Source organism: Gimesia sp., from assembly GCF_048262075.1.
GTDB lineage: Bacteria > Planctomycetota > Planctomycetia > Planctomycetales > Planctomycetaceae > Gimesia.
Genome location: NZ_JBLXFK010000013.1, coordinates 1 through 57671, shown reverse-complemented (window position 1 = coordinate 57671; position 57671 = coordinate 1). Strand labels below are relative to the sequence as shown.

Annotated in this window: 41 protein-coding genes (1 of these 41 running past the window's edge); 27 read left to right on the top strand and 14 right to left on the bottom strand. The window is 49.8% G+C overall.

Annotated features, from left to right (window positions below; translation table 11 throughout):
- The 4 genes from ACN0YH_RS21720 to ACN0YH_RS21705 all read right to left on the bottom strand — a co-directional run.
- Window positions 1-583, bottom strand: partial view of a polysaccharide biosynthesis/export family protein gene (locus ACN0YH_RS21720; RefSeq protein ID WP_417381694.1) — the start only. Its footprint begins 926 nt before the window's first position; 583 of the gene's 1509 nt are visible here — the first part of the coding sequence; the start codon lies at window positions 581-583; its stop codon lies beyond the left edge, outside the window.
- Window positions 584-649: 66 nt separating this feature from the next.
- Window positions 650-1774, bottom strand: a complete 1125-nt coding sequence (locus tag ACN0YH_RS21715; RefSeq protein WP_417381693.1) for a hypothetical protein — start codon at window positions 1772-1774, stop codon at window positions 650-652.
- Between the two features lie 260 nt (window positions 1775-2034).
- The gene (locus tag ACN0YH_RS21710) at window positions 2035-4110 is read right to left on the bottom strand and encodes a diguanylate cyclase (RefSeq protein ID WP_417381692.1); all 2076 of its coding nucleotides are present in this window, start codon (window positions 4108-4110) and stop codon (window positions 2035-2037) included.
- Between the two features lie 494 nt (window positions 4111-4604).
- Window positions 4605-5495 carry an IclR family transcriptional regulator gene (locus ACN0YH_RS21705; protein ID WP_417381691.1) on the bottom strand — a complete coding sequence of 297 codons (891 nt, stop codon included), beginning with the start codon at window positions 5493-5495 and terminating at the stop codon, window positions 4605-4607.
- A 61-nt stretch (window positions 5496-5556) separates the two neighbouring features.
- On the opposite strand from ACN0YH_RS21705, the gene ACN0YH_RS21700 reads away from it, so the two are divergent.
- The 3 genes from ACN0YH_RS21700 to ACN0YH_RS21690 all read left to right on the top strand — a co-directional run bounded on the left by ACN0YH_RS21700 (window position 5557) and on the right by ACN0YH_RS21690 (window position 11603).
- Complete coding sequence (locus tag ACN0YH_RS21700) at window positions 5557-8604, top strand: DUF1553 domain-containing protein (protein ID WP_417381690.1); 3048 nt, start codon at window positions 5557-5559, stop codon at window positions 8602-8604.
- A 7-nt stretch (window positions 8605-8611) separates the two neighbouring features.
- Complete coding sequence (locus ACN0YH_RS21695; protein WP_417381689.1) at window positions 8612-10084, top strand: DUF1501 domain-containing protein; 1473 nt, start codon at window positions 8612-8614, stop codon at window positions 10082-10084.
- Between the two features lie 172 nt (window positions 10085-10256).
- Window positions 10257-11603 carry an NAD(P)/FAD-dependent oxidoreductase gene (locus ACN0YH_RS21690; RefSeq protein WP_417381688.1) on the top strand — a complete coding sequence of 449 codons (1347 nt, stop codon included), beginning with the start codon at window positions 10257-10259 and terminating at the stop codon, window positions 11601-11603.
- 25 nt (window positions 11604-11628) lie between these two features.
- On the opposite strand, the gene ACN0YH_RS21685 is transcribed toward ACN0YH_RS21690, so the two are convergent.
- The 6 genes from ACN0YH_RS21685 to proC form a co-directional block, all read right to left on the bottom strand.
- Window positions 11629-12969, bottom strand: a complete 1341-nt coding sequence (locus tag ACN0YH_RS21685) for a metal ABC transporter permease (RefSeq protein ID WP_417381687.1) — start codon at window positions 12967-12969, stop codon at window positions 11629-11631.
- Entirely contained in the window at window positions 12966-14471 is a 1506-nt protein-coding gene (locus tag ACN0YH_RS21680; protein WP_417381686.1) for an iron chelate uptake ABC transporter family permease subunit, read from the bottom strand. The genes ACN0YH_RS21685 and ACN0YH_RS21680 overlap by 4 nt, the downstream gene beginning before the upstream one ends.
- Entirely contained in the window at window positions 14468-15283 is an 816-nt protein-coding gene (locus ACN0YH_RS21675; protein ID WP_417381685.1) for a metal ABC transporter ATP-binding protein, read from the bottom strand. Before ACN0YH_RS21675 ends, ACN0YH_RS21680 begins: the two co-directional genes overlap by 4 nt.
- Window positions 15284-15362: 79 nt before the next feature.
- Window positions 15363-16346 carry a metal ABC transporter solute-binding protein, Zn/Mn family gene (locus tag ACN0YH_RS21670; RefSeq protein WP_417381684.1) on the bottom strand — a complete coding sequence of 328 codons (984 nt, stop codon included), beginning with the start codon at window positions 16344-16346 and terminating at the stop codon, window positions 15363-15365.
- A gap of 117 nt (window positions 16347-16463) precedes the next feature.
- Window positions 16464-19235 (bottom strand): prolyl oligopeptidase family serine peptidase, encoded by a 2772-nt coding sequence (locus ACN0YH_RS21665; RefSeq protein WP_417381683.1) that lies wholly within the window; start codon window positions 19233-19235, stop codon window positions 16464-16466.
- 238 nt (window positions 19236-19473) lie between these two features.
- Complete coding sequence (proC, locus tag ACN0YH_RS21660) at window positions 19474-20298, bottom strand: pyrroline-5-carboxylate reductase (protein WP_417381682.1); 825 nt, start codon at window positions 20296-20298, stop codon at window positions 19474-19476.
- 288 nt (window positions 20299-20586) lie between these two features.
- On the opposite strand from proC, the gene ACN0YH_RS21655 reads away from it, so the two are divergent.
- The 8 genes from ACN0YH_RS21655 to ACN0YH_RS21620 all read left to right on the top strand — a co-directional run bounded on the left by ACN0YH_RS21655 (window position 20587) and on the right by ACN0YH_RS21620 (window position 31586).
- Entirely contained in the window at window positions 20587-21408 is an 822-nt protein-coding gene (locus ACN0YH_RS21655) for a menaquinone biosynthetic enzyme MqnA/MqnD family protein (protein WP_417381681.1), read from the top strand.
- On the top strand, window positions 21377-22507 hold the full coding sequence (gene mqnC / locus ACN0YH_RS21650; protein WP_417381680.1) for a cyclic dehypoxanthinyl futalosine synthase: 1131 nt from the start codon (window positions 21377-21379) through the stop codon (window positions 22505-22507). Before ACN0YH_RS21655 ends, mqnC begins: the two co-directional genes overlap by 32 nt.
- Window positions 22508-22663: 156 nt before the next feature.
- Window positions 22664-23425 carry an ATP-binding cassette domain-containing protein gene (locus ACN0YH_RS21645; protein WP_417381679.1) on the top strand — a complete coding sequence of 254 codons (762 nt, stop codon included), beginning with the start codon at window positions 22664-22666 and terminating at the stop codon, window positions 23423-23425.
- Window positions 23426-23430: 5 nt separating this feature from the next.
- On the top strand, window positions 23431-25860 hold the full coding sequence (locus ACN0YH_RS21640; RefSeq protein WP_417381678.1) for an ABC transporter permease subunit/CPBP intramembrane protease: 2430 nt from the start codon (window positions 23431-23433) through the stop codon (window positions 25858-25860).
- Between the two features lie 72 nt (window positions 25861-25932).
- The gene (locus tag ACN0YH_RS21635; RefSeq protein ID WP_417381677.1) at window positions 25933-27159 is read left to right on the top strand and encodes an amidohydrolase family protein; all 1227 of its coding nucleotides are present in this window, start codon (window positions 25933-25935) and stop codon (window positions 27157-27159) included.
- A gap of 181 nt (window positions 27160-27340) precedes the next feature.
- Window positions 27341-29233 carry a hypothetical protein gene (locus ACN0YH_RS21630; protein WP_417381676.1) on the top strand — a complete coding sequence of 631 codons (1893 nt, stop codon included), beginning with the start codon at window positions 27341-27343 and terminating at the stop codon, window positions 29231-29233.
- A 344-nt stretch (window positions 29234-29577) separates the two neighbouring features.
- Entirely contained in the window at window positions 29578-30759 is a 1182-nt protein-coding gene (locus ACN0YH_RS21625; protein WP_417381675.1) for a hypothetical protein, read from the top strand.
- Between the two features lie 29 nt (window positions 30760-30788).
- Window positions 30789-31586: a class I SAM-dependent methyltransferase gene (locus ACN0YH_RS21620; protein WP_417381674.1), complete on the top strand. Its 798-nt coding sequence runs from the start codon at window positions 30789-30791 to the stop codon at window positions 31584-31586.
- Between the two features lies 1 nt (window position 31587).
- Here the strand turns inward: ACN0YH_RS21620 and ACN0YH_RS21615 are convergent, their stop codons facing one another.
- Window positions 31588-32121 (bottom strand): adenine phosphoribosyltransferase, encoded by a 534-nt coding sequence (locus tag ACN0YH_RS21615; RefSeq protein WP_417381673.1) that lies wholly within the window; start codon window positions 32119-32121, stop codon window positions 31588-31590.
- Entirely contained in the window at window positions 32114-33865 is a 1752-nt protein-coding gene (locus ACN0YH_RS21610; RefSeq protein WP_417381672.1) for a serine/threonine protein kinase, read from the bottom strand. The genes ACN0YH_RS21615 and ACN0YH_RS21610 overlap by 8 nt, the downstream gene beginning before the upstream one ends.
- Before the next feature lie 152 nt (window positions 33866-34017).
- Here ACN0YH_RS21610 and ACN0YH_RS21605 point away from each other — a divergent pair, with 152 nt between their 5' ends.
- Window positions 34018-34422, top strand: coding sequence for a sirohydrochlorin chelatase (locus ACN0YH_RS21605; RefSeq protein ID WP_417381671.1), 405 nt, complete (start codon window positions 34018-34020; stop codon window positions 34420-34422).
- A gap of 54 nt (window positions 34423-34476) precedes the next feature.
- Here ACN0YH_RS21605 and ACN0YH_RS21600 read toward each other — a convergent pair whose 3' ends face one another.
- Window positions 34477-35394: a DUF1573 domain-containing protein gene (locus ACN0YH_RS21600; protein ID WP_417381670.1), complete on the bottom strand. Its 918-nt coding sequence runs from the start codon at window positions 35392-35394 to the stop codon at window positions 34477-34479.
- A gap of 1097 nt (window positions 35395-36491) precedes the next feature.
- Here ACN0YH_RS21600 and ACN0YH_RS21595 point away from each other — a divergent pair.
- The 7 genes from ACN0YH_RS21595 (at window position 36492) to ACN0YH_RS21565 (ending at window position 48343) form a co-directional block, all read left to right on the top strand.
- Window positions 36492-37277: a hypothetical protein gene (locus tag ACN0YH_RS21595; RefSeq protein WP_417381669.1), complete on the top strand. Its 786-nt coding sequence runs from the start codon at window positions 36492-36494 to the stop codon at window positions 37275-37277.
- Between the two features lie 225 nt (window positions 37278-37502).
- On the top strand, window positions 37503-38549 hold the full coding sequence (gene lpxK / locus ACN0YH_RS21590) for a tetraacyldisaccharide 4'-kinase (protein ID WP_417381668.1): 1047 nt from the start codon (window positions 37503-37505) through the stop codon (window positions 38547-38549).
- Between the two features lie 435 nt (window positions 38550-38984).
- The gene (locus tag ACN0YH_RS21585) at window positions 38985-39764 is read left to right on the top strand and encodes a hypothetical protein (protein WP_417381667.1); all 780 of its coding nucleotides are present in this window, start codon (window positions 38985-38987) and stop codon (window positions 39762-39764) included.
- 155 nt (window positions 39765-39919) lie between these two features.
- Entirely contained in the window at window positions 39920-42028 is a 2109-nt protein-coding gene (locus ACN0YH_RS21580; protein ID WP_417381666.1) for a PQQ-binding-like beta-propeller repeat protein, read from the top strand.
- A 148-nt stretch (window positions 42029-42176) separates the two neighbouring features.
- The gene (locus ACN0YH_RS21575) at window positions 42177-42782 is read left to right on the top strand and encodes a peroxiredoxin (RefSeq protein WP_417381665.1); all 606 of its coding nucleotides are present in this window, start codon (window positions 42177-42179) and stop codon (window positions 42780-42782) included.
- Window positions 42783-42942: 160 nt separating this feature from the next.
- On the top strand, window positions 42943-43635 hold the full coding sequence (locus ACN0YH_RS21570) for a hypothetical protein (protein WP_417381664.1): 693 nt from the start codon (window positions 42943-42945) through the stop codon (window positions 43633-43635).
- A 223-nt stretch (window positions 43636-43858) separates the two neighbouring features.
- Window positions 43859-48343, top strand: a complete 4485-nt coding sequence (locus tag ACN0YH_RS21565) for a PQQ-binding-like beta-propeller repeat protein (RefSeq protein WP_417381663.1) — start codon at window positions 43859-43861, stop codon at window positions 48341-48343.
- A 122-nt stretch (window positions 48344-48465) separates the two neighbouring features.
- On the opposite strand, the gene ACN0YH_RS21560 is transcribed toward ACN0YH_RS21565, so the two are convergent.
- Window positions 48466-49464: an AAA family ATPase gene (locus tag ACN0YH_RS21560; protein ID WP_417381662.1), complete on the bottom strand. Its 999-nt coding sequence runs from the start codon at window positions 49462-49464 to the stop codon at window positions 48466-48468.
- 452 nt (window positions 49465-49916) lie between these two features.
- Between ACN0YH_RS21560 and ACN0YH_RS21555 the strand changes: the two genes are divergently transcribed.
- The 8 genes from ACN0YH_RS21555 (at window position 49917) to ACN0YH_RS21520 (ending at window position 57548) form a co-directional block, all read left to right on the top strand.
- Window positions 49917-50396, top strand: coding sequence for a CBS domain-containing protein (locus ACN0YH_RS21555; protein WP_417381661.1), 480 nt, complete (start codon window positions 49917-49919; stop codon window positions 50394-50396).
- A gap of 338 nt (window positions 50397-50734) precedes the next feature.
- The gene (gene frr, locus ACN0YH_RS21550) at window positions 50735-51295 is read left to right on the top strand and encodes a ribosome recycling factor (RefSeq protein WP_291170328.1); all 561 of its coding nucleotides are present in this window, start codon (window positions 50735-50737) and stop codon (window positions 51293-51295) included.
- Window positions 51296-51443: 148 nt separating this feature from the next.
- Window positions 51444-52631, top strand: a complete 1188-nt coding sequence (locus ACN0YH_RS21545; protein ID WP_417381660.1) for a phosphoglycerate kinase — start codon at window positions 51444-51446, stop codon at window positions 52629-52631.
- Window positions 52632-52816: 185 nt separating this feature from the next.
- Window positions 52817-53614 carry a phytanoyl-CoA dioxygenase family protein gene (locus ACN0YH_RS21540; RefSeq protein WP_417381659.1) on the top strand — a complete coding sequence of 266 codons (798 nt, stop codon included), beginning with the start codon at window positions 52817-52819 and terminating at the stop codon, window positions 53612-53614.
- Entirely contained in the window at window positions 53581-54810 is a 1230-nt protein-coding gene (queG, locus tag ACN0YH_RS21535) for a tRNA epoxyqueuosine(34) reductase QueG (protein ID WP_417381658.1), read from the top strand. Before ACN0YH_RS21540 ends, queG begins: the two co-directional genes overlap by 34 nt.
- Window positions 54811-54942: 132 nt before the next feature.
- Entirely contained in the window at window positions 54943-55746 is an 804-nt protein-coding gene (dapB, locus tag ACN0YH_RS21530) for a 4-hydroxy-tetrahydrodipicolinate reductase (RefSeq protein WP_417381657.1), read from the top strand.
- Window positions 55747-56045: 299 nt separating this feature from the next.
- Window positions 56046-56606 carry a hypothetical protein gene (locus tag ACN0YH_RS21525; RefSeq protein ID WP_417381656.1) on the top strand — a complete coding sequence of 187 codons (561 nt, stop codon included), beginning with the start codon at window positions 56046-56048 and terminating at the stop codon, window positions 56604-56606.
- 114 nt (window positions 56607-56720) lie between these two features.
- Window positions 56721-57548: an ExeA family protein gene (locus tag ACN0YH_RS21520; RefSeq protein WP_417381655.1), complete on the top strand. Its 828-nt coding sequence runs from the start codon at window positions 56721-56723 to the stop codon at window positions 57546-57548.
- Window positions 57549-57671 lie beyond the last annotated feature (123 nt).

The following is a 57671-nucleotide window of genomic DNA, read 5'->3' as shown; positions in this document are numbered from 1 at the left end:
TTCCGACAATATCGTTGGAGTTTTCCTGGCGGATGACAAGAATACGATATGATCGCGGTTTTTGCAGACTGATCAGGATACGATCGCGGCCTTCGCGCAGGATGCTTTTTTCAGTCGTGTATTTGCGACGAATGGTTTCTTCCAGTTGTGTCAGAGTCAACCCACGGGCAAAGACGGTTCCGATGAGTGGTAGAGAAATCGTACCATCTTCACGAATCGGAATCGGGTAACCCAGCGAGGGGGCAACTTCCTGTGTCTGTGGAAAGTGGACGGGAGGGACATCTTTAAACTGCCCCAGAACACCCTCAATGTAGACCCCCAATACGTCGCCTGAATCTAACAGATAATGTTTGGGAGCAGGTTGACGCAGCAATGACAGGTCGATGGTTTCCTTTCCTGACCGAATTTCTCCTTTATATTCTGTAGGCAGGTATTGAGCGGGAACTCCTTTCAGGGGATGAAATGCAGCGCAGCCATTGAACATTACAGACAACCAGAGAACACAGCAGATGTGCCACTTGTATGCAAACATTAGTTTTCGATACTTTTGCATCCTGATCGAACCTTTAAATTCTAACGACATCCTGTCGGTCATTTCCTTACTCTGATTTCTGCGGAACAATTTTTATGTTTACTGAAAAATGATGTCTCACCGTCTGTCTCGATAATCGGGCAGTTTTTCAGTAGTCGAAAAACTCGGCAGCTTCGAGTAATTGATTTGTTCTATCTGACGCATCTTTTGAGCAGCTGCCGATGAGGGCGTATCAGGTAATGGTGTATAAGGATACGACTGTAATGTATAAGGGCTCGGAGGTGGATCATCATTGATGTATGCTGGTACTTCAGGCTCTGGGGGGGCAGAAGCTTTCGGTCGAACCGTGGGTGCCTCCATCACGGAAGGAGGCTTGGGAGCTGTGACAGGAGGTTGCTTGCGAAGTTCTGGTTGAGGAAGCACTGGCTTGACTGGCGCAGAATATCCTGGCAGAGCCGGTGGTGGCGGCAAGGAATGATGTTGCTGCGGAAGAGTCTGCCGTGGTTGTCTGGGTTGACTTACAGATGGCCTGGGTAATTTAAGTTCAGGAGCCTCCGGGCGGGGCGAGGGATTTATGATTGAAGCTGGAGGTGCTGCCTGTTGCTCCGAATGAACTTCTGGCAGGCCTTGAGAAGGATAGGCAGTACCAGGGTCCCAGTGTTCGACTGCTGGCTGATTCCAATCGTATTGAGAATAAGGAGTGGCGATTTCGTCGTAATCATACCGTCCCCCTGAAAGGGCATGCTCTGCTCCCAGTTTATATCCGGTGAACCATTCTTGAATTTCCAGATATCCTTCGGGAGTCCGGTAATGGGCGGCCCAGTACTCCTCAGGTGGTACCGGAGGAACTTCTCCGGATTCGCCTAAAGCGATATCAATATATGCCTGTTGATAACCTTTTCGGAATGCCTTCGAAGGTTTGTCTTTGCAATTACAGGAAATCGTTTTGAGGGATTCACGAGCACACTTTTTTGCCGCGTGTTTGACGACAATTTTGTCGAGATCGGCCTGATACCCATCCAGTGAGTGGTAAGGGTGGGGGGAACATTTATCTTTATGGAAGAAGAAGCATTTCTTGACCCGGTGATAAGCGGGGGAACAGATTCCCTCCTCTTCACATTCCGTATGCGCGCAGCCACTTAAACCGGATAGAATCAGAATCAGGAACGCGAAGAAAACGTCCCGGGATTCACGTCGGAATATTGGAAGCAAAGAATGTGTGATGAATGATTTTAAAGCCACTAGGGAGACCACCGTGCGCAGATTAATTGTTAATCGATACGCATGGTTTATCGGAATCCGGTTATTCCGCTGTGTACGGTTTTTCGTGTCTTGCCGGTTATCCGAGGGCGTAAGACAGATACAATCGTTGGATATTCAAGAAATGCCTCAGTTGGCGTATCCCGGAAAGTCTGCGTGGACTGCCTGTCTTTTTGCGGGAGGTGGGTTGTGGCGAAAGTCTGATGCCGATCGGCAGGTTCTGCCGCTCAAAGACGCCAGAATCATTCGGCTGCGAAGTAATCTTTCAGCAGTCGAAAGACGCGACCTGCCCGTTGTTGAAACACTTCAGGTTGTTTGATCCATCCCAGGGGGGTAATGCGTGTTGCAATTTCAACCTGAGATGAAGTCTGACGTCTGTTGCTGTTTGATTTTTTGGTAGATGAACCGAATACCACTTCGATTTCGACTGGTTTTCGATCATCTGTTTTGCCCCAGAATGGAAGTAATCCAGCTTTCCCCAGTCTCATCACCGCCCGGTTTGTACTGACTTCAGTCAGTCGCGCGTGATTATCATTTACGAAACCACCAAGCTTATAGACGATAAAGTCAGACGAGATCAGCGCATTGAATGTACTTTCAAATCTCATGCCTTCGGAATCTGGCTTTTCAGGTACTTCGTCAGGAATTATCTCACCCGACTTCATCTGTTCGCATGTGAGAGCACGGACTTTATTACGTCCCGTTTCTTTCGCCTGGTATAAAGCACTGTCAGCACGATGAAACAGGCTTTCTAATGAATCACCAGGCTCATATTGAGCAACGCCAAATGAAGCAGTGACCCTGATGTTCGACTGATTTTCCATTTTCAGATTAGAAACAGCCAGTCGTAAGCGTTCTGCTTTTTTGACCGCATGTTCCAGTGCCGTCTCAGGGCAGAGAATTACAAACTCTTCCCCGCCATAACGGCCCACCAGTTCTCCGGAGTAAGTTTCATGCTGGAATAATCGCGCCAGTTCTACCAGTACTTCATCACCTGTTGAGTGGCCATAGCTGTCATTGATGCTTTTGAAATGATCCGCGTCGATAAAGATGAGGCTCAAAGGTTCCGGATTCTGTTCTTTCTGTGTTCTGGAAAGCATGATTGCCAGCTGTGTTTCCAGTTCGCCCCGGTTGGCAACCGAAGTTAAAGCATCCAGGCTGGCAGCCAGTTTTAGATCATTGTATTCTTTCGGGCGTTTCAAGCTTCGGGACAAGTCCCGAAAGATTTCTGTAACACCAATTAAACGACCATCGTCGCCAAACATCGGGACAGATTGTACTTCGATATTGATCAGTCGGCTGCCTGGTCGCTCTAGCATGAATTCGGTTGTCATCGGCTTGCCATTGGCAATCACCCGGTTCATGGAGCATTCGGCTGAAGTGAGGTTTGTGCCTTCCATGTTTTTGAGAGGCAGGCTGCTGCTGGTCCAAGATTCTCCCAGCATATCAATGGCACGGAGGTCCGCCAGCTTTTCCAGGCCGGGGCTGACGAGGACAAACTGAAAATCAGAATTGACGACATAAAAGCCATCGTAGAGACTTTCAATCTGAAACAGGTAAGAGAAAATGTTGTTGATCAGGTTTGCTTCCAGCGCTTCCCGCTCTGTAAATTCTTTAGGCTGGAACAGGCGGTTGACTTCCAGTATTGCATCATGGAAGTCCTGTTTTTCATTCTGTTCCCAGCGTGAAAGTGCACAGACAATATTTCCGTCAAACTGGGTTCCAGCCGCTTCCATGAGAATCGACATGATTTCATCATGTTTTTTCCCCTTGCGATATACCTGGTCTGTCGCCAGTGAGTCGTAAGCGTCTGCAATCGCCAGAATGCGGGCTCCCTGGTTGACTTCACTGCCGATAAATTGATAACCATTGGTGGCACCGCTGAAGTGAAACCGTGTTTGCGACAGGATTGTTAATACTTCATGGTCGGTTCGGCAGGCTTGCAGGACATCGATACCAATGTTGTGGTAATGCGACATCAACTCAATTTCATCGGAGGTCAATTTCCCTGGTTTGAAAATGATATGATCAGGGACACCGATTTTTCCGATATCGTGCAACAGGGCGGCCACTTCGAGTCGTTTCAGGTGGATGCCTTCCCAGCCCAGGTTCGTAGCGATCCCTTTTGCCAGAAAAGCAACTCTTCTTGAGTGACAGAGTGTAGATGCATCACGCCCCTGCAACGCTGATAGCAGCTTTCGGAGGTGTTTCCGCGAAATCACCTGATCGATCATGTCACTGCTGTCCGACTCCAGTGAATATTCTTCGAAGTCTTCCGAGAGTGAGATCAACTGTCTGAGAATTTTTGAAGAGCCCATATTATAGCTCCCATGAACCGAGGATGAGCTCGGCATTGGGTTGTTCGATGCTATGAGGGGGCTGTTCATCTTGCGACCTTTGGTATATAGAGCAGAGCTCTAACACAATTTGTTCTGATGGAACTCTTGTGCTTTGTAGATCAAAAAAAATCTCTATTTAAAATATCTGCGTTTCACAACAGTAAGCAGTTCCATTCTGCTTTCGTTACACCAGCCAGTTTCAAAACAGAGACATGGCAGAGTGTACTGGTTTCAGATGTTGATGTCTGTTTTAAGTGGAAACGATATCAGGGGTATACATCAAATCTATTCAGCTAAACTAAAGCTAGGTTGCGAAAGCAGGTTGTCAAATTGCAACATGCATGTGGAGGGATCATCTGCACTGTCTCAATGCAGGAAATCCGAGTGGGGCGATTGTCGGGGAGTGGGTGATTGGAGTGCTCGTGGCGTTTGTGCCGACTGTAATGCCGGGGTGCTCAAGATTCAGACTGGAGTCACCGAATATAGGCGGCTGTCACGGTAGCGGCTTGGGACTGAACCACCTGCCCCAGTGTTTCATATTCATCTTGAGGGACCCGTTCTGCAGGGCCTGTGATTGTGAACGCGGCAATACTAATGCCATTTCGATCCAGAATGGGAGCCGCGATACAGCGGATTCCCACGAGGCCTTCTTCATGATCAATGGCATAACCACGTTGACGAATCAGATCCAATTCATTGAGAAATGCACGCTTGGAGGTGATGGTGTGTGGCGTGAAGCGTTTAAAGTGAAGACGGTTGACCAGATCATCGCGCTCATTGTCCGGCAGAAACGCTGCGATTGCTTTTCCTGGAGCGCAGCTGTAACACGGGGCTCGGGCTCCGATTTCAGCAGAATACTTAAATGCATGACGTGCCAGCATCTGTTCCAGGATGACGATCTCGCGGTCGATCAGGCAGCATAGTTGGGTTGTTTCACCGGTAATATCTCGTAACTCTCGCATCGGACCAATGGCACATTCCATCAGCGGGCGATCCTGGACGCTCGGAGGGATCAACTGCAGGAATCGATTTGTCAGGTAATATTTTTTGGTAGTGACATCTCGCGTGACATAGCCGAGTTCTTCCAGAGCTTTTCCAATCCGTAACAACGAGGCCTGGGGAATACTCAGTTCTTCGCTGAGTGCGCTCAGTGTGCAGCCATGTGAATGTCTGGCAAGGTGCTCCAGGAGCGCAATTCCCCGCTGCAGACTGGGAGAGGCGGCTGCTTCTGATTTACGTTTTGTGTCGGGAGCGCTCATTGTTGTTGACTTCATATATGAAATAGGTTTCAATAGTGAAATATGATAGGGCTCTTTGGTGAGTGTGTCAACCTCCGAAGTCGGGGAACCGGCTTTCGATTGCATCACAATACTCTTTATAATCGCCAGCAGGAAGAATTTTGCCATGCGTGCAGGTGGACCCAGATTGAATACATTAACAGTCGTTCTCTGGCTGAGTCTGCTTGTTCCCGCTCAGGCAGCAGAACTGTTTCAGAATGCGAAGACTGCAGGTGCTGATTTTGATCGTGTGATGGCTCCGTTAATTGCCGGGCATTGCCTGGACTGCCATGCCGGTCTGGATCCCAAAGCAGGATTTGATTTCTCAATTCGAGCAGTTGCCTTTCGGGGAGGGGAGAGTGGACCGGCCCTCAAGGCTGGTCATCCGGAAGAGAGTCTGTTGTGGCAATATATCGAATCTGATGCCATGCCCCCCGAGCATCCACTCACGCCAGAACAAAAGCAGCTGTTCAAGCTGTGGATCTCAGCAGGTGCTCCCTGGGGTACCGATCCGATTGATGCCTTCAGTAAGACCACTGAAAAGCGAGGTGGTTATGACTGGTGGTCTTTGCAGCCTCTACGGGATCCTGTTGTTCCGACTCTATCTGATTACGATGGGGCCGACGATGATTGGGGACAAAATCCGATCGATGCGTTTGTTCTGAGCAAGCTGCAGGAGCAGGGACTTAAGCCTCAGTCTGCTGCTGATCGTCGGACATTAATACGACGCCTTTCCTATTCCGTAACCGGTTTGCCGCCCGAGCCGGAAGCAGTGGAAGCATTTCTGAACAATGAGTCTCCAGACGCGTATGAGAATCTGGTTGATCGCCTGCTTGCGTCACCTCACTATGGAGAGCACTGGGCTCGTCACTGGCTGGATGTAGTTCGTTTTGGTGAGAGTAACGGCTTTGAACGAGATCAACCTCGTTTAAATGCCTGGCATTATCGAAACTGGGTGATTGATGCGCTGAACCGGGATCTGCCTTATAATCGCTTCGTGAAATTACAACTGGCCGGTGATCTGCTGGAACCAGAGAATCCGCAGGCGGTCAAGGCGACTGGTTTCCTGGTGGCAGGCCCTCACGATGTGGTCATTCCTGTCAGTAAAACGATGCGGGCGACAATGAAACAGGATGAGCTTGAAGACATCGTCGGGGTCGTTGGTCAGACGTTTTTAGGTTTGACAGTTAATTGTGCCCGCTGCCATGATCACAAATTCGATCCCATCAGTCAAAAAGAATATTATCAGTTTGCAGCGGCCCTTTCCGGTGTGGGGCATGGGGAACGAGTTCTGCCTGATCTCGCGTATGAGAGGGCGCAGCAGGAACTCGCTCAAACAAAAAAACATCTTCGCGAAACTCAAAAAAATCTGTTTGAGTTAGAGTCCATTGCGCGACGACGGGTTCTTGCTTCACGGGCAACACAGGAGAATACAGAATTGCCTCTGGCGATCACTTCACCCGTGGCAGCCTGGGATTTTCGAAAGAGTACGCAGGATCTTGTTGGTGGTTTACAAGGGACTTTACATGGGACGGCAAGACAAAGTGAAGCAGGACTGCTGCTCGACGGAAACAAGTCCTATCTCAAAACAGAGCCACTCAAACAGGAATTGTCTGAAAAAACGCTGGAAGCCTGGGTGAAGCTGACAAATCTTGATCAGCGAGGCGGCGGCATTCTGAGTGTGCAGACCGTTGATGGAAATATTTTCGATGCGATTGTATTTGGCGAACAGCAACCGGGGCACTGGCTGGCTGGAAGTGATCACTTCAATCGCACGAAATCATTTCAGGGTCAACAGGAACAGGGAGCGAATGAAAAGGAAGTTCAGATCGCCATTGTGTACTCTGCAGACGGTCAGATTACCGCCTATCGCAATGGAAAACTGTATGGAAACCCTTACCGGTCCCGTGGCCTGCATTCGTTTCCTTCCGAAAAAACGGAGGTGCTCTTTGGTTTGCGTCATGGTTCTCCTGCCGGGAATCGACTTTTGAAGGGAGTCGTTACGAAAGCGCGCCTCTATGACCGGGCACTGACGTCGACAGAAATTCAGGAATCTGCAAAAGGGGGAGGTACTTTTTTCTCAGAAGCGGAACTGGTTGCCGTACTTTCTCCCTCAGAGCAGGGAAAACGAAAATCGCTGCGTGTTGATCGAACAGAGTTGCAGACCAGGATTAGTCAGCTTCAATCAATTCAGCCGAAAAAAGTTTATGCGGCAGTTTCCCGGAATCCTGCTGTCATGCATTTGTTGAAACGAGGCAGCGTTGCAGCTCCCGCGGGGATTGTCAGTCCTGGAGGATTAACCGCGATTCAGGGGGTCAACGGAGATCTGGGATTGGCAGCAGACTGTTCAGACCGTGATCGCAGGATCCAGTTTGCAGACTGGGTGACCAGTTCAAATAATCCCCTGTTTGCCCGGGTGATCGTCAATCGAGTCTGGCACTATCACTTTGGCAGGGGACTTGTGAATACACCCAATGATTTCGGGTTTAATGGAGGCTACTGCAGCCATCCGGGATTGCTGGATTATCTGGCTCACAGACTGGTTCAGGAGAACTGGAGTCTGAAATCATTACACCGTTTGATCCTGCTCTCAGCTGTCTACCAGCAGTCAGCTCAACTTGACCCGGATGCTGTAAAAGTCGATGCCGACAATCAATGGTTATGGCGCAAAAGCCCGCAGAGAATTGAAGCAGAGTCGATTCGCGATTCCATTCTGAAAATTTCCGGACAGTTGAATCCCCAGGTCGGGGGGCAGGGTTATCAGGATGTGAAATCCTATTTTTTCAAAGGGACTCAGTTCTATGAACCCCTGGATCCGGTAGGCGAGGAATTTAATCGCCGATCCATCTATCGCTTTTCTGCCAGGGGTGGGCGGCATCCTCTCCTCGAAACCTTCGACTGCCCGGATCCCTCAACAACGACCCCCGACCGCGCCTCAACCACGACGCCACTCCAGGCACTTTCGTTGATGAATGCTTCTTTTGTCTTACGAATGTCCGATCGGCTGGCTGAACGTATTCAGCAGCGGGTCGGTTCGGGGCAGGAGAGACAGGTAACAGAGTTGTTTTTACTGGCTTATCAGCGTCATCCCCAACCTGCAGAGTTGTCAACTTCCTGCGAATTCGCCGAAAAACACGGACTGCCTGCTTTGTGTCGGGTTGTACTCAACAGTAATGAATTTTTATACGTGAATTGAGAGTGGAATGTTATATCAGAAAACAGATCAACCAGTATCCGGATCTGGTCCCGATTCGATGTCACGTCGTGAATTCTTTTCCTGGGCGCGAACTGGTCTGGCAGGAACGGCACTTATGGATTTGCTGTTGCATCAGAAACCGGTTGCATCTGCTGATTCGTTCAAGTCTGCTTTACCCGCAACTCATTTTACGCCTCGAGTCAAACGAGTCGTCCATGTTTGTCTGATCGGAGGCTTGAGTCATCTGGATTCGTTTGACTACAAACCCGCACTGAAAGATCTGCACGGCAAGACGATGCCTACCGAGAATACACCAGAGACTTTTTTTGGTAAGGTCGGTCTGTTACGCAAAAATGATTTTGCATTCCGTCAGCGCGGGGAGAGTGGACTCTGGATCTCAGATCTGTTTCCGCATATCGCGGCCCAGGCGGATGAGTTAACCCTGTTACGGTCGATGAAGGCCGATTCCGCCAATCATACGCCAGCAACCTTTCAGGAAAACACCGGTTTTCGTTTGAATGGGTTTCCGGTGCTGGGGTCGTGGCTTTCTTACGGGCTGGGATGCGAAACCGATGAATTGCCTTCATTTGTCGTTCTGCCTGATGTACGCGGCTATCCCGCTGCGGGAACGATCAACTGGTCAAATGGTTTTTTGCCCGCGTTGCATCAGGGAGTGCCTTTTCAATCACAGGGGCCGGCGATTCGTGATTTATTCCCAGAGCGAAAAATCTCGAAATCTACTGAAACTGCCAGTCGGCAATTATTAAACCAGTTCAACCAGAATCATCTCGAACGTCTGGGCTCGAACAGTGATCTGGAAGCCAGGATTCGCAGTCATGAGTTGGCAGCGAAAATGCAGCTGGCAGTTCCCCGGGTGACTGATTTGTCTGCCGAAACTTCCGCGACTCAATCTCTCTACGGTTTTGATTCCGAAGTGACAGCGCCTTTCGCCCGTAACTGCCTGCTGGCGCGACGCTTACTGGAGCAGGGGGTTCGGTTTGTGCAATTGTTTTCCGGAGGTCCGTTTGGATCGCCGCGCATCAACTGGGACGGTCATGAAAATGTAAAAGGCAATCATCTACGTGAAGCAGCCCGGATTGATCAGCCTGTCGCGGGTTTACTCCAGGACTTGAGGCAGCGGGGCATGCTGGATGACACTCTGGTTCTATTTTCCACTGAGTTTGGGCGGACCCCATTTACTCAATCGGCCTCAGATAAGATAGGTACCGGCAGAGATCATAATATGAATGGTTTTTCGGTCTGGATGGCAGGCGGCGGTCTCAAACAAGGAATCAGTTATGGTGCCACTGACGAATTTGGCTGGAAATCCGTCGAAAAACCGATTGCCTGGCACGATTATCACGCTACTGTTCTCCATTTGCTGGGGATCGACCACACTCGTCTTACCTGGTACCACAACGGAATCGAACGACGCCTGACGAATGTGCATGGCGAAGTGATTCATGAAATTCTCGCCTGAAATTCACATCTACTGGTTGTTTCAGGGCAGAACACCTTGATTTTTCAAGAAGATATTTTGTGTCCGTAGACGAATCGACTAGAATGGTTATAGTGTGGTTTCTTAATCGGCATCATAAGGGCGCTTACTTCTGTCTGATTGAATGGATCGTCCTGTCTAAAAAATTAGTGAAATGAATACTTTACAGAACCCTCGAAGCAAGTCCGACACCAGACGGGTACTGATCATCGGCGGTGGTTTTGCCGGATTGAACGCGGCACTGGAACTGGGGGGAGTTGCCGGAGTGGAAGTCACTCTGGTGGATCGCCACAACTACCATTTGTTTCAACCACTGCTCTATCAGGTGGCGATGGCCGGGCTCAGTCCCGCGGATATTGCCACCCCCATTCGCAGCCTGCTCTCAACTTATCGCAATACCAGTGTTTTACTTGGGGAAGCAGAATCAATCGATCTTCCCGGACAAAAAGTCAAATTCGATTTCGGAGAGCTCGAGTTTGATTACCTGGTACTGGCCTGCGGTGCGACCCATAGTTATTTCGGTCATAATGAGTGGGAAAAATATGCACCCGGTCTGAAGACGATCTCGCAGGCGACGGAAATTCGAAAGCGCGTACTGTCTGCCTTTGAGCATGCAGAACGTGTTACCGACCCCGATGAACAGAAAAAGTATCTCACGTATGTGATCGTAGGCGGCGGTCCTACCGGTGTTGAACTGGCAGGTGCCATCGGAGAGATGAGTCGTTTTACCCTGTCGCGAGATTTTCGCCGGATCAATCCCAGCCACACCCGCGTGATTCTGGTGGAAGCAGGGCCACGCATTTTACCCATGTTTTCCGAGCAGCAGTCTAACCGGGCCGCCCGGGATCTGGAGAAGCTGGGAGTACAGATCTGGACTTCCTCTGTGGTAACGAACATTAATGATGAAGGAGTGGAATTAGGGGAGGAGCGAATTCGAGCTGCTACCGTGTTGTGGGCTGCGGGAGTCGAGGCTTCTGAGCTCGGGCAAGCGGGAGGCATGCACGTCGATAATCGAGGTCGTGTTCTGGTCGAACCGGATTTAAGTCTGGAAGGATATCCCAATGTTTTCGTGGCCGGCGATCAGGCCAGTTATACGCATCAGACTGGCAGCCCTCTGCCGGGAACTGCTCCGGTTGCATTACAACAGGGACGATTTATCGGAAAAACCATTCGCTCTGAAGTCAAAGGCAAACCACGCAGTAAGTTTCGTTTTCGGGACAAAGGTCAGATGGCAACTATTGGCCGGAGTCGCGCCATTGTAGAAATGGGACGGCTCAAGCTGGCCGGTTTTTTTGCCTGGGTTGTCTGGCTCGTCGTGCACGTCTTTTATCTCACCGGTTTTAAAAACCGCGTACTGGTTGTGATGCAGTGGGCCTGGTCCTATCTCAGTTTCAGGCGTGGCGCACGGCTGATTGTTGACCGTGGCTGGAGTCCTGCGGAAGACCAGGAGTCGGTAAAAGAGACCGAAGAAGAGGAAGTCACTGTTCCTTCAGAGCATTGATCGATCGAGACGTTCCCGACAGATCTCAGTTAGAGATCTCTTCAGGAGGAATGGGACTGCCATGCGGGTCCTGATCGGTCTCGTTGGTGTCCTCATTCAGTTTTTCACGTAACTGGCGATCAGTGAAATGTTCCAGTCGCTCGGCTTGCCTGTGAATCGTTTCTGTGGACATGCCCGCGTGTTCAACCAGGTAGTGCTCCCAGAGTCGATGTGAGCGAACCAGTTGACGCGCCTGGTCGCGACCTGTTTCTGTCAGTTCGTAATAACCGTTTGTGACTGTGATCTGTCCCCGTCTGGCCAGATAGCGGAGTGAGAGACTGGTTGGTAAGGCACGGGAGAACAATATTTCCCGCAGGTAACCGGCATCAGGTTTATGGTCCGGTTCACGTTCTTCAATACGGTACATCAACGCAATGATGTCTTCTGCGAGAATCTTCCACGACAGGAACTGCCGCCGAACAAAAACGACGAGGATGCCATGCCGCGGACCAAACAGGGCAGCTACTACGAACAGTAGACCAGCAGAAACCGCCATCATCCCCGCGGTAGAAGTGCTGCCATACCCAAACCAGTGGGGCACGGTAATCGCGCTGATATGTCCCGTGATGGCGGCGATGATTGCCAGAATCACACTGAGGATGATCATGTGCCCCAGCCGATCTGTGAGCATGTAAGCAGCAGCGGGAGGGACCACAAACATGGCCACGACTAGAATATTGCCCACCGTTTCAAAGCTGGCGACCGCGGTGATCGCGACCAGTGTCATGAGAGTGTAATGAATCAGTGTGGCGTTAAATCCGGTGGTCGTCGCCAGTGCCGGATCGAAGGAACTGAGTTTGAGTTCTTTGAGAAAGCAGACCACAAACAGCAGGTTGATCAACAGGACAATGGAGAGCACGGCGACAACGCGGGGAATTTCCCAGCCAGCAATCAGGACCGTGTCGAGGGGCGTCAGTTCGATGGCTCCATAGAGTACGCAGCCGGGATCCAGGTCAACATGATCCGCAGCCTGGACTATCATCACGAGACCCAGTGCGAAGAGAGACGTGAAGACCACTCCCATGGAGGCGCCTTCGTCCACTTTTCCAAAGCCCCTGATCCACTCTGTGAACAGAGCCGTCAAGATACCTGCGATGACAGCACCAACGAACATCGGCAAGCTGCTGCGGCTGTCACTGATAAAAAAGGCGGCAGCGAGACCGGGTAAAATTGCATGGGTGATCGCATCGCCCAGCATACTCATTTTTCTCAATACCAGAAAATTCCCCAGCAGGGCGGTCGCAACAGAGCATAAGATTCCAGCGACAATAATCCAACCATCCAGAAACCAGTTCCACTGGCTCAATGCTTCTCTCAAAATGTTCATGAACCAGGCCTCCGGAATTGAGAGTCAGGCGAATCGGTGCTCTCCTGCTTGATCTCAAGAGTATGGGGGCTTGGTAAGATGTCTGGAGATGATTGCTGAATCAGTAAGGATTCCAGTTCAGCTATGACCTCCGGTTCCAGCACATGTTCGATAGCATCGGCATCCCGATCGACCTTGCTGGATGCTACGTCGGCATAGGTAATGAGGTACAGTTCCCACAGTCGATGCTCATGAACGACCCGCGCGGCTTCAACCAGCCCGAGTCTGGTCAAACGCACTTTTTCGCCGGGAAATATTTCAATCAATTCATCCTGCCTGGCTCGGCGGATCATCTTATTGAGCGCTGACAATGACCAGCTACGCATCTGAGTGAGGGTCGCTATGGGGACGGACTTGTCTCCCGTAGCGGTATTCTCTATCAGCATGTTGTGTGCTTCCAGGTATTCATAAATGCTGCGCAGCAGGTGTTGTCGATTCACTTTGGTGTTCAACTGATAGCGTCTGACTTTGCGGATCAGAATCCCCCGGGGAACGCCGAAAATCATACTGACCAGAAACATGCTGGTCGCGACCAGCACAATCATTGCACCGGACGGAAGATTCGGAAAGATGGCGCTCATGGCGGAACCAATCATGCCACTCAGCGCACCAAGGATTGTAGCAACGAGAGAGAGGTAAAAGATCTTTTCTGTCCAGAAGCGGGCTGCGGCCGGGGGAATGACCAGGAGCGAAATCATCAGAATCAATCCGACAGCCTGCAGACCGATGATCGTGACGACGACAACCAGCCCCATCAGAATCATGTCGAGAAAGACGACGGGAAAGCCACGTGAGCGGGCAAATCCTTCGTCGAAACAGAGCAGTGTGAGTTCTTTATACAGGAAGATTGAAATCAGCATACAAGTCAGTCCCGCACTGCCAATCAGCCAGGCGTCACTGGCAACCATCGATGCTGTTTTACCATAGATAAACGATTCCAGTCCCGCAGCATGTCCCGTCTGCATCTGCTGGACAATTCCCAGTAATGCGACTCCCGCTCCAAAAAACACGCTGAGCACGATACCCAGTGCGGCGTCTTCTTTTAAGCGGGTGAGGTTTCTAATTAACAGAATGGATGCGATTCCCAGTAGTCCACTGATGGCAGCACCCGACAGAAGCACAGGCAGAGTTTTTCCATTCATACCCAGTGAGGTCGCGAGGATAAAAGCAAGAGCGATGCCAGGTAGAGTGGCATGGCTCAGCGCATCGCCCATCAGGGCCCGTTTTCTGAGCAGGGCAAAACTGCCGATCATGCCGGCTGACATTCCCAGCAGTGTCGTCCCCAGAATGACAATGCGCGTATTATAGTCTTCTAAAAGGAAAACACGTTTCCAGTCTTTCCATTCAGGTATGGAAATGCTGCGGTCTGTAATGGATTTCTGTGAACCGGGGGTGTCGGCTGCGAGCAGCGCAGCATGCGGGCAGAGGCTCATCAGAAGAAACACCAAAGCAAACAGCCTCATAAAGACTGCTCCCGACGTCGCATTGTTTCGGTCGCTTCTTCGAGCAGGGTCAGTCTGCCACCATAGGTTTTCTGCAGATTTTCCGGTGTGAAAACATCGGCTGTTAAGCCATGATCGATCACCCGCATGTTCAACAGAATGACATAATCAAAATACTCGGGAACAGTCTGCAGGTCATGATGAATGACCAGGGCTGTTTTGCCGGACTCTTTCATTTCCTGAAGAATCTGAATGATTGCTTTTTCTGTTGCTGCATCGACGGCAGCAAATGGTTCATCCATCAGGTATAGATCTGCGTTTTGAACCAGGGCGCGTGCCAGAAAAGTTCGCTGTTGTTGTCCGCCTGACAGCTGGCTGATCTGGCGGCGGGCATAGTCGGCGATTCCTACACGATCCAGGGCTTCCATGGCGCGAGCTTTGTGCTTCTTGCGAACAGGCAGGCACCAGCCAATTTCTTTGTAAAGTCCCATGGTCACCACATCCAGGGCATCTACGGGAAAATCCCAGTCGACACTTTCCCGCTGGGGGACATAGCCCACACGTTGACGATTTTTCTGATAAGACTTGCCAAAGATCTGAACCCGTCCGGATGCTTTGGGGATCAGATCCATGATGGCTTTGAGCAGAGTACTTTTTCCGGCGCCATTTGGTCCAATGATTCCGATCAGTTTTCCTGGAGGGATATCAAAGCTGACATCCCAGATCACAGGTTTACGGTGGTATGCCACTGTGAGATCGTATACGGAGAGGGGGATCTCAGCGTTTGGTGTATCGTTTTGAAGATCAGATAAAGGGCTCTCGCTGGTATTCATAAGATTGCAATTATTTCATTGAAAGTATGATGGTAGTGGGAACGCTTCAAAACTTCAGGCAGCGATTGGCCCGGGGGAGTCAGGGGGCGAGCTTTCCCTGCAGTCCTTTTTCCGGAGCCATGCCGCCGAGTGCCCGGGTGACGGTTGTAAAATTATGATCCAGCATTCCCATATAACTCCCTTCATAACTGCCTGCTTCACCCATGGCATCCGAAAACAGCTCGCCTCCAATAATGATCTCATGGCCTTGCGCTTTGGCCCCATCAATTAATGCCGTGATGTTCTTTTTAGAAACACTGCTCTCTACAAAAACCGCTTTGACATTTTTAGAGACCAGCAGATCTACCAGTTCATTGATCCGTTTCAAGCCAGCCTCTGATTCCGTAGAAATCCCTTGTACGCCCAGCACTTCCAGTCCATACGCCCGTCCAAAGTAATTAAAGGCATCATGTGAGGTGATTAAAATGCGACTGTTTTCCGGGATGGACTTGATCGTTTTCAATCCATATTCATGTAGAGTTGCGAGTTGCTGTTTATATTCGTCGGCATTTTTCTGATAGGCATCCGCATGTTTGGGGTCATATTGACTCAATGCATCTTTCACCGCATCCACGCAGAGGGACCAGGTGGCGACATCCATCCAGACGTGGGGGTCGTAATGTCCGTTAAAATCATCCGGTTCCAGTAGTGATTTCGGATCGATCAATTCTGTTACTGCAAAGACAGGCTTACTTCGCGAGACTTTGATCAGGGTGTCCGCCATTTTGCCTTCCAGCATCAAGCCGGAATAGAAGACCATATCCGAATTCATGATGGTCTGCACATCGTCACGGCTGGCTTTATGCATGTGAGGGTCGACTCCAGATCCCATAATCTGGGTTACGGTCACATATTCGCGTCCTACATTTTTGACGAGATCTGCCACCATGCCGACTGTCGCGGCTACCGGAATCGGGTAGTTCAACTGCTTCTGGCCTGAGGATTTATCTGGAGCCGCATTCTGTTCGGACTGACAACCTGCCAGTATGACCCACATTAGACTGAAAGCAAGAAGCCTTCGCATATACTCTCTCCCGTAACCGGATGGCTGTAAGATAACTGTTAAATGTAGCCAAGGCTACATTTTGTTTTATTTTAACAGAGTCCGTGATTGTGTCAACTCCAGTGGGAATAGTGTTGCTCAGGGCTTCAGGTGGCGATCAAAGAAACCGATTACAGCAGGTCTGAGATCCTGCTGGCTGGGTTGCAGGTGGAAACTGTGAGGGGCGCCCTCAATGATCAGCAATTCGGAGGGCATCTTTTCATTCTGAAGAGCAGCCTGAAGTCGTTTTGACTGTTCCAGGGGAACGAGTGTATCCTTTGTTCCATGTAAAATCAGGAAGGGTGGATCGTCTTTTGTGAGATGTGATACGGCAGAGGCCTGTTTGCTGAGTTCTTTCTCCTCTTCCGTAAACGAGTCCAGCAGGTCTCGTGATTTTGCCAGGGCAATCAGGTCGTGAGCGCCATACATGGGGACAACTGCCTGAATACGTGTAGAAAAATCGGCATAAGGACCTTTCGGATCAAGTTCGGGGTCATCGCCGGTCACGGCCAGCATGGCAACCAGATGACCTCCCGCTGATCCTCCAATTGCTCCGATATGGTCGGCGTCAATCTGATACTGTTTTGCGTGTTTTCTCAAATAGCGGACCGCTGTTTTGCAGTCCTGCAGATGACCGGGCCAGACCTGCCTGAGGTTATCGGTAAACCGGGAGTGCCGTTTCGCAAGTTGATAATTAATACTGGCGCAGACATAACCGGCTTTCGCCAGATTGTTTCCGATGTTCAATTCGCGGCGGGCTGCTTTATCACCGCCGTGCCAGCCACCGCCGTGGATGATCACAACAGCGGGATAGGGGCCGCTTCGAAATTGAGGATCAGGCAGATACAGGTCCAGTTTTTCGCTACGCCCTTCGCCCAGGTAATTAAGGTCTTTTTTTACCTGGATCTGGGACAGTTCCTGTTTCACCCGTTCGCTGGGATCAATAAATTTTACTTTGTCTTTTCCAGCCAAAGCGACCAGACCTTTGATATCGAACTGCTTGAGCAATCCAAAGCAGAAGAGCTCCGGCGCCTGATTGACAGATTGATCCTGTTCAATGATTTCTTTTAGTGAACCCAATGAGCCCTGTAGTTCAACGTTGGAAAAGACCTCCGGATCGATAGCAGCGGCTACGAGTGCGAACAGGCTGCTGCGGGGGCCGGCAGACTGAATCTTGACAGACGTCTGCTTTTTCTGATCACGTAACCAGTGTGCAATCGATGTTAACTGGCTGGCCTGGATACCCAGTGGACGTTCTCCGACAGCGGCGACCAGTAATCCATACAGAAAGTCGCGTTGGCTGATTTTCGATTCACCGAAGTAGAATGGGTCCACTGCCAGGACGGTTTCTCCCTGTGACAGTAACTTCTGAACCTGCTCTGCCAGGCTTTTGCGACCTGCATCTGCGACGAGGATTGTGGTGGATTCAGAAGGACCGTTGGAGAATTCGACAGCAGGGACCGTCCAGTTTTGATCGATCTTCAGTTTCCAGAATGTGACAGTTGTTTTGCCTGTTGTTGTCTGGCTGGATTGTGTTGCCTCAAGTAGCGTGTCTGCGGTTTTGAAGTGCACGATCTGTTTGAGCGCTGCCCGCTGTTTTTCAGGAGTAGTTTTCGTACGCCGCGGCAGATTCCGGCTGAGCTTGAGGGCCAGTGTATGGAAGTCGGCATTGTTCTCAGGCAGCTCGACTTTGAGTTCATCTGCTGTTTTAAGTTCGGCGTTACATTCCATTTCCTTGACCGGTAAGGGTTTGCCCGGTTCCGAAAAATGAGTGGACAGCATGCGGTAAAGGGCCTCGCGGTTGTCTTTCAGAAAATTGTGATCGCCGGGGTCATCGTTGACGTGCTTCTGCAGATGGTTTTCTTTGTCGTAGAGTTTAAAGATCGGGAAAGCGGCTTTTAACAGCGGCGGTTGGGCATAACCGGATTCAAAGCAGCAGTTGTCTTTGGAGTTGTTTGTGAGCAGGGTGGGGCGGGGTGCCCGCATTGCTGTCAAATGTGTGTAGTCGGCATAAACAGCCAGATCGTTGGGGGTCTGTTCGGAGTCCCCCAGATCTTTGGTGTGATAGACGCGCGTCAGGTAGCTGGAGTATCCGGCAACCGGGTTTGACAGAGTGACCCGTTCGTCCAGCGAGCTGATGAAGATGGTCTGCCAGCCACCGCCTGAAAGACCGGCGACCGCGACACGTTTGGGATCAGCATGAGGATGTGATAAGAGTACATCAAGGCCGCGTTTCATCGACAGATAAAAGGGTGCCAGCCCACTCGTGCCACACAAGTCCAGTTGATTCATTTTATAATGGGTGAAACCGGAAACGTTCAACTGTCCCATCCCCAGCCATTCAATATTGAGCGCCAGCATGCCTCGCTTCGCCTGATTAATACAGCGTACCTGTTTGTAGTCGGCTGCTTTCCCATTGCGGTCGTGTCCATTCACATTCATGACTACAGGGACTTTACCGGTGAGCTGGTTGGGAATATACAACAGCGCGGGGACCCATAAGCCGGGGAGTGCTTCAAAGCGTAGTTTCTGGATTTTATATTCAGGGCCGCCTTCAATGGTTTCGAGCCAGTCGACTTTTAATTGAGAGTCCCGCCATTTTGCGGCTTCCCCACGATAGACGACTTTATTCAACACGTTGCTGCGGACTTGCGAAATATATTTTTCCCATTCCTCAACGCTGCTGATTTCCGGCATTCCGGGAACCCGCGGTGCAATGAAGGCTTGGACTTCTTTCCAGGGGAGATCTTTATCCAGAACCGGCTGAGATAACAGGCTCTTCAGATCGGGTTCTGCTGCCTGTGAGAGGGTGGGATTTGTCAGTAGCAGACAGGAGATTAGCAGGATGGCACGGACAGAGTGGCTAAGCATGGTTGTATCTCCTGGTGGATGCAGGCGGGTATGATTCGAGGCTGAAGTCAGTGTTGGGATGTCGCCAGGGAATTGGATTCGATGGGGAACTGGATTGACGCCCCTACCTGCCAATGATTTATGACCTGAAGACATCTTTTTATTTTGAGAGATGGATCGAGCCAGCACAAGTTGGTTAATAAAATTAAAGAACCTCTGGTCACAAATTAAGTGAATTCCAGAAACCAGTTCAATGACTTTATTTTCCTTGACCCAGTTCGATGGAACGATTTGTTGCCGCGCTGACTGCGTTCATCAGGCTGTTTCTTAATCCACCAGCCTCCAGTGCATGAATCCCTGCGATCGTAGTTCCGCCGGGGCTGGTCACCGCGTCTTTGAGTGTGCCTGGATGTTCGGCTGTCTGCAGGACCATCTCGGCTGCCCCTTTTACCGTCTGTGCTGCCAGCTGCGTGGCGATATGACGTGGCAGACCGACGCGGACTCCCCCATCGCTCAGGGCTTCGATTACCTGGTAGATATAAGCGGGTCCACTGCCAGACAAACCGGTGACCGCGTCAAGTTGTGACTCGGGGACTTCAAATGCGATCCCCACTGTCGAAAGTAAGGACTCCACCAGATTTGCATCTTCTGTGGTCGCCTGTCCGCCACGAGCAAAAGCAGAGGCGCCCTGTTTGACCAGGCAGGGTGTGTTCGGCATCACGCGAATCATCCGGGTGGTTTTTCCCAGGGTGTCCAGAAACAGTGAAAGCGGGCAGCCAGCAGCGATGGAAATCAACAGGTGTTGACTGGTAACAGAAGATTTGATTTCCTGAAGCACGTCGGGAATCTGCTGGGGTTTGACCGAGAGGATGATGATTTCTGACTGTTCCATCACCTGCTGATTGGATGAAACGGACCGTGCACCGGTCTCCTGGACAAATTTTTTGCTGGCTGCTTCATAAGCGTCGCTGGCGCAGACATGGTCTTTTGTTGTGAATCCAGATGAGATTAATCCCCCTGCAAGAGCGGTTGCCATACGGCCAGCTCCGATGAAGCCGACTTTGGAGAGACTCTGTTCTGTCATGCGAATGCTGCTTTCTGCTGCCTGTTGTTGTGGTTTTCAGCTTCGAAAGGACGCCAAATTTGGTCTGTCCTTGAATTTTCAAGTGGATATTCCCTGCCTGCGGGGGCATAAACTGCTAGAATAAGATAATGTATGCCGAGATACTTACGGAATTGTAACACCAACATTCAGAATGTGCACCAGAGTGCGTTCTCTGGATGAATTACCATAGTGTGAGCTGATTGCGAGATGAAGATTGCTGGCTATAATAAGTTGGACAAACCAACCGGAAATGAAAGCCAAACGATAATGTCTGACTTGATTCCACCCCCGATTCGTGTGGGGGCGGTCTCCTATCTCAACTCGAAGCCTTTGATTGAAGACCTGGAAGAGCTCGCCGAAAATGCTGAACTGATGTTGGATTATCCCAGTCTTTTGGCGGATGATCTGGCTGCCGGGCGGATCGACGTTGGATTGATCCCTTCGATTGAAGTGATCCGGAGTTCTGAATACGAAATTATTTCCAATGCCTGTGTCGCGACCCAGGGCCCGGTTTTGAGTGTTAAGATGTATAGTCGGGTTCCTTTGGGGAAAATCAGGAGACTGGCTTTGGATATGGGATCCCGGACGAGTGCGACACTGGTTCGGATCATGCTGGCTGAACAATATGGCGTTTATCCGGAAGTCGAGCCGCTACCCATCGAACAGACCATCGAAGCCAGTACCGCTGATGCGATTTTATTGATCGGAGATCGTGCGATCCACACTCCGGAGACGAGCTTTGTGGCGACCTGGGATCTGGGTGAAGAGTGGTTGCGGTGGACGGGGCTCCCTTTTGTTTTTGCCATGTGGGCTGTTCGACGAGATCAGGAAACCGGTTCGTTAGAAGCTGCCTTGTGTCAGGCGCGAGATAAAGGTGTGACACTACTGGATGAAATTGCCCGCCGGGAAGCGCCGAAGCTGGGTATTGATCAATCGGTAGCCGAAAATTACCTGAAGAATAATTTGAGTTTTTACCTGGGGCCCGCGGAATGTTGCGGGTTACGTTTGTTTCAAGAATTAGCTATTAAAACGGGACTTGCGCCCGAGGGGGTTCCTCTTGTCTTCCGAAATTGCATCTCTGCTGGATAAAGCCGTCGCCGGCGAACGTCTGAATCGAGAAGAGGGACTCAAACTGATGGAGTCTCACGATCTGGTTGCGCTTGGTCGTGCAGCCAATGAGGTCACAAAACGCCTGCATCCGGAACCGTATCGTACTTATAACATCGATCGGAATATAAACTATTCCAATTCCTGTACGGCAGTTTGTGATTTTTGTGCCTTCTATCGTAATCCCAAATCTCCCGAAGTCTATGTTCTCAAACCCGAGCAGTTGTATCAAAAGATTGAAGAGACGATCGAACTCGGCGGGGATCAGATTCTCCTGCAGGGGGGCTTGCATCCCACGTTGAAGCTGAAATGGTATGAGGATCTGCTGCGGGATCTGCGCGAACGCTATCCGACTGTGAATGTTCATGGATTCAGCCCGCCTGAAATTCATCACTTCACGAAAGTCAATAAACTCTCTCTGCGTCAGGTGCTCGAGCGACTCAAAGCCGCTGGACTGGGAAGTCTGCCCGGCGGTGGTGGTGAAATTCTTGTCGATCGTGTGCGCAAAGAAATCACGCGCGGTAAAGCCCTCACCGATGAGTGGCTTGAGGTGAATCGTGTCTGGCATGAACTGGGCGGTATTTCGAGTGCGACAATGATGTTCGGTCATATCGAGACACTGGCAGAACGGATCGAACATCTGGATCGTCTGCGGGAACTGCAGGACGAAACGCATGGCTTTTCCGCGTTCATCTGCTGGACACTTCAGCCGGAGCACACGGATATGGAGTATGTGCCACCCGCGGGGGCGTTTGAATATTTGAAGACGCAGGCCGTGAGTCGCCTGTATCTGGATAACTTCCAGAACATTCAGTCTTCCTGGGTCACTCAGGGTGAAAAAACCGGACAGATGGCACTGTTTTTTGGTGCCAATGATATGGGCAGTCTGATGATCGAAGAAAACGTGGTTTCTCAGGCAGGAACGACGCATCATCTGACTGTTGAGACAATTCGACGCTGTATTACGGAATCGGGATATATCCCCAGGCAGCGGAATGTCTTTTATGACTATATCGATGATCCCGATTCCAGCGGTCCTGCCAAAGGAGCAGGTCACGTTCCACTCCCCGTGCTCAACTGACAGAAAATTGATCATCCAATCAGCGCAGGGCAGCCGATTCGCGTTGATAGGCTATGCTTACGTGTAATAATAACGTATAAGTAAGCCTCTCTCATCAGTCGATTGGTGTGATGCTGATCGTCTGAATAACGCAGGCAACAGGGATAATGGACGGATATGATTCACGTCGAAGGGCTGAGCAAAAGTTTCGATGATTTGCGTCGTGGCAGCATTATCGCGCTCGACTCAGTGAGTTTTGATGTCCAGGCGGGGGAAATCTTTGGTTTGCTGGGGCCTAATGGGGCTGGTAAAACAACCTGTCTGCGCATGTTGAGTACGGTCCTGCAACCCACGGGGGGCTCGGCGACAGTGGCCGGCTACGACGTGGCCACCCATCCCCAGGATGTGCGTGGGCAGATCGGATTCATGTCCTGCAATACCGGTATTTACGACCGAATGACTGCCTGGGAAATGGTGGAATATTTTGGTCGACTTTACGGCATTGAAGAGCAAGAGTTGCAACAGAGACTGGATCGCATTTTCACAACCCTGCAGATGCAGGAGATCAGGGATATGCTTGGTTCCAAGATGTCGACCGGGATGAAACAGAAAGTCTCCATCGCCCGCACCATCATTCATGACCCCCCGGTTTTGATCTTCGATGAGCCCACCACGGGACTAGATGTTCTGGTAGCGCGTGCTGTTTTGAAAACGATTGAGGCCCTGCGTGAGGAAGGCAAGTGCATTATTTTTTCGACTCACATTATGAGAGAAGTCGAAAAATTATGTGATCGCGTCGCGGTCATCTATAAAGGGAAAATTCTGGCGATCGGTAGTATCCCGGAACTGGAAGAACAATATCACGAATCAGATATGGAAGAGTTGTTCTTCAGTTTAATTCAACAGCATGAAGACCAGCTGGCGATGAAGGCTCAATAATTCAGATGATACAGTGGAAGAACATCAAGCTGATCTTAATGCGAGAATTGCGCGACCAGATGCGCGACCGCCGTACCCTGTTTATGGTGGCAATTCTTCCGTTACTGCTGTACCCGGCAATGGGTATCGGCATGGTGCAGATGACGGTGTTGTTTTCCGAACAACCCCGGACAGTTGTCATGCTGGGCGCTGATGAATTACCAAAACAACCTCAGTTACTCGACGGGGATCAGTTTGTTTCCAACTGGTTCACGATTCCCTCGGATGCTGACAAACTACGCGTCATAACGGATAGTCAATCCGCGGATACAAAGACCACTGATTCCGAGTCGCCAGGTTCTGAATCATCTTCAGAGCGTGAAGAGATCCTGAAGCAGGCACGTGAGCTGGAGCTGGAGCTGAAACAGCATCAGAATCTGCTGGAAGAGTGGGATAAACTGAAAGGCGACGAAGACAGTAAACAGACCGAGCTGCTTTTAAATGAAATTACTGAGACGAAAGAACGGCTCAGTAAGCAGTTTGCTGAAAGTAAGATCCAGGTACTGATTATCATACCGAAAGGACTTTCGGAAGAACTGGAGCAGGTCAGTGAAAAACTTGCGCGCCATGAGCCGATAGACTTCGATCCCGCAGTTTCATCAAGGCCGCTGGTCCTGGAAAACAGAGCCGACGAGAAATCAAAGTTGGCCTTTATCCGGGTTCAGGAGGCGATGCAGGCTTGGGAAAAAGCGATCTTACGTGCCCGATTGAGTCGAGCCAAGCTTCCCGTTTCTTTACCCACTCCCATTAATCCGGAAGTCATCGACCTGGCGCAGGATGATCAGCTGGCGGCGAATCTCTGGAGCAAGTTGTTTCCTGCATTGCTGATTATCATGGCTGCCACCGGTGCCTTTTATCCGGCGATCGATCTGGGAGCGGGTGAGAAAGAGCGGGGCACGATGGAGACTCTGTTAATCTCCCCCGCGAAACGCACAGAAATCGTGCTGGGTAAGTTTTTGACAGTGCTGATTTTCAGTGTATCGACAGCCTTGTTGAATCTGGCCAGTATGGGATTTACCGGCAAGCATATGGTGAACGTAGCGGGATCGGGAGCACTTTCCAAAATTGGGGATCTTTCGTTTCCTTCATTTTCGGCTCTCTTCTGGATCGTAGTACTGCTGATTCCCCTGGCAGCGCTCTTTAGTGCTTTGTGTCTGTCGTTGGCCACGTTTGCCCGCAGCAGCAAGGAAGGTCAATATTATCTGACTCCGTTATTGATGGTCACCATTGGTCTGACCGTTTTTTGTTTATCTCCCGCAGTAGAAATCAATCCCTTTTACAGTCTGATGCCTGTGGTTGGCGTGGCTCTTTTGTTGAAGGGGATGCTGTTATCGACGGTGAATGCCGGCATCCTGTATGTGTATGCGATTCCGGTCCTGGTGACGAGTATCGGGTATAGTTTGCTGGCACTCTGGTGGGCTATCGACCAGTTTCAGCGGGAAGATGTTTTATTCCGTGAGGCAGAACGGTTTGAAGTAGGACTCTGGTTGAAGCACTTGATGCGCACCAAAGATGCACTGCCCAGCTTCGCCGAGGCGGGATTCTGTTTTGTCATCATTATGCTGCTGCAGTTTGCCGTCATGAATACCATGCGTGACGCCATTCAAATGGCGACGAGCGCAGAACGTCCGACGCGCATGATGCAACTGCTGATGATTCAGCAACTGGCGATCATTGCGACTCCGGCGCTGATGATGGGGATCATGCTGACGACCAGTATGAGAAAGACGTTTCGTCTGTATCTGCCTCGTTTCGGCTTCTGGATCGTGGCGATTATTCTGGCGTTTGCCCTGCATCCCGTTTCACAGGAGCTGGTTTCGAGTTTAAGGTGGTTTTTCCCGGCATTACCGAAGGGGACCGTTGCTGTCCTGCAGGATATGTCCGATCCGAACCAGGCGATCTGGTTGATTTTACTGGCGTTTGCGCTGGCACCTGCGGTCTGTGAAGAGCTGGCTTTCCGTGGTTTCATTTTAAGCGGTTTTGGTCGACGCGGACGAGCCTGGCTGGCGATTATCCTGTCGAGTGTCACCTTTGGTGCCATGCATATGATTCCTCAGCAGGTCTTTAATGCAACACTGGTCGGATTAGCACTGGGATTGATTGCAGTTCACAGCCGCAGTCTGTTTCCGGGGATTGTCTTTCACTTTATCTATAACTCCCTTTCGATATTCCGAGGTCGGGTGCCTGAAAAATGGGTTCCCGAAAATGGTCTACAGTATTTTGTCAGTATGGGGCCAGATGGCTTACGGTATTCCTGGCCTTTACTGCTGATTTGTGTCGTGATCGCGATTGCTCTGCTACGCTGGGTGACACTTCAGACCAAACCCGCTTACGGTCAGCCGGCAGAATCGTTGTCGTTGTCTTCTTATGATCGCCGGCTCACTGATTCCAAATGAGCTTTGTTCTGATATAATTTGAGCCGGTCGAATTTTTGCCTGCCATCAATGTTTATTAGACAAAGTGATATTTTGGAACGTCAGATCTTAGCTGCCCGTTGGGTTTTTCCCATTGAAGGACCCCCGTTGGAACGGGCTGTCGTTGAAATTGAAGGTTCCCGGATTGCCGCCGTGTATCAAGGGGAGCATCCTCAAGCTGTCGATCTGGGCAATGCTGCGCTGATCCCCGGTCTTGTGAATGCGCACACGCATCTTGAATTCAGTCAACTGGAACATCCGCTTGGCCCGACAGAGCCGTTTGCCGAGTGGATTCGATCAATTATGAAGTCGCGGTTTACCTGTTCCGTTCCCGCCAGAGATCGAATTCAGCAGGGAATTGAGGAGAGCCTGAATTCGGGGACAACCTGTCTGGGAGAAATCGCAACCAGCTCGGAGAGCCTGCAGCTTTTGTCTGCAGATGAGAGAAAACCGTCTGCGGTCGTCTTCCGGGAATGCCTGGGGTTCACACCAGATCGGATTGAGGACCAGATACAGATTGCCGCCGACTTCCTGCAGCTGGGAACTGAGGTGGAATTGAATGATACGATCGGTTTAGGTTTAAGTCCTCATGCGCCTTACAGTGTGAATCCCGATTTGTATCTGAATCTGGTCCAGCAGGCACGTGATCAGGGAGTTCCCGCTGCTGTTCATCTGGCGGAGACAGAGGATGAGCTGGAATTTCTGAGCCAAAAGTCGGGGCCTTTTGTTGATCTATTAACGGAACTGGAGCTCTGGGATCCGCAGATTTTGCGAGAGGGGATGCGTCTGTATGATTACCTCGTACCCCTGGCGGAACTCAGTTCTGCGCTGGCCGTCCATGGAAACTATTTTGGTGAGGCTGAAATTGACTTTCTGAAACAGGCTCCCCAGATCTCTGTCATTTACTGTCCGCGTACCCATCATTATTTCGGTCATCGTCCCCATCCCTGGCAGAGATTGATCAGTCAGGGAATCAATGTGGCTTTGGGAACAGACAGTCGGGCCTCAAATCCCGATCTCAGTCTCTGGAAAGAGCTACAGTTTCTGCGTGACAGGTTTCCGAAAGTCTCAACCGGTTTCATTCTGGAGTGTGGCACTTTAGCGGGCGCCCGTGCACTGGAGTTGTCAGACGAGCTGGGGTCGCTGGCTGTGGGGAAACGAGCCGATCTGGCTCTGATCCGATTACCCGAATATTCCGCAGCAGATTCAGGCAGTGATCTTTTGTTGGATTCCGCAGCCTATGTTTCAAGAGTCATGTTGAATGGCGTCTGGATCAATTGATTTCGACGGGAATCCCGTTACCCTATTATCACCAGTCGGCGCATTTTGTTTAATAGTTAATGTGTCCAGTGCTCGGTTTTTGATTCATATCAATTCGGTCATGCGTGAACCTGTCCGGAATCGCAACTGTTGTGGGTGAAATTCTCAATTGTTGTTGGGGAACCATCAAATGGAAAATACAATGTCAATCGAATTTGGTCAATCTGTGCCACAACACCTGTTTACTGTTCCTGACGAAGAATTCCTGCAGTCCATTCAATGGAAGTCGAAGCCGACGGGCGATCTGATGAAGGGGGCGCAGGCTGGAGATCTGGTTCGATTTTGTAAGGGATTGTCTTCAAATTTGAAATCCATCGCCAAACAGAAGCGAGCAGGAAAACTGGCTGTTGAGATGCAGTGGTCTACACTCTGGTCTGATGAGTCGGTAGACGAAACCTGTCGCACTTCAGATTTGATCAGCCTGATTCGATCAGCCCAAAAACTACCGGTTCAACTCAAAAAAAGTAAAAAAGCTTCTCGGCGGAAAAAAACTCCTGAATTGAGCTGGGATGAAATCAGTCGCCTGCTGGTAGGCTGGATTGATCAGATCTCTGCTGCCGATCCGTTACAGCCGTTTGAATTATTACTCTTAATCGAGCTGCTGGAAAATCTTGGTTATCGATTAGCACCCGCTGCTATCATCAGTGTCTGGAGAGCCTGTCTGTTTTCTGCAGTGTCACTTTGTTTCAAACTTGAAGAAACAGATTTTTCGGGACTGTCCGAAGATCAGGTTGCCTTGATTTCGGGAGAAGTACCCTGGCGTGCCGGTTTACTATTCTCGGATATTTCCGGCGCAAAGAATTTCCGTCAACTGGGTCAACAGAATTTGCGAGACAGTTTCTTCGACCGTACTGATAACGATGGGACTCCGCATGCGGACTTCTTCCCCCGGCTTGATTATTGGTTGATTACCTTGATGCGGGCAACCTATGCAGGCCAGATCTGGGGCAAAAAATTATGGGATGAAGAGGCCCTGGATCGTTTCCAGTTGTCGGTTGAGAAAATAACCGCGGCCTGCGATGCCAGTGGGCAAATAGTGCTTTGCCCGGTGCATACTGTTTCTCATCTTAAGTTACTGGCAGCGGCTGCAACTATTGCAGGACTGCCATCCCGAAGTGCAGAGCGATTATATCTAAAATCTCTTCAGACAATAAAAAAACGATCCGGATTTTTTATCCAGTCCGAGGACTGTGTTTCAACACAGTCAGACTGGGCAGCCTATGCTTTGATGCGAAATTACTGGTCCGATACTTCCAATCTTCTGGTTACCAGCTGGAACGCGGAACTCCCTGTCGTCAGTCTGACTGCGATGGGTAAATTACTGTTCCAGGGAGCCTGGGATTTTTCATTGACAATCAACGGAGAAGTCGTGACTGGCGATGGCGAGTGGAGCTGTGTCTGCTGGAACACGGATGAAGATGCGGATTACCTTGAACTGCACATGGACCTGGATTCCGGTTTTCGTCTTGAACGCCAGTTGCTGCTCCCCCGCAATCAACACTTTGTTTTTCTTTCGGATATTGTGACAGGAGCCGAAGCGAGTAACATTGAATATCGATCGATACTGCCAGTCTCGTCGGAACTGACGGGGATGGTAGACAGTGAAACACACGAGTTGACGCTCAAGACCAAAGGGCTGACGGCACGCATCTTTCCAATCGGACTGCCGCAGGAGCGGGATTTCTTTCAACCGGGCAGTCTGACATTTAATGAGCAACATCAGCTGATTTTGCAGCAACAGGTTTCGGAAGCGTCGGCTCTGTACGTTCCATTGATCATCGACTGGGAGCCCGATTTGAAGCGCAAGGCAGCAGACTGGTCTCGGCTGACTGTGAGTGAATCCGGAAAAATTTCTCCTAGGGATGAAGCATCCGGACATCGGTTACGGATTGGGTCACACCAGTTGCTGGTATATCGCAGTCTGAAAAAAGCGGAACATGCACGCGCTGTACTGGGCCATCATACCAGTTACGAATCTGTGATCGGTCGCTTTGATACGAATGGTGAATTGAATCCTCTGCTGTTTGTCGAGTAAAGCGATCGAAACACCGCGATTCTTCCCTTTCTGAAGTGGCAGGGTACTCAGAGAGGCCTGGAATTCTTACAATAAGAGTTTGTGAGAGTCATCCTGGCTTCTGATTGAAACTGATTCGAGCCATTCTCAATGATCCGGAATGGTTGTATGCAGATGACAGTCGCTTACCGTGATGCCAGGCTGATATCGATGTATACTAGAGCGCATCGCATTTAACCATAGCATCTCCCGATCTATGATACCCGGTCCAAATGGACCTGGAGACGCTACAATAAAACTGGACACAGTCTAAATTAAAAAACAGGCTTCAACATACTGAAACGATCAAGGACAAGAGAAGAATCATGTCAGAAGATATCTTTGCAGTTTTAGAAGAATTACAGCAACAGTCACCCCAAGCAGTTCTGGATCAACTGGTTGAAACCCTGACATCACAGAAAAATTATCATCGTCTGTTTGATGCTTTGTTAATGCAAAAAAAACTTGCGCTGGGTACTGGTCTGCTCCAGCCAACCAGTTTTGATAATGTGCCGGAAGATCAAAAGAAAGATTTCGAAGAAGCTTATATTGATGCCGCCCGTCAAGTCGGCAATTTATTCCTGGAAGACAAAAAGTATTCTGATGCCTGGCTCTACTTCCAGACAATTCAGGAACCCGCCCCCGTTGCTGAAGCATTAAAGAAAATCAATCCACGCACCGTACCCGAGGATAAAGTAGAAGAACTGATCCAGGTTTGTGTTTATGAGGGCGCTAATCCGGAAAAAGGATTTGAGATCATGTTACAGGTCAATGGCATCTGTAACACGATTACCGTGTTTGACCAGATGAATGCGCAGCTGAACCCGGAGGGACGACAGCAGGTCGCCTGTCTGCTGGTCGACCAGTTGTATGCTGATCTCGTTCAGTCGCTGCAGTACCAGGTACAACAGAAGGTGCCCATGGCTCCACCAGCTGACAATCTGCGGGAACTGATGGCTGGTAGAGACTGGATGTTTGAATCCGGCAGTTATCATATCGATGTTTCGCATCTCAATTCTGTAGTGCGTTTTGCCCGTCTGTTGCCTGACGAAGACCCTCATTTGTCAAAAGTCATTGAATTGTGTGAATACGGTTCCCGGTTAGACAGCCAGTTTCAGTATCCGGGTGAAACTCCGTTTGAGGATTTTTATCCGGCTCACATGCACTTTTTCAAAGCCCTGGTGGGAGATGAAAATGATCAGAAAATGGGAATCGCCTATTTCGAAAGTAAACTGGAGCAGGAGCCGGATGAAGACGACAAGCAAATGATTGCTTACGCCTTGATTGATTTATTGACGCGCGTGGGGCAGGAAGAGCGGGCCATCGAACTGGCGGAAACCTATCTCAGCCAGTTTGAAGATCCGAATACTTTTTCCTTCACCGATCTGTGCCTCAAAACAGACCATCTGGATGTATTACAGCGAGTGGCCCGTGGTAAAGGTGATCTGGTAACCTTTGCCGGTGCATTACTGGATGAGCAGGCTAAATCGCAGTCGCAGGAATCCTGATTGATACGATCTGAAATCGAGGCTTCCGCATGTCCCACCTGCCCCATAACCGTGCCGCCTGGAATCGACTGGCGGAGGTTCGCAGCCAGTTTACCAAGGTTGCAACCGATGAAGAGTGTCGCTCTCCCTTGCAGACGCTTGATTCACGAGGCTGGCTGCCGGAATCGGTCACCGGCAGGCATGTGCTCTGCCTGGCATCTGGAGGAGGCTGGCAATCAATTCTGTATGCATCCGCTGGAGCGCACGTCACTGTTGTAGATCTCAGTAATAGAATGCTGCAGCTCGATGAGCAGGAAGCAAGCAGGCGTGGTCTGCAGGTGAAAATTGTTGAAACATCGATGGACGATCTGTCTGATTTGCGGGATGCCCAATTTGATATTGTGCATCAACCTGTGAGTACCTGTTATGTACCTGATGTGGAAGCCGTTTACCGGGAAGTCGCTCGCGTGCTTCGTCCCGGAGGACTTTATATCAGCCAGCATAAAACTCCCACGAGTCTGCAACTTACCAGCAGAAATCAGCAGCATGAATATATTGTGGGGCTGGAGTATTATCAGCAGGGACCACTGCCGAAAACAGACGACCGATCCTACCGGGAGGACGGCGCGACCGAATACCTGCATCGCTGGGATCAACTCGTCGGCGGGTTGTGTCGACAGGGGTTCGTGATCGAAGATCTGCGCGAGCCTGTGCGTGCAGACCCCAGTGCGCCGGTAGGACATTTTCGTCATCGAGGTCGGTTTGTCGCGCCCTATGTGCGTATTAAAGCGCGTCGTATCGAACAGCAGTCACAGGTTGAATCGCCGGCAGCGATCTGGGTTCCCTGATCTATTCTGCGTCGTAATGAATGAGTGAGTAAACATCACAGCCATTCATTTTTTCCCGTCCGTTCAGGAATGCGAGTTCGATCAGAAACGCACAACTGACGACTTCTGCCTGGGAGTGTTTGGCCAGTTCAATACAGGCAGAAATAGTTCCCCCGGTTGCCAGCAGGTCATCCACGATCAAAACTCGGTCATCAGAGTGAATGGAATCGGTATGCATTTCCAGGGAGTCAGAACCATATTCCAGTTCGTAGTGAAAGGCTCTTGTTTCGAAAGGAAGCTTGCCTGGTTTCCGAATGGGGATGAAGCGAGCACCCAGAGCAAGCGCCAGGGGCGCTGCGAATATAAAGCCCCGTGCTTCGGCGGCGAGTATGGCTGTGATCTCTTTTTCACGATAGTAAGCAGTCAGACGGTCAATGACTTCCTGAAATGCTTTAGGTTCGGCGAGCAGAGGCGTAATATCTCGAAATAAAATTCCTGGTTTGGGAAAGTCCGGAATTTCACGAATATACTTTTTCAAGTCGAGTTTTTCATTCATTGTTTGTGTTCTCTTTCTGAGAATCGGATTCGGTTTGTGCTGCCTGTTTCAGTGCAGGCAGCGCATTAAGTTTGAGTCTGGCTTTCCGGACCATCTCTTGGGCCACCTCTGCCTGCTCCTGTTCGTAGAGTACGATCAGTGCTTTCCATACACGAGCAGCTTCCTCAAATTTATTTTCATTGATGAGTGCGTCTGCATTTGCCATGGATTGCGTGAGCATAATAAATCGTTCCGCTGTGCGAGACGGGTTATTTTGCAGTTCATTGAGCATTTGCCGGGCAAGATCTCGCATCTCATTCTGTTTGGTATTATCGGTGTCCTCTGAATTCTCGTTGAGTATGTCAACCAGTGCAGAGAGTATGATTTCTGCCTGTGCGATATTACCGGTTTTCAGGTGATGTTGTGCCAGCAAGATAAACCTCTGGGCTTCATTTTGCGGGCCGGTACGTGATCTGCGTTTTGCTGTCATACCTGCACTGGAGCGGATTTCATAAACTTTAATTCGTTCCAACAGTGGTTCAACATCTTCTTCCCATTGTCCTGGATTCGATTCCAGCAGTGGTAATAAAAATTTATCACGGGCTGTATACCATTCCGGATTCTCGGGTTGCTGCATTATCTGCCGCCCCTGTTCAAACATTTCTTGAGGGGTGAGTTCCTGCTCTTGAAACCAGAAGTAACCACCGGCAATCAGGATTACCAGCATACCCAGCAGAAAATAGATGTTGTCGAAGATCTGACTTAGTTTTGAACCAGTACTGTCTGATTCCAGTTGCGCCCGCATCAGGCTTTGCATTAAGGTTCCAGCACCGGCTTCGGGTTCTGAAGCAGATTGTACAAGGGTCGGAGTCACTGAAGGATCACTGGTTCCTGAAAGTGCATAGGTATCATCCGAAGTCGACATTTCATGTTTGCTGAGAACTTCCTGCAGGCGGCGGGAAAGAACGTAGGCATCCGGAAACCGTTTCTGAGGCTCTTTTTCGAGCAGCTGGCAGACAATTTCTTCCAGCCAGATGGGGAGATCATCAACGTATCTGCCGGGCCGATCAAACTGGCCATACTTCTGTTTTTGAATGATGGCCAACATCGTTTTCCCACTGAAGGGAGGCCTGCCGGTAAGCATGACATACATCACCGCACCCAGGGAATACAAATCACTTTGCCGGGTCACCCGTTTGCCTTCTGCCTGTTCGGGTGACATGTACTCTGCCGTGCCGATAATTCCTCCGGTCACCGTCAGCTTTTCCGTGGCGAATAATTGAGCGACACCAAAGTCAGCCAGTTTGACTGTATCATCATCTTTCAGAATCAGGTTGGAAGGTTTCAGGTCCCGATGGATGATGCCGGCGTCATGCGAGGCTTTGAGCGCAGAACAGATCTGGATAGAGATGTTGACGACCGTTTTCCAGTCGATGCGTTTTTCACGTCGGAGTCGCTTGGTTAAAGTTTCACCGTCGACATATTCCATCACATAGTAGTAAATGTCGTTTTCCACTCCGCTGTCATAGAATTCAATGACGTACGGATTATGCATCTTTTTCAGTGCTTCGATTTCACGATGAAAACGTTCGACAAAGCCCGGCTCCCGCGCGAGTGCACTGGGGAGAATTTTAATGGCTACCTGTTGATCGTTGTGAATGTTCGTAGCCAGATATACCGAACCCATACCGCCCGCGCCAATTTTTTTTTCGATCAAATATTCGCCGAGTCTGTCCGGGGCGGATTCATGTTCGTGAGTGTTCAAGATAGTTGCTCGATATTGGAATGAACCAGTGGCCGCTGATTCGAGATGTTTTGTTTATGAAAATCTGGAGTTACTTGTACAGTGTCTGAAGTGCGGGAGATGTCTATAATCTCAGGAACAATTTTTTTAAGCGAAGTATATTTCTTTCTATTATGGTTGAATCCATGTCTGATGCAAGAACGAAGGCGGTTCTGTTGATTGCCCATGGCAGTCGACGTGATGAAGCTAACCAGGATCTGGTGAAACTGGCGGCAATGTTGCGGGAACGATGTAAGTTTGCGGTTGTGGAATATGCGTACCTGGAACTGGCTGAGCCTGCGATTCCTGAAGGTGCGGCCCGGTGTGTGCAGGCCGGCGCTACTGAAGTATTGATGCTACCCTATTTTCTCTCAGCCGGAGTACATGTTCAGAATGACCTGGAAGAATTTCGGAATGGTTTCGAGCAGACCTATCCCGAAACCCGGTTTCGGCTCTGTGCGCATCTGGGTTTGCATCCTTTGATGCTGGAGATTGTCCTGGACCGATTGAATGAACCCGCAGGTCAGAGTGCCAAATAAAAAAAGGGCGCTCCGAAGAACGCCCTTTTCTCGCAATGAAAAATCTTTCAAATCTTAATTGGTTTTAGTTTCAGAAATCTTTCCGAAGGCTTTAAAGGTGATTGGTTCACCCCGGCCTGCGATGGTGACAGTGAATTCTTCTGAGTAGTCACCGGGTTTGTTCGGTGGAACAATTGTCAGCGGTAAAACGTGAATGGGCTGGGTTGTTTTAGGCATCCGGATCTTGAATGCTTCGTCGTCTGACTCGCATTCAATTTTATTGATCTCGAATGGTTTTTTACCACGCAGGACAACATTCACTGTTTTTTCCTGACCAGGAATCATCATTCCCAGTGAAACCAATTCAGGTGTGATTGTGATATCTGATTCCACTTTCGCTTCTACCAGCAGAGGCACCGTGGTGAAATTCACATCGTTTGTTTTAAGCATGATCTGTTCGCGGATTGGTCCCAAAGGTGTTTTGGGTGACAGCGTGAGAACAAGGTTATAGTTAACCCGTCCACCGCCGCGGGCGGTTTCGACAGCTTTAACGGTCAGAGAAGGGTCTTTGGATTGAATCCCGGTAATCGCCCAGTCATCCCGACCAGCATAAGCGAGTGCCACGGTGGTTTCGGCACCTTTACCGACTTCGACAGAACCAAAGTTGGCGGCACCTGGTGTGAAGACAACGTCTGTTCTGATGTATGCCGTAATCGGAATCCGGACTTCTGCATACTGTGGTGCGTCGATCGTGATAATGACGTTGGAATCTTTACGTCTTTGAAAACGTGCGGTATCCATTTTGACCTGAATATAACCTTCTTCACCACTTTCCAGGATGTTCTTGGAAGGTTCGGCTGCTGAACAGCCACAGGTAGTGCGGACATTGGAGATGTGCACTTGATTGGGGTAGATATTTTTAATTTTCAGACGGAATTGAGCATCTGACCCCCGGGCGATAACCCCGAAGTCAATCTTGTCTTTGTCGAACATTTTCTCAGCCCATCCCTGACCGAATGAGCTCGAGGTACTCAACATAAACAAACAGGCACTCAAAAAACCAAATCGGAAACTGCTCTTACTTAACATTATAGAATCTCACTTCTGCAAAAAAAGAATTAACTTCGATGTATTAAATTAAGTCGAGGCACTGAGATTGGTTAATTTGGTAGGAACGTTTACCGACTTTCAGCACACCACTTTACATCGTCTAGTGCAGAATCCATTCACAGAGACGTTTCACACTACTTGTAAAATCGGGCTTTCACAAACTTTTGCAAATTTCAGAAGCGCAGAAAATGCAATCGCTTATCAGGCCTGGATCAGATCGCCAGCATTATACTGAATTTATGTGTCCAAGATCAAATTTGATATTCGGAACACTCAGATATATTGGCTTGTGTGACAAATACATCAGTCGGCATCGACACTTTGGTGATGGCAATTTAGTTCTCATTAGTTGAAAAGTCAATGTTGTCTCATTTCAGCCACCCGAGCTATCCCCGAACGGAGCAAACGGAGTAATCCAACCTGTTTTGATCGGTTTGACTGCGATCACTATGCTGTCGCAACCAGTTTCTATAACTGGGTTTGGGGGAATACTGAGTGTATCTGGAGTATTCATTATAAGTAGTGGGGAATCATTTAAACGGATTGTTTTACCATCATCAATCGCCAGATTTTGACATGCTTGTCCAGGTTGGCTGATGAGGATTTCTTTCCGGTTCGTCAAGACTCTGCGAGATGTTCAGCTCCGTGCGGCATTCTTCTCCTTTCTGTGAATTCTATCCGACCGCTGAAAGGGCGCGTGATACGCTTTGACTAAGAGTGTCTTTCCCAGGAAAGCATTCTGGCAAATACACAACGCTGACAGCCGGACAACTGCGTTTGCTCTGGTTGAATGATAAGGGAGACAGGAAATCTTTCATTATCAGGCTGGTTGAATTTTCATTGCGGGAATCAGCTGGTTCGTTTCACACAAAAGAGTGCTTTAGATTACTGAGACATTGTTGATGAAGAAGGTCACTGGAGACACAGTGGTGGAAAGAACATGAGTTCGGTCTCATTATAACAGGGAGCAACGGGTTAACATGATAAACAAACTCACTGCCAGAACTGGTCTGACCGGAATCTTGATTCTGGGAATGATGTTTCTGGCGATACCAGGCCAGCTGGAAGCTGGACATAAATGCGGACATGGCCACTGTAAAGGGGGCGGACTGTCACTGTTTCATTCTGGAAAGTGCTGCAGTCCCTGGAAGCTGGGCCATAAACATAAATGCAATTCGGGTTGCGGGGGAAGTTCCTGCGGCTGCGGATCAATTGTCGATCACTATTATCAGGGAGCCGTCTATGGTATGGGAAACAGTTCGCGCGGCGGTTGCCAGTCGTGCCAGTCTGGAAGTGGTGTTGCTGATTTTAATGGGATGCCAGCCGGTGGTCCGTCGCCGCAGATAGGCTTGCAGCCGATGCCGATGCAGGTGGCGCCGATGCGACCCCGGATTCTGCACTATCCGGGTACGATGGGGACTGCTTATATGCGTCCGACAAGAACGATGCCCGCCGATGGTCCGGAAGGTCATCCGCGAGACGCGGGCCTGGATGTCTATGCTCCAGGCGCAACCGATATTCGGGTCGTCGCATTAAATCGCCAACGGGATGAGATGATCGGCTATCGAGATCCTGAGAATGATGACATCTGGGAATTTGTAACAAAGCGGCCTTTGATTCCAGGGATTCCGCATGTCTATCAGGTCTATGCGATTTTTCCTGAAACCGGTCGAGTTCCACAAACACAACGAGTCAGGCTGATCATGGGACGAATTGTAGAGCTGAGCTACAAGAAGTACGAATCAGGCCAGCCACGTCCTCACTGAGAAGGAATCATTTCTGAGAATATAAACTGTTGATTGCAGAATTGGTTGGAATTTCTGACCGAACCCACGCCCTGTAGAGAGCAAGATAGCAGATTGTGTCGCTAAGTCTGGCTGCTGATTAGCCAGACGGAAACGACTCAGCTATCATGTTCTGAACAGGGCGTTTTCTTTGTAATGTTACCGCCGACTCATTTCATTCTGTAGTGTTTGCAGGCAGGCTGATTCGTGGACGAAGTGGAATATCTGAGAATCATTTCAGGCCAGAGGCAGGACTGGCGTGCCCGTCTGTTTTATAAACCCTGCTTCCGATTTCTGAGCCTGCTGTATGGAGCCGGTGTGCGGATTCGTAATCGGATGTTTGACTGGCGGCTTCGAACTGTCAGAGCTGTTGAAGTTCCTGTGGTCAGCTTGGGGAATCTGACTACGGGGGGGACCGGTAAGACACCCTTCGTCGCTTATCTCACACAATGGTTTCAGAATCATCAAAGGCAGGTTGCGCTACTGAGCCGTGGTTATCGGGCGTTACCTGGTGAAGTGAATGATGAAAAACTATTGCTGGATCGACTATGTCCCGGCGTTCCTCATTTTCAGAATCCGAACCGTTGTGATTCCGCTGTCAAGGCCGTTCAGCAGGGGGCTCAGATACTGATTCTGGATGACGGGTTCCAGCATAGAAAGCTGGCGCGAAATCTTGATCTGGTTTTAATCGACGCCGTCTGCCCCTGGGGGTATGGCTCTCTACTGCCCCGGGGATTACTGCGCGAGCCAAAATCATCGCTCAGGCGAGCTGACTTTGTGATTCTGACACGTGTCGATCAATGTTCCGCTCTGGAACTGGAACAATTGCGCGAGGAATTAACCAGTCTGGTTCCCGACGATCGAATCGCGACAGCCACGTTTCAGCCCCGCGCTTTGATCAATGTGACAGATGAGACATTGTCCCTGGAATCAGTCAAGGGGAAACGGGTCTGGGCATTTTGTGCGATTGGAAATCCAGCAGGCTTTCGACTCACCCTGGAGCAGGCTGGGTTTGACGTGGCGGGGCTCCAGGTATTTGCTGATCATCATCATTACACCAGCGATGATGTGCAGGAGATCGGGGTTCGGGCCAAAGCGGCCGAAGTCGACCTGATTCTGACGACGTGTAAGGATCTGGTAAAAACGAGTGAACCTATGTTTTATGATGTGCCCGTCTGGGGGATCGAAATCGGTGTTGAGATACGGGAGGGGCGAGAGTTTCTGGAGCAGATATTGCAGGGGCTTATAAAATAAATGTCTTTCGCAGGTGCCTGGACTGTGTCCAGTTTTTGCTGTAGCGTCTCCAGGGCTATTTGAACCGAGTATAATAGCTTGAGAGACGCTATGGTTAAATGTGATGCGATCTAGATGTCGTTCTGTGCAGTTTTCAGGGTTGGGTTTCCTGCAACAATTTTCGATAGATTCTGTATTTTAGCCCGCTTTGATCCCAAAATTTGATGTAATCCTGTTTCATAGATACTTGATTTTGGTGGTTTGTTGTGTCATCCTGACTATAGATAACATTCACGCAAAGCGGGTGTTTTGTAGAGAATACGGATCTCGCTTGACTTGTTACCTTCCTAAAGTGCGGTTTTCCCGGTTTGAAGCGACAGCGTCAATCAGGGTTTCCGTGCTCCTTCCCCACGATGGTCTGATCAATCATATTCAAATAGACGAGGTATTTTAATTATGCGAAAGTTGAATCTTAGCCGGATATTAATTGCTGCTCTCCTGATTTCTGGTGTGTGTTTCCTCTTACCGGAATCCGTTTCTGCAGAAGGTTGGGGATCGGTAACAGGCCAGTTTGTGTATGATGGCGAGGTTCCCAAACCTGTCGTACAACGTAAAAAAGGTGATCCTGCTGTCAAAGATCCCACGGTCTGTGCGGCAATGGAGCATTTGAATAACGACCTGGTCATCAATTCGGAAAACAAAGGGATTGCCAATGTCTTCATGTATATGAGACGGGCTAAAGATGTCCATCCTGATTTGAAAGAGTCAAAAGAGAAGTCTATTGTCTTCGATCAGAAAGGCTGTACTTTCGAACCACACGCTTTGATCGTGCGGACCGATCAGAAAGTCATCGTTAAGTCAGGTGATCCGATCGCGCATAATACTCATACATTCCCGCTCAAAAATCAGGCGGTAAATTTTATCCTCGCTCCCAATGATCGTGAAGGCAAAGAAGTCGAAAACGTCATTCCAGAAATTTTGCCCATGCAGGTGAAATGTGACATTCACCCCTGGATGACTGCTTACTGGTTTGTTGTGGATCATCCATACGCTGTGGTTTCTGATAAAGACGGCAAATTTACGATTGAAAACCTGCCTGCTGGAAAAAATGATTTCCGAATCTGGCAGGAAAGAGCTGGTTACCTGGATCGCAAATTTACTGTTAACATCAAGCCGGGTGAAACAGTTGATCTGGGTGAAGTAAAATTCAAACCATCCCAGTTCGAATCCAAATAAGAACTCTCTGAATTACAGAGGTTTTAGATACGGACACGTCTACTCGGGCGTGTCCTTTTTAGTGCCTGTAAACCGTTGTTAAAAATGGTGAGGAATTCAGGACCATGCAAATACTTCGCGGTTGCATCGCTCTTGTAGTAGGGGGAGCGTTTTGCTTGTCAACTGAAGTCGGTCTGGCGCAATCGGAACCGCAGGTCCTCGCATCCCGCTTTCGAGAGTCTGTCTCACTGGATGTCAATAATACGGTCCTCAAGAAAATGGGGTCCGTACGTGATTATCTTTCCGAACAGCAATGGGAAGATGCCGTCAAGATTCTCATTCAGATTTCTGATGAGTATGGTGACTCGTTATATCCCGAGGCTCCCGGGAGATATTTGCGTGTATCTGAATATTGCCAGAATCTGCTGGCAGGATTTCCGTCTGAAGCAATCGCCGTTTACAGGGAAAAGGTAGATCCCCGCGCTAAACGCTGGTATGAAGAAGCGGTCATCGATTCAAGTGTGCAACCCCTGATCAACATTACCGAGCAGGCTTTGATGAGCAGTTACGGTGATGATGCTCTGAATTTACTGGGAACGCTGGCCTGGGAACAGGGGCAACTGGCTAAAGCCCGGTCTTTCTGGCGTAGACTGATTCCGCGAGCGGCTTCCGATTCTCCCGTATATGATACTGGGCTATTTCATTATCCCGATACCGACTTACCGGTTCCTGAAATTCTGGCCCGTCTGATTCTGGTCAGCTTTTTTGAAGGAAATTTCAGCCAGGCTGACTTCGAGTATGATCAGTTCCGCAAAAAGTTTCCGGCGGCAAACGGAACGCTTGCAGGAAAAGAGGGAAACCTGTCAGCTTTGCTGGCTGAGATTCTTGCTGATCGCAGCCAGGTTGTGCTCTCTCTGAACCAGGGAGAGATCCAGACATTTGCCGGGCATCAGACACGGAATTTCAAAGCAGCGCGTCAACTGGAGATTGGCGCGATTGCCTGGACATTCCCTGTCCCGCTGGTCTGGAGTCAGGAATTTACAGCGAAACCTGCATTCGGATTCCGCGTTCCCCCGGGACTGTTTCCCGTAGTTTATCAGGAACATGTTTTCTTCAATGACGCGGAGCGAATCTATGGCTTAAACTGGAAAACAGGATTACCTGCTTGGTCCCAGGACCCTCAATCCAGTCCGGTCCTCTATCCTTCTGCCAGCCATCGCGTGAGCAGGCTGCCATTTCGGTCAGTGGTCGGTGTGCCTCGCTATACCTCTACGATTGCAGGAGGGCGTCTGTATGCCCGCATGGGATCGCCGGTCACTTCCGTTGCCAAAGACGAACGGTTGGGGCTGTTTTCTGATCTTGTCTGTCTCGATCTTGATCAGGGGCAAGGCAAACTGCTCTGGAAAATATCATCCGCTCAACTGAGAGAACAGAATTTTGTCTGGTCTTTTGAAGGGGCACCTGTTGTTTCAGGCAACAGGCTGTACGTGGTATTACATCGAGGCTTTCCTGAAGTGCAGACGAACGTGGCCTGTTTTTCTGCAGACACAGGCGAAATGATCTGGAATCAGAAAATCTGTCTGGCGTTAAGGAGCATTGAGGAAGGGGTCAATTATATCAGTCATCTGCTGCTGACGCTGGGGGAAGATCAGCTTTACCTCTCGACTGATATGGGGGCAATTGCTTCCCTGGACACCGTTGATGGAAGGTTGAACTGGCTGGTTACTTATCCATCCCAGGATAAGACAGGCAGAGATGAGTTGAGTAATCATATGAAGACAGGACTGGTTCCCTGTCTCTATGATCGGGGGATATTATTTGCGGCACCACAGGATTCCTCTCAACTGATGGCTTTTGATGCGGAATCCGGATTAATGCTCTGGCAGAGGCAATGGCCGGAGCAGATACGCAATCTTTTGGGGGTGACACAGTCGACATTGGTGGTCAGTGGAAACCGGTTGTTTGGACTGGATCGCGCGACTGGCAGGATCACCTGGAAAACCGGTTATCACGATCCCGAAGGCTTCGGCTATGGACGAGGGCTTTTAGCCGGCAAGTATGTTTACTGGCCTTTACGCGAGGAAATTCTTGTCGTGCATGCAGAACAGGGATATCTGAAACAGAAGATACATCTGCAGCGACAGTACGGCGCGTCGGGCGGCAATTTAGTGGTTGCGGGAAATCAACTGCTGGTAGCGCAACCACGCAGGTTGACTGCATTTGGAAATGAGGCGCGTATACAAAGGAATGATTCGAAAAAAATATCTGCGTTAAATATCAAATAGAGGGTATCCCGATTGACTGTCGCGTCTTCAAGGTGATTTGGACCAGGTAGATCAGAGAGAGACGCGATGGTTAAATGTGATGCGTTGTAATATTCAAGAGTGCTGTTTACAAAACATGATTTTATACTTTTTAGACAAGGTGAATGACATGAAGTTTTCGTATCGTGAATTCCTCGGTTCGATGTTGAGTATTGCCTGCATGTGCAGTTTGACTGCGGATGCTTTTGGTCAGTTAAATGCCCCCCCCGGTAAACTGGAAGTGGGTGACAATGCACCCGCTTTTACCGCGAAGGATGATCAGGGCAAAGGCTGGAAATCCACTGACTATGTTGGCAAGAAAATACTGGTCGTCTATTTCTACCCTGCTGATTTAACGGGCGGTTGTACCAAGCAGGCATGTGGTTTTCGCGATGATATGAAAACGCTGCAGGGGGATAATGTGGAAGTGATTGGCGTCAGTGGTGATTCCGTCCGCAATCATCAGCTCTTCAAAAAAGAGCATGATTTGAATTTCACTCTGCTGGCTGATGAAGATGGCGGCGTAGCCAAAAAGTTTGGTGTGCCTCTGAAAGCAGGTGGGTCGATCAAACGCACGATTGATGGTAAGGAAGAAACCTTAACGCGCGGTGTGACTGCTGCACGCTGGACTTTTGTGATTGACAAAAATGGCAAGGTTGTGATGAAAAATACCAAAGTCAAAGCTGCTGACGACAGTAAAGCGATATTGGAAGTGGTCAACCAGCTGAAATCCTGATCATGGATTTGCTTAAACAGTGAGTTGAAAATCACTGAAGCTCAGACTCGCGACTCATCCGCAAAAAGCATCTTTCGTACTCGACAGCCAATGGAGTGCCGACGTACAATTGATGCTGCGGGTGAGGTAGTTCTTATCATCAACGAGGAAGGATTGAATAGTGCATGCTGTCCGTGTAACCGGAATTCAATCGGTTGTCATGCTGATTTCTCTCTGGGGGCTGATGTGGGGGACAGGTTGTGAAGAATCCGGTCAGACGACCCGGTCACAGGCCCGTGTCTCTGAGAAAGATTCGGAACGCACTACCGCAGCTATTTCTGAAGCAGAAGATGCTGAGAGTGATTCTGATCGGACTAAAACGGAACGGGTGGCTTATCAGTCGGGCATGGAGATCGGTGCGATTCCAATGCCGTTTGAAGTGTCTGATGTAACCGGTCCCAATAAAGGGAAGACATTATGTTATCGCTGCCTGTATGGTGAGCGTCCCGTTGTGGGGATCTTTGTCAGAGAATTTGATGGGCCGACAACAATGTTGATTAAGAAAATTGATTCGGAAGTCGCCACGCATCAGGATGAGAAACTGGCTGCTTTTGTTGTGATGCTGACTGATTCACCCGCGGAGGCAAAAATGGATCTGGAGAAAATGGCCAGTGATCACCAGATTGAGCATGTTCCATTAACCGTGTTTGCAGGGACAGACGGCCCGCCGGGTTACAGTATCAAGCAGGACGCAAGTGTGAATGTAATGATGTGGGAAGGTGTTGTAATAGCAAACCGTGCCTGGCAGTCAGGCCAGTTAAAACCGGAAGAAATCAGGGAAGTCATTGCAGATACGAGACTGATTGTTGATTAACGCGTTTGGAATCTATTTCAGGTGGGACCACTGGTTTCGATGCACGCCCGGGACCTGAGTTGTTTTTAAATCAGATTTATGGAAAGTGGAATTCCTGCATTTGCCTATGGTTTCTCAATTATTAGCAATTCGACTTCATAAACGGTGCCCTCAATACATTGTTGTACTGACGATGGTTCTGGTGCAATGCCTCATTTTCAGTGTTTCCTGTCCTGCGCAACCTATGCGAAATGATGGGGTTGGAGATGGAATCTTAGAGGGTGATCCGCATGCGCTCTTTCCTACCAGTCGTCTTTACTCCAAAAGTTATCAGGATGCGAAGCAACTGCTGAGCGAGCAAAAGTATCCGGTCGCTGTACCCGAACTGCAGTCCATTCTGGATGCTCCGGAAGATTACCTGGCGAATGATTCGATCAAAGGTTTTGTGAGTCTGAAAGAGGCTGCTCATCAGTTGATTGCAACGCTCCCTGATGCCGGCAGGCGTTATTATTCTCTGCAATATGGTCCCGCTGCCGATCAGATGCTGCAACAGGCAGAAGCCCTGGATGATAACAATCTTCTACACGAAATTGTGCGTCGCTATTTCTTTACAAAAGCAGGTGCAGAGGCAGCTTATGCGCTGGGGGGATATTACTTCGAACGCGGGGATTTCCTGGCAGCAACGCAAATCTGGGAGATGCTCAGTACGCAGCATGAACTGGCGCTTTCCAAAGAACCACATCTGACGTTTAAACTGGCGATTGCCTGGTTTCATCTGGGGAACCTGGGAAAATGTCGACAGGCACTGATGCAGCTTTCACGTATGACGGATGAGCCCGTTTACCAGTTTCCCAATGGCACAAAAGTTCCACTTTTCACGGCAGATGAAAATCCGGTAGAGTGGTTATCCCGGCTGACAGGCAGGCTGGATCTACGCGTCGCGCGTGAGCAGGGTAACTGGACCATGTACCGTGGCAGTCCTGCCCGTACCGCGTCTGCGGAATTTGCAGTTCCCTCTGCGAAACCCCTCTGGGAATTTTCTACGATTCAAGATCCCTTTCTGCAGCTTCTCAAGGATCCTCCACCGGTTGAAGAAATGCTGCTCAAGCTGGGGGAGCATCGCCGAAAAAATTTAGCAGGCGTTTTACCGGCTGCCAGTCCTCTGATCATTCGAGATCAGGTGATTTTCAGGACACATCGTAATCTCAAAGCGGTTTCATTGAAGACGGGCAAATTAAGCTGGGAGACAACCCTTTCAGATGAGTTGTATCAGGAATTGCTCAAAGATCCTCAGAACCGGGATGAAGAATTTCTGGGGACACCACAGACGCCGCTGGAAAAATATCTGACTCAACGCGCCTGGCAGGATTACACGGCAGGGCATTTAAGTACTGATGGTAAACTTGTCTTCTGTGTGGAAAATGTGGGCTTCATTGCCGGATTTTATCATTTCAGCAGGCTTGATCGTGAGAATGTACTCGTTCCTAACTCGTTTAATCGGCTGCTGGCATTTGAGGCGGATACCGGTAAGTTTGTATGGGAACTGGGAGGTCCACGGCTGCAGAATCCGATTAACTATTCGGGGCATTATTTTCTAGGGGCTCCTTTACCACTTGATGGGAAATTATATTGCCTGGCAGAGGAAGGACGCGAATTTCGACTGCTGGTTCTGGATGCAGCGACGGGACAAACGATCTGGACACAGTCATTGTATCGGAGTGATTATCCCATTGCCCGCGATTATACAACAGATCGTCGTCCTCTGGATCATATTCGCCGCAGGATGGGATTGAGTCCGTCTGCTGCTCATGGAGTACTGGTCTGTCCCACGGGTTCCGGTTCCACGGTTGGCATTGATCTTACTCAGCATAAGTTACTTTGGAGACATGTCGATACGGGCGGCAAAGAGATCTCCATGTTTGCCGCTTTTGCCCGCGATTCTGATGCTAACTCGGAAGGATGGGCTGAGTTCACTCCCGTGATTATCGGGGACCGCGTCTTAATCGAATCAAGAAAATCTCAGACACTGCAATGCCTGGATCTATTCGATGGGCATTTGATCTGGTCGCGTCCCAGACGAGATAATCTGTTTATAGCGGCAATTCATGACGGAAAAATTCTCCTTGTTGGAAATGATCAGATCGAAGCGTTAAAGCTGAGCGATGGCTCCCTGGCCTGGCCTAAGCCTCAGCCCATCGGATCACCCAGTGGTCGGGGAATAGTGGTAAAGGATACCTATTACCAACCTGTTGAGACGGGAGAAATATTGAGTATACGTCTTGAGGATGGTTTGGTCCTGGCCAGGACACGAGTGGATACGGAAGCGTTGCCTGGGAACCTGGCTGCGGCCGGAGGGATGCTGGTATCACAGAATGAGTCCGAAGTGGTCGGTTTCCAGTCAGTCACAGCGATCGAAGAACAGATTCGACAGGCGAGTCAGTCAGAGCAGCCAGAAGACCAGGCGATTGCGCGGTTGTTGAAGGGAGAGTTGAAGCTGTTTGCCGGCGATGTATCACAGGCGATGCAATTAATAGGTCAGTCGCTTCAGATTAAACCGACACTGCGTGCCCGGCGGGTGTATGCAGATATTTTTCTGGAAAGCCTGGATCATGATTTTACAACAAATGAAAAGTTGATTTCCAAGATGGAAAGTTTGCTGGTAGACGAAGGACAGCGAAAGAGATTCTTTCAGATACAGGCAGTGAATTATCAGCAGCGTGGAAATCTACAGGCGGCTCTTCTGAATTATCTCAGACTGTCCGAACTGAAAGGCCTGATGGAATCAGTGCCAGTAAAAGGGGGAGGATTTGTCCGCACCGATCGCTGGATACGATCCCAACTGGAACTGCTCACGCTGCGATCCTCCGTGGAAGATCGAAAGCAGATTGCAGAATTCCTTTCCCGATATTATTCAGAAAAACTGGTCCAGGCTGATCGTATTGCCCTGGAACGATTTCTGCAATGTTGTGGAAACCTGCCTGAAACGCAGCAGGCCCGCATGCTGCTTGTCGCCCGGCTGGAACAGGAGATTGATTCTGCAGGCGAAGAAGAACAGGCTTATTTACAGAGCTGTCTGATGCGGCACCTGGAGCAGCTACGTGCTTCGAAGCAGTCTGTTGTGGCGGCCTACGCGACCGCAAAGCTGACAGAGATTTATCTCTCCGCGCAGCGATATGCTCAAGCTGAAGAATATATTGAAGCGTTGCGTACGCGCTGGCCGGACGTAGTCTGCCTGGATGGTAAAACCGCTTCCCAACTGGCTGAACAATGGGAATCACAACTGAAGTCAAGGCAGGCACAGAAGGCGTTACCCTGGCAGGAGCAGACAGTACAGGTCTATCGAGGAGAGCAAGGCAAGGGGCAGAATACTTCACTGACGGTTGAGATCATTGGCCTGTCCAATGCGTTATTCAACAACTATCGACTGGAAGTGGGGCCAGCGAAAGAGTGGCTCTTTGCTTATGATGGTCAGGGGCAACAGCAATGGTCGTTCTCCCTTATGCAAGCCGAGATTGAAGTTCCCCAGCAGCCTTATTTTTCTGCGCGTGTGTTTCAACAGTATCTCGTGGTCAATTTTGGTTCCGAATTCTTTGTACTGGATACCTTGAATCGCGATTCAGAAGACCGGCCTCTGCTGTTATGGAAACAGCGCCTCATGACCGGTCCACCCAGTGTGCGAGATTATATTTCCATTGAGCGTACCGGGGTGGCCCCCGTGTTGCGCGAGTATCTTACGCGAAACATGGATCGTGAATTATTGGGGCGAATCGGGACAATCAACGAGGAGTTTATCTGTTACCAGGTCGGTTCAGATCTGATCGCCGCTGATCTGCTGACGGGGGAGATCTTATGGAAACAACCGGGATTCGGAATCAGCAGCAGGCATTATGGTGATGCAGAACATGTGATTGTCATTGCGAGCCAGGCACAGGCTGAGCAGCGTTATGTTGTTTTAAGTGGTCAGAACGGGGAGATGATTAACACGTTCAAGCTGGAGCAGGGGGAGTCGCCGATCTTTGCTTTCGAACGCTATCTGCTCACCTTGACGGTACAAGAAGACAAAACCCGGCTCCTGCATCTGAAGAATCTGACAAATGATGAGGAAATCTGGAGTCAGAAGCTGAGCGAGAATTCAACTTATACGCTGGGACAGAATTATGAAATTGTCATGATGCATCCCGATGGGACGATTGCATTTCTGGATTTAATGACGGGGGAACAGAAATTTGAAGTGAAGGGGCAGCCTGCATCCAAGATGATCAACCTGCTCGTACTCAGGAATTCACGTCAATATCTGGTATTTGTCAGCCTGCCTTATATCGCCCGGGACAGAGTGGATGCCAGCAGGAACCGAGTGGTATTTCGATCGTTGAGCCTGACATCATATCTGTTTAATGGGATGGTTTATTCCATAGACCGTCAGACGGGAAATATAATGTGGTCACTGCCTCTGGAAACACAGGGGATTGATTTTTCGCAGTTTTTAGATTTACCAGTGATTACCTTTGGTATTCGGAGAATCAGAGGAGCGACCTCTACCAATGGAACACAGGTGGATTTGCAGGTGGTGGACTTGAGGAATGGGGAGGTCGTTCTCAAGGAGACAACGACCAGTAATCGTTTGCGGGTCTGGGTAGTCCCGGATCTCGAACAGAATAATATTCTTATCGAACCATTTCAGATTCGACTCAGTTTTGAAGAGCCGCCTCTGGCAGCGAAAAAACCGTAGCACGTCAGGCTTCTGCCCGGTGGATCTTCTTTAGACTGTGTCCCGTTTTACTGTAGCGTCTCCAGGTCCATTTGAACCGAGTATAATAGATCGAGAGACGCTATGCTTAAATGTAATGCGCTCTAGTACTGGTCCTGGTCCTCGTCGTCGTCGTCATCATCGTAATCCATGCCGTCGAAATCATCGTCCTCATCACGATCGGGATGTAACGGGTTATCCGGGGCAAAGAAGAAATCACCCAGCCCCATCGGCATCATATTTCCGCCCAGGTTCTGTGTGCGCTTTTCGGACAGTGATTCCAGATCGAGGGCATCATCCCCCAGGCAGGCTTTGAGTGCTTCCAGCCAGATGGCATCTTTACTGAGTGGATGATCCTTGTCCTGGGCTGCACGTTTTAATGCCAGTCGAAGCACGTTAATGCCATCGCGTGTCGAGAAATCCAGTTTCAGACTGTGGGATTGCTGCAGAAAGTCAACCGTCAAATCAAGCATGTGTTCGTTAGCAAAAGGGAGATGATAATGTAGAATCATTTTTTCATCTTCCCGATTTGGATGCTCGAGGGTAATGCTGGGCTGCAGTCGGCTCAGGATATAATCAGGAATTTCGAAAGTCGATTCATCTTCGTTCATCGTGACGGCACAGCGGAATTCCGGGTGGGCCGGAATGGTCACACCGGCCACGATAGATTCGACATAGCGGCGGTGATCCAGCAGCGGTGCCAGGCTCGCCCATGACTTTTCATTCATGCGGTTGCCTTCATCCAGTACACAGATCGCGCCGCGAATCATCGCAGTGACCAGGGGGGAAGCGTGGTAGGCGATCTTCCCACTCTCAGCCAGTACGGGTGTTACCAGCAAGTCTTCGGGTCTGGTATCAGCCGTGCATTGATAGATGTAAAGCTCCTGGTCTCGTGTGCGCGCGCCTGCGATGGCGAGAGACGTTTTGCCGATACCCGGTGTTCCCACGAGGCGCGGCGTCAGAGGCATGTCTTTTTCGTCAATCACCAGCCAGCAGGCCAGGAGTTGCTTTAACGCTTCGTGTTGACCGATCCAGTCACTGGTTGTCTGGTCAGCACGTCCCAGGTGCAGTCCTACTCCGTCAATTTCCACTCTGCGCGACATTTGATCAATTTCTATTCTTTTAGACAGTCAGTGTTGTATGTGAAGCGGATACAGAAGCTTAGGCCACCTCAATGATATACAGTCCTGATTATAGGCGTCTCCTATCGTTTCTGATAAGTCTGGTCTTCCCTCTCTTCAAAGATGAGTGGCAAATTAGGTAGCCGCTCAACAGAAAGTATTTTTGAGGAATTCTTTAAGTGCTTGATTCAGAAGAGGATACCGCTGCTTAAAAATAGTGAACCAGTAGGTGATCAGTAGAAATGTTTTTGTGTATCGGTTTTGTGATTGATAGAATAAACGGGTTTCCCACACATATAAACTATGACGCAGTCGCGTTATTACATATCTGAAGTGAGTGCGCACGTCCTCAGCAGTTTGGAATTCATTTCTTTCGAAGTGTGTCTCATTTATCTTGTGTTTCTAAACGCCAATTTAGAAGGGGGGGAGGAGCGATGGATAAACCAATTCTCGCTAAGGACATTATGGTTACGAAGTTAATCACATTAACTCCGGATATGGATGTTCTTGAAGCAATAGGCATGCTGCTGCATCATCGAATTTCAGGGGCACCCGTTCTGGACGCAGATCATCGGATTCTCGGTGTGTTTTCTGAAAAATGTTGCATGGATGTGCTGGTGAAAGCCAGTTATGAGCAACTTCCTTCATCGCAGATCTTTCCATTCATGGATACCGAAGCCCGTTGTATTTCGGAAGAGACGGATATGCTGACTATCGCCCAGATTTTTCTCAGTACCCCGACCCGCAGATTACCTGTGGTGAGCGAGGATCGAACTTTACTGGGACAAATCAGTCGTCGCGATCTGTTACAGGCCGGTAATAAGAGCCTGCAATTCCGTACGAATATACCCCAGGAGAAAAACCTGCTGTATCTAAGCGGAATTATGAACCGAGAAGAATCTCCGATTTCCTGAGCACTTAACTGATGTAACAGGGAAATACTGAAAGTAAATTTCTAAGAAAAACCAGCTGGACCTGATTCAGCTGGTTTTTCTCGTGCTTGTCGGTTTGATTTTATCAGCCGGTCAACTAAAATCAGTCCCACTTCCGTTTTCAGGTGTAGCACAGGCCAACTGCCTGAACTAGATTGTGTCCAGTTTTACTGTCGCGTCTCCAGGGCTGTTTGGCCCGAGTATATTCGATAAAGAGACGCTCTGGTTAACTGTGATGTGCTCTGACGCTCGAAACGGCATTTCAATGATTATTTGACGAATCTACTCAGGTAAAGCTATCTATTCGAAGGACTTGCAGCATGGACCAGGCAGAAATTTTACTCGACGCGGAAGAGAGAATGGACAAAGCGGTTCACGTGTTCCAGGGACAATTGCAGGGCATTCGAACTGGGCGCGCGACTCCAGGTCTGGTCGATTCCGTCCGGGTTGACTATTACGGCTCTCCGACCCCTTTAAAGCAGATGGCCAATGTCAGTGTGCCGGAACCGCAGCAGATTCTGATTCGCCCCTTCGATGCAGGAATGGTGGGAGAAATTGCCAAAGCGATTACAGCCAGTGATATGGGTCTGGCTCCCAATACAGACGGGCGTGTCGTGCGGTTGAATATACCGCCTTTGTCTACAGAACGACGTCGGCAGATGGTGTCGCGTGTCAAAGAGCTGGCGGAAGAAGCCCGGATTTCGATCCGAAATATTCGCCGTGATGCCAATAAACACGCTGATCAGTCAGAAAAAGACAAAGTCATGGGCGAAGATGAACGTGACGATACCAAAGACCAGGTTCAGGAACTGACCAAAAAGTTCGAAGGTAAAGTCAACAGTATGGCGGATGCGAAAGAGAAAGATGTGATGGACGAATAATCTTCCCGACACTCTCTTTTGCTGCTGTTCGCTCTCATGAGAGCGAACAAATTTTTAATTCAGGAGTACCTTGAGTCAACATTGAGGCGCTCATTCTCAATACCCAACTATTCAAATTCTGTAAGATAAGAGACTGGTTCAAGTTTCCATGGCAAAGAAGACAATTGAAAACGTAGACGTTGCAGGCAAAACCGTATTAATGCGTGTGGATTTCAATGTACCATTGAATGATGAGCTCAAGATTACCGATGATCGTCGGGTTCGTATGGCGTTGCCTTCAATTAAGTCGGTCATTGACCGTGGCGGGCGATTGATTCTGATGAGCCATCTCGGACGTCCTACGGGAGAAGCCAGTGATTCCAAATACAGCCTGAAGCCAACAGCGGACTGCCTGGGTGAACTGCTGGGGCAGGATGTGGCCTTCGCAACTGATACGGTCGGCGAAGATGCGAAAGCGAAAGTGGCTGCACTAGAGGATGGCCAGGTATTGATTCTGGAAAATCTGCGGTTCAATGCCGGGGAGAAAAAAGGGGACGCTGCATTTGCGGGTGAACTGGCTGCTTTCGCGGATATTTACTGTAACGATGCTTTTGGAACCTGCCACAGAACCGACGCTTCCATGGTGGCTGTTCCCGAAGCGATGGCTGGCAAACCCAAGGTTGTGGGCTTCCTGGTTGCCAAGGAAATTCAATATCTGACCGACGTGATTGCCAAGCCCGAGCGACCCTTCGTCGCGATTCTGGGAGGCGCAAAAGTTTCCGACAAAATCAAAGTCATCGATAACCTGCTGGGAATCTGTGATAAAGTGCTGATTGGCGGCGCGATGGCTTATACGTTCTCGCTGGCTCAGGGCGGAAAAGTTGGCGACAGTCTGGTTGAGAAAGACAAAGTCGAACTTGCGAAAGAGTTAATAGCCAAGGGAGGCGATAAACTGATGCTGCCGGTCGATACGCACTGTGGAGATGACTTCAACAGCAACTGTAACAAACAGGTTGTGAAAGCAGGCGAGATTGCTGATGGCTTTGAAGGTCTGGATATCGGTCCTGAGACCGCTAAAATCTACGCGGAAACAGTTAAGTCAGCGAAAACAGTTGTCTGGAACGGTCCCATGGGCGTGTTCGAAATGACCCCGTTTGACGCGGGAACCAAAGCGGTTGCCCAGGCGATCGCCGATAGCGACTCGACCAGCATTATTGGCGGGGGAGACAGTGCCGCCGCGATTCAACAACTGGGATTTGCCGACCAGGTTTCGCATGTCAGCACCGGCGGTGGTGCCAGCCTGGCCATGTTGGAAGGTCAGGAATTCGCCGCCGTCAATCTGCTGGACGAAGCCTGATTCGGTCCAGATTGAAGCACAATACAATGCACAGTCCGTCCTCTGGCGGGCTGTGTTTTCAGTTCGGGAGCAGCATTTCCTCGAAACTTCGGTGAAAGTCCGTTAAACTGGTGACATTGGTTTAAGAGTTCCCTGTTTGTTCGAGTCCTGTAAGAAGCTTTTTATAGAGTGATGGGATATGAATTATGAACACAGAATTAATCTCTGCAGAGCACTTGACTGCGTTTCAACAGGATGGATTTCTGATTGTGGAGGGGCTCTTCAGTCAGGAAGAAGTGACTCTGTTAGGCCAGATTGGTCGAGCCGATCTGGCCATGCAGCAGGCGACCTTCAGTCGTGCCGATGGCGAAGGGGGCGCAGTCAAGCTGAATGTCGAAAATGAAGTCGGCGACGATATCTATGGTGCCATTGCATCCTGTCATCGTGTTGTGGACCGCATGGAAGCATTGCTGGGAGACGAAGTCTATCACTATCACCACAAGATGATTCAGAAGGAAGCGAAAGTCGGCGGCGCCTGGGCCTGGCACCAGGATTATGGCTACTGGTACAACAATGGCTGTCTGTCTCCTGATATGGGCAGTTGTATGATCGCCGTTGATCGTGCGACGGTGGAAAATGGCTGTTTACAGGTACTGCGGGGAAGTCATCTGCTGGGTCGCATCGATCATGGAAAAGTCGGCGATCAGACCGGCGCCGATCCGGAACGGGTTCAGGCAGCACTTGAGCGGATGGAATTGTTCTACTGTACCCTGGAAGCGGGGTCTGCCATCTTTTTTCATTCCAATCTGCTGCATCGTTCTGATCAGAATAAGAGCGAACATCCACGGTGGGGTTTTATCTGCTGTTACAATACGCGCCATAACGATCCCTATAAAGAATCGCGGCATCCCCGTTATACGTCTCTGGAAAAACGCGATGACGCTGATGTGCTGCGCGTGGGGCGTGCTCAATGGGAGCAGATGCAGGCCCATCCCTCGCTTTGAAAAATAAGTCGGCATTTGAGAAAACTATGGGAGAAGCAACTGGTTCCACAACCGATGATCGAAGTCGAAAATCTGCTTTGATCAAACAGATGGCCTTTGATTGTGGCTTCGATCTGGCCGGCCTGGCTCCGGCGATCACTCCTGCCGGCTATCACCATTTTTTGAAATGGTTGAATCAGGGCTATGCAGGTGAAATGAGTTATCTCGAACGCCGCAAAGACGCGTATCAGCATCCCGAGCATGTGATGAGTTCCGTGCGCAGCGTGCTGATGTTGACGTTAAATTACCGGACGGAAGAACCCTCGCCGGTCACGGGAACGGAGGCACGGGTCTCGCGTTATGCCTGGGGGACCACTGATTATCATAAAGTGATCCGGAAAAAACTGAAGCAGCTCTCACGCCTGATTCGGGAGGAGTTTCCGGATTGTGAAACGCGGGGAGTCGTTGATACTGCTCCCCTGCTGGAACGGGATTTCGCACAGTTGGCCGGCCTGGGCTGGATTGGAAAAAATACGCTGCTGCTTAATAAAACCGAGGGGAGCTGGTTTTTCCTGGCAGGGATGCTGCTGAGCGATGAATTAGATTATGATGAGCCCCATCAGTCTTCACATTGTGGCACCTGCACTCGTTGTCTGGATGCGTGTCCCACCGATGCCTTTGTGGAAGAGGGGACGCTGGATGCGCGGAAGTGTATTTCTTACCTGACCATTGAATTACGCGATCAGCCGATTCCCCGCGAGTTACGACCCGGTCTGCAGGACTGGGCATTTGGGTGTGATGTCTGTCAGGATGTCTGTCCGTGGAATCGCAAAACTCCGCTGAGTCACGAAGTGGCATTTCAGCCTGTGGAAACGTATTCACCCCTGGATGCCTGTGAATTATTGACGCTGGATGACTCTGAATATCAGGAACGATTTCAGAGTACCCCCATGTCTCGCTCAGGCAGAGCTGGTTTATTGCGTAATGCAGCCCTAGTGCTGGGCAACCGAGGTGATCTGAGTGCCGTGCCTGCTTTGAAAAAAGTACTCGGTGATTCAGAGCCTTTAATACGAGGGGCGGCCGCCTGGGCACTGGGAAAACTGGGAGAATCAGAGACGCTGGCATCTCTGGAAACACAATTAACTGTCGAACTGGATTCAAGCGTCAGGCAGGAACTGCAACAGGCGATTTCAGAAATCGAAACTCAAAATAACTAAAGTAGAAAATGCCTGGGGAAAGTTTCAGGCTCTAATGGAAAAAATGGAGTTCGTTTATTACGATCATCAGAAGCAGCGATAATCAATCAGACGAACAGATGCATCAAATAGTAAATATCATGGGAGTAAGAGATGGGCGATCAACTTCTTGTCGGAGTGAATGGAGCCGCTGGTCGAATGGGTCAGCGTGTGGCAGTTCTGGTTTATCAGGATCCTAATTTACGGTTGGGAGCCGCATTAGAATCGGAGAATTCACCCGCACTGGGTAAAGATGCGGGCGAAGTGGCAGGCATCGGCCCCATTGGGATCGAGATTCAGTCGGAACTGAAGGATCGAGTGGATGTGATCATCGATTTCTCCCTGCCTGCCGGTCTGATTAAAATTGCCGGGATCTGTGCCGAACGGCAGATTGGTCTGGTCGCAGCGACAACAGGTCTGACCCCAGAACAGCGGAATGAAGTTTTGACGGCATCACAGACCACGCCTCTGATATTGGCACCCAATATGAGCCTGGCGGTGAACCTGATGATGAAACTGGTCCGCGAAGCCTCGCATTCGCTGAAAAATTCGCCGGGAGGAGTCGACGTGGAAATCATCGAACGTCATCACCGGTTTAAAGAAGATGCGCCCAGCGGCACCGCGTTACATTTCGGAGAAATCGTCGCCGATGAAATGGGCCAGACAGAGCACGTTCATGGACGAGCCGGACGTCCGGGACCACGGCCTGTTTGCGAGATTGGCTACCATGCTTTACGCACCGGTGATAATGTCGGCGAGCATACCATTGTATTCGGCATGATGGGGGAAACGATTGACTTGACCGTGCGCGGGCATACCCGAGACAGCTATGTCTATGGTGCATTGACTGCGGCCAAATATCTGGCATCTCAGAAGCCTGGTCTGTATACGATGGCGGATGTACTCGGGTTGAATTAGCTGGGTCCCGTTTTCTGAAGCAAAGCCCGGCGCATTGGCGCCGAGTATCATTATGCAGAGTCGCTCTGGTAAATTGCGTGCGCAATAGTCACTTATATTGACAGGTCTTCCTGTTTTACCAAGTCCGTGAAATGGTCAAGAGTCCTACACTCTGTAACCGATAGAAGAAGAGCGCTGACTGCGTCTCTTTAGAGCAGATAGACAGGGAACTGGTGATTTTATAACCACCTCTCTGATAATCAGGGATCGATTTTTTTATCTGCAATTATCAAGTTATTCAGCTCTCGAAGGAACGAGTGATGAGTTGGCTTAAGTCTCTCAATTATAAGCGTTTTCTGCATTTTTTCTCGAAACGAAAAACTGCGTCTGAGCCCCGTTTTCTGTTTCGTTGGAATCAGACGACGAAGGTTTTCGCAGGTCTGCTGGCGAGCGTCTTTTCGATGATGGCGTTATTGTCATTTTTCGGGTCCCTGGAAGAACCGGAAGAAGATCAGCGGTCTGAATCGCTCTCTCCCGTGCTGGGGGCCAGTGATGAACTCTCCATGGAGTTTGGTCTGGACGTTGAATTGCCTCTGCAGGACCAGCTAATTGCAGATCCAAACGCGCAGGACCCTGTTCAGCGGAATGGGATGATTCAAACCGTCTCAGTCGATCAGGCTGCATTAGCAGGCGCTGATGCGACTGCGGTCTATCATGCTGTGGGACAGGAGTACGAAACGCCTGGTCCCAATGGAAAGGTACATCAGGTAGGTGGAGAACATCCTGTTTATGTGACACCCAGGAGGTCGGCGGGGAGTGAGTCCGTTTTCCCCGATACTGAAGCTGCCTGGCTGACAGGGGAAATCGAATCACTTGAGTAATCGTCGATAAACAATATGGATTATCGACGTCCTGATCTCAGTTAGTCCTAATATCAATCAATAGAGTGTCAGTATAAATCCCCGACACTAAAACATGCCCGGGAAATAGAGTTTATGTATCAGAGTTACTGGAATCTGAAAAGTGGTCCCTTTGAAGAAAAGATGGATGCTTCTTTTTTTTACGACAGCAATCCGCATCAGGCTGGCTTGTTAAAGCTCGAATATCTGATTGAAAACTGCAAAGGCGCCGGATTGCTGGTGGGTGGTTCTGGCATGGGCAAGTCCTATCTTTGTCATGTGCTGAAGAGTCAACTGGATGAGATTTATCAGCCGTTCGTACATCTGGTCTTTCCTCAACTGTCGCCGATTGAATTAATTTCATATCTGGCAGTCGAACTGGGAGCAGAAGAAGCCGGCATTGAGCCGATCGTTCCTGGAAAAGACCGCATCGTCCGGGCTTTGCATCGACAGCTGCAGTTATTGTGCGAACAGGGATACAAGCCGGTTATTGTCATTGACGAAGCCCATCTGATCGTCGATCAGCGGATCTTCGAAACACTGCATCAGTTGCTCAATTTTCAGCAGACTTCCGATATCGATTTCACATTGCTGCTGGTAGGCGACCAGTTACTGCTCAGTCACCTGCAACGCTCATCTCAACTGGATAACCGGATTGCAGTGCGTTGTCTGTTGAAATCGTTTTCGGCAGAAGAAACACAGGACTACGTCGAGCATCGACTGCAGGTATCAGGCCGCAGCGAACCGGTATTCGCGCCGGAGGCATTTCAAACACTGTTTGAGCTGACGCAGGGAAATCCGCGCAAGATCAATCGCCTGTGTGACCTGGGTCTGCTGGTTGGTTACGCCGATGAATTGTCCCTGATTACGTCCGACGTACTGGAAGCCGTCGCCGAAGAACTGGTGACATCGATCCCGGATTAGAAAAAGGTGTCAGGAACCTTTTATTGACAGTTTAGGGGGATTACGTTAGAATCCCCTGATTATGGGACGACCAAAACGCGCCGCACAAGCGGGATATATTTATCATGTGTTGAACCGGGCGAA

Bases quoted from the DNA above. Each gene is read 5' to 3' on its own strand.
- ACN0YH_RS21710 (WP_417381692.1), bottom strand. From the start codon at position 4,110: ATGGGCTCTTCAAAAATTCTCAGACAGTTGATCTCACTCTCGGAAGAC.
- ACN0YH_RS21705 (WP_417381691.1), bottom strand. From the start codon at position 5,495: ATGCAATCGAAAGCCGGTTCCCCGACTTCGGAGGTTGACACACTCACC.
- ACN0YH_RS21695 (WP_417381689.1), top strand. From the start codon at position 8,612: ATGTTATATCAGAAAACAGATCAACCAGTATCCGGATCTGGTCCCGAT.
- ACN0YH_RS21690 (WP_417381688.1), top strand. From the start codon at position 10,257: ATGAATACTTTACAGAACCCTCGAAGCAAGTCCGACACCAGACGGGTA.
- ACN0YH_RS21685 (WP_417381687.1), bottom strand. From the start codon at position 12,969: ATGAACATTTTGAGAGAAGCATTGAGCCAGTGGAACTGGTTTCTGGAT.
- ACN0YH_RS21680 (WP_417381686.1), bottom strand. From the start codon at position 14,471: ATGAGGCTGTTTGCTTTGGTGTTTCTTCTGATGAGCCTCTGCCCGCAT.
- ACN0YH_RS21675 (WP_417381685.1), bottom strand. From the start codon at position 15,283: ATGAATACCAGCGAGAGCCCTTTATCTGATCTTCAAAACGATACACCA.
- ACN0YH_RS21670 (WP_417381684.1), bottom strand. From the start codon at position 16,346: ATGCGAAGGCTTCTTGCTTTCAGTCTAATGTGGGTCATACTGGCAGGT.
- ACN0YH_RS21665 (WP_417381683.1), bottom strand. From the start codon at position 19,235: ATGCTTAGCCACTCTGTCCGTGCCATCCTGCTAATCTCCTGTCTGCTA.
- proC (WP_417381682.1), bottom strand. From the start codon at position 20,298: ATGACAGAACAGAGTCTCTCCAAAGTCGGCTTCATCGGAGCTGGCCGT.
- ACN0YH_RS21655 (WP_417381681.1), top strand. From the start codon at position 20,587: ATGTCTGACTTGATTCCACCCCCGATTCGTGTGGGGGCGGTCTCCTAT.
- ACN0YH_RS21645 (WP_417381679.1), top strand. From the start codon at position 22,664: ATGATTCACGTCGAAGGGCTGAGCAAAAGTTTCGATGATTTGCGTCGT.
- ACN0YH_RS21640 (WP_417381678.1), top strand. From the start codon at position 23,431: ATGATACAGTGGAAGAACATCAAGCTGATCTTAATGCGAGAATTGCGC.
- ACN0YH_RS21630 (WP_417381676.1), top strand. From the start codon at position 27,341: ATGTCAATCGAATTTGGTCAATCTGTGCCACAACACCTGTTTACTGTT.
- ACN0YH_RS21625 (WP_417381675.1), top strand. From the start codon at position 29,578: ATGTCAGAAGATATCTTTGCAGTTTTAGAAGAATTACAGCAACAGTCA.
- ACN0YH_RS21620 (WP_417381674.1), top strand. From the start codon at position 30,789: ATGTCCCACCTGCCCCATAACCGTGCCGCCTGGAATCGACTGGCGGAG.
- ACN0YH_RS21615 (WP_417381673.1), bottom strand. From the start codon at position 32,121: ATGAATGAAAAACTCGACTTGAAAAAGTATATTCGTGAAATTCCGGAC.
- ACN0YH_RS21605 (WP_417381671.1), top strand. From the start codon at position 34,018: ATGGTTGAATCCATGTCTGATGCAAGAACGAAGGCGGTTCTGTTGATT.
- ACN0YH_RS21600 (WP_417381670.1), bottom strand. From the start codon at position 35,394: ATGTTCGACAAAGACAAGATTGACTTCGGGGTTATCGCCCGGGGGTCA.
- ACN0YH_RS21595 (WP_417381669.1), top strand. From the start codon at position 36,492: ATGATAAACAAACTCACTGCCAGAACTGGTCTGACCGGAATCTTGATT.
- ACN0YH_RS21585 (WP_417381667.1), top strand. From the start codon at position 38,985: ATGCGAAAGTTGAATCTTAGCCGGATATTAATTGCTGCTCTCCTGATT.
- ACN0YH_RS21575 (WP_417381665.1), top strand. From the start codon at position 42,177: ATGAAGTTTTCGTATCGTGAATTCCTCGGTTCGATGTTGAGTATTGCC.
- ACN0YH_RS21565 (WP_417381663.1), top strand. From the start codon at position 43,859: ATGCGAAATGATGGGGTTGGAGATGGAATCTTAGAGGGTGATCCGCAT.
- ACN0YH_RS21560 (WP_417381662.1), bottom strand. From the start codon at position 49,464: ATGTCGCGCAGAGTGGAAATTGACGGAGTAGGACTGCACCTGGGACGT.
- ACN0YH_RS21555 (WP_417381661.1), top strand. From the start codon at position 49,917: ATGGATAAACCAATTCTCGCTAAGGACATTATGGTTACGAAGTTAATC.
- frr (WP_291170328.1), top strand. From the start codon at position 50,735: ATGGACCAGGCAGAAATTTTACTCGACGCGGAAGAGAGAATGGACAAA.
- ACN0YH_RS21545 (WP_417381660.1), top strand. From the start codon at position 51,444: ATGGCAAAGAAGACAATTGAAAACGTAGACGTTGCAGGCAAAACCGTA.
- ACN0YH_RS21540 (WP_417381659.1), top strand. From the start codon at position 52,817: ATGAACACAGAATTAATCTCTGCAGAGCACTTGACTGCGTTTCAACAG.
- queG (WP_417381658.1), top strand. From the start codon at position 53,581: ATGGGAGCAGATGCAGGCCCATCCCTCGCTTTGAAAAATAAGTCGGCA.
- dapB (WP_417381657.1), top strand. From the start codon at position 54,943: ATGGGCGATCAACTTCTTGTCGGAGTGAATGGAGCCGCTGGTCGAATG.
- ACN0YH_RS21525 (WP_417381656.1), top strand. From the start codon at position 56,046: ATGAGTTGGCTTAAGTCTCTCAATTATAAGCGTTTTCTGCATTTTTTC.
- ACN0YH_RS21520 (WP_417381655.1), top strand. From the start codon at position 56,721: ATGTATCAGAGTTACTGGAATCTGAAAAGTGGTCCCTTTGAAGAAAAG.